Source organism: Enterococcus sp. S86.2 (assembly GCF_059834485.2).
In genome coordinates, this window is the sequence record NZ_CM206813.1 from 519042 (window position 1) to 576712 (window position 57671).

45 protein-coding genes and 3 other annotated features (2 of these 48 cut by a window edge) are annotated in these 57671 nt (G+C 37.0%); of the genes, 34 read left to right on the top strand and 11 right to left on the bottom strand.

From position 1 onward, the window contains the following. On the bottom strand, positions 1-240 hold the 5' portion of the coding sequence (locus AC6R0T_RS02290) for a prolyl-tRNA synthetase associated domain-containing protein (protein ID WP_303753792.1). Its footprint begins 243 nt before the window's first position; only the first 240 of its 483 coding nucleotides appear in the window; it begins with the start codon at positions 238-240; its stop codon lies beyond the left edge, outside the window. A gap of 71 nt (positions 241-311) precedes the next feature. Then, positions 312-545: a binding site (T-box leader), on the top strand. A gap of 440 nt (positions 546-985) precedes the next feature. Between AC6R0T_RS02290 and AC6R0T_RS02295 the strand changes: the two genes are divergently transcribed. The 10 genes from AC6R0T_RS02295 (at position 986) to AC6R0T_RS02340 (ending at position 12443) form a co-directional block, all read left to right on the top strand. Beyond that, positions 986-1633 (top strand): amino acid ABC transporter permease, encoded by a 648-nt coding sequence (locus tag AC6R0T_RS02295; protein WP_206902262.1) that lies wholly within the window; start codon positions 986-988, stop codon positions 1631-1633. 15 nt (positions 1634-1648) lie between these two features. Next, the gene (locus AC6R0T_RS02300; protein ID WP_206902263.1) at positions 1649-2281 is read left to right on the top strand and encodes an amino acid ABC transporter ATP-binding protein; all 633 of its coding nucleotides are present in this window, start codon (positions 1649-1651) and stop codon (positions 2279-2281) included. Positions 2282-2306: 25 nt separating this feature from the next. Next, positions 2307-3122, top strand: coding sequence for an amino acid ABC transporter substrate-binding protein (locus AC6R0T_RS02305; RefSeq protein ID WP_303753794.1), 816 nt, complete (start codon positions 2307-2309; stop codon positions 3120-3122). A 91-nt stretch (positions 3123-3213) separates the two neighbouring features. Then, positions 3214-5640 carry a DNA translocase FtsK gene (locus AC6R0T_RS02310; RefSeq protein WP_303753795.1) on the top strand — a complete coding sequence of 809 codons (2427 nt, stop codon included), beginning with the start codon at positions 3214-3216 and terminating at the stop codon, positions 5638-5640. Positions 5641-5920: 280 nt separating this feature from the next. Further along, positions 5921-6079 carry a hypothetical protein gene (locus AC6R0T_RS02315; protein ID WP_303753796.1) on the top strand — a complete coding sequence of 53 codons (159 nt, stop codon included), beginning with the start codon at positions 5921-5923 and terminating at the stop codon, positions 6077-6079. A gap of 293 nt (positions 6080-6372) precedes the next feature. After that, the gene (locus AC6R0T_RS02320) at positions 6373-7122 is read left to right on the top strand and encodes an ABC transporter ATP-binding protein (protein WP_282461647.1); all 750 of its coding nucleotides are present in this window, start codon (positions 6373-6375) and stop codon (positions 7120-7122) included. Further along, complete coding sequence (locus AC6R0T_RS02325; protein ID WP_303753797.1) at positions 7112-8923, top strand: FtsX-like permease family protein; 1812 nt, start codon at positions 7112-7114, stop codon at positions 8921-8923. Before AC6R0T_RS02320 ends, AC6R0T_RS02325 begins: the two co-directional genes overlap by 11 nt. A 297-nt stretch (positions 8924-9220) precedes the next feature. Next, on the top strand, positions 9221-10294 hold the full coding sequence (gene rlmN / locus AC6R0T_RS02330) for a dual-specificity RNA methyltransferase RlmN (protein ID WP_230710494.1): 1074 nt from the start codon (positions 9221-9223) through the stop codon (positions 10292-10294). Positions 10295-10649: 355 nt separating this feature from the next. Then, positions 10650-11204 carry an aminoglycoside N-acetyltransferase AAC(6')-Ii gene (aac(6'), locus tag AC6R0T_RS02335; RefSeq protein ID WP_230710261.1) on the top strand — a complete coding sequence of 185 codons (555 nt, stop codon included), beginning with the start codon at positions 10650-10652 and terminating at the stop codon, positions 11202-11204. 273 nt (positions 11205-11477) lie between these two features. Further along, positions 11478-12443, top strand: coding sequence for an RNA-guided endonuclease TnpB family protein (locus AC6R0T_RS02340; protein ID WP_303753798.1), 966 nt, complete (start codon positions 11478-11480; stop codon positions 12441-12443). Between the two features lie 252 nt (positions 12444-12695). Here the strand turns inward: AC6R0T_RS02340 and AC6R0T_RS02345 are convergent, their stop codons facing one another. Both AC6R0T_RS02345 and AC6R0T_RS02350 read right to left on the bottom strand, forming a co-directional pair. Next, a complete protein-coding gene (locus AC6R0T_RS02345) occupies positions 12696-13529 on the bottom strand; it encodes an NUDIX domain-containing protein (protein WP_206902271.1) in 834 nt (277 codons plus the stop codon). Positions 13530-13548: 19 nt separating this feature from the next. Further along, on the bottom strand, positions 13549-13824 hold the full coding sequence (locus tag AC6R0T_RS02350) for a hypothetical protein (protein WP_206902272.1): 276 nt from the start codon (positions 13822-13824) through the stop codon (positions 13549-13551). A 293-nt stretch (positions 13825-14117) separates the two neighbouring features. Here AC6R0T_RS02350 and metG point away from each other — a divergent pair, with 293 nt between their 5' ends. The 6 genes from metG (at position 14118) to nhaC (ending at position 26446) form a co-directional block, all read left to right on the top strand. Continuing rightward, positions 14118-16127 (top strand): methionine--tRNA ligase, encoded by a 2010-nt coding sequence (gene metG, locus AC6R0T_RS02355; RefSeq protein ID WP_206902273.1) that lies wholly within the window; start codon positions 14118-14120, stop codon positions 16125-16127. A 450-nt stretch (positions 16128-16577) separates the two neighbouring features. Further along, entirely contained in the window at positions 16578-19250 is a 2673-nt protein-coding gene (locus AC6R0T_RS02360) for a cation-translocating P-type ATPase (protein ID WP_303753799.1), read from the top strand. Positions 19251-19535: 285 nt separating this feature from the next. Then, positions 19536-19737: a binding site (T-box leader), on the top strand. Positions 19738-19887: 150 nt separating this feature from the next. After that, complete coding sequence (gene tyrS / locus AC6R0T_RS02365) at positions 19888-21144, top strand: tyrosine--tRNA ligase (protein WP_206902275.1); 1257 nt, start codon at positions 19888-19890, stop codon at positions 21142-21144. Between the two features lie 461 nt (positions 21145-21605). Continuing rightward, positions 21606-23477, top strand: coding sequence for a tyrosine decarboxylase (gene tdc, locus AC6R0T_RS02370; RefSeq protein ID WP_206902276.1), 1872 nt, complete (start codon positions 21606-21608; stop codon positions 23475-23477). A 77-nt stretch (positions 23478-23554) separates the two neighbouring features. Then, positions 23555-24991, top strand: a complete 1437-nt coding sequence (tyrP, locus tag AC6R0T_RS02375) for a tyrosine-tyramine antiporter (RefSeq protein ID WP_206902277.1) — start codon at positions 23555-23557, stop codon at positions 24989-24991. A gap of 75 nt (positions 24992-25066) precedes the next feature. Then, positions 25067-26446, top strand: coding sequence for a Na+/H+ antiporter NhaC (gene nhaC, locus AC6R0T_RS02380; RefSeq protein ID WP_303753800.1), 1380 nt, complete (start codon positions 25067-25069; stop codon positions 26444-26446). Between the two features lie 52 nt (positions 26447-26498). Here nhaC and AC6R0T_RS02385 read toward each other — a convergent pair whose 3' ends face one another. After that, the gene (locus AC6R0T_RS02385; protein ID WP_500559744.1) at positions 26499-29246 is read right to left on the bottom strand and encodes a cation-translocating P-type ATPase; all 2748 of its coding nucleotides are present in this window, start codon (positions 29244-29246) and stop codon (positions 26499-26501) included. Between the two features lie 141 nt (positions 29247-29387). Between AC6R0T_RS02385 and AC6R0T_RS02390 the strand changes: the two genes are divergently transcribed. Both AC6R0T_RS02390 and abc-f read left to right on the top strand, forming a co-directional pair. Further along, positions 29388-29825 carry a hypothetical protein gene (locus AC6R0T_RS02390; protein ID WP_206902408.1) on the top strand — a complete coding sequence of 146 codons (438 nt, stop codon included), beginning with the start codon at positions 29388-29390 and terminating at the stop codon, positions 29823-29825. A gap of 1211 nt (positions 29826-31036) precedes the next feature. Continuing rightward, complete coding sequence (gene abc-f / locus AC6R0T_RS02395) at positions 31037-32542, top strand: ribosomal protection-like ABC-F family protein (RefSeq protein ID WP_303753802.1); 1506 nt, start codon at positions 31037-31039, stop codon at positions 32540-32542. Positions 32543-32736: 194 nt separating this feature from the next. On the opposite strand, the gene AC6R0T_RS02400 is transcribed toward abc-f, so the two are convergent. Genes AC6R0T_RS02400 through AC6R0T_RS02410 form a run of 3 tightly spaced genes read right to left on the bottom strand, consistent with a single transcriptional unit; the run spans position 32737 to position 34310 of the window. Beyond that, entirely contained in the window at positions 32737-32898 is a 162-nt protein-coding gene (locus tag AC6R0T_RS02400; RefSeq protein ID WP_206902281.1) for a hypothetical protein, read from the bottom strand. Between the two features lie 11 nt (positions 32899-32909). After that, entirely contained in the window at positions 32910-33260 is a 351-nt protein-coding gene (locus AC6R0T_RS02405; protein ID WP_206902282.1) for a hypothetical protein, read from the bottom strand. A 27-nt stretch (positions 33261-33287) separates the two neighbouring features. Then, positions 33288-34310: a lactonase family protein gene (locus AC6R0T_RS02410; RefSeq protein WP_230710246.1), complete on the bottom strand. Its 1023-nt coding sequence runs from the start codon at positions 34308-34310 to the stop codon at positions 33288-33290. A 264-nt stretch (positions 34311-34574) separates the two neighbouring features. Between AC6R0T_RS02410 and AC6R0T_RS02415 the strand changes: the two genes are divergently transcribed. Then, positions 34575-34928 (top strand): PTS glucitol/sorbitol transporter subunit IIA, encoded by a 354-nt coding sequence (locus tag AC6R0T_RS02415; RefSeq protein ID WP_206902284.1) that lies wholly within the window; start codon positions 34575-34577, stop codon positions 34926-34928. A 134-nt stretch (positions 34929-35062) separates the two neighbouring features. After that, entirely contained in the window at positions 35063-36220 is a 1158-nt protein-coding gene (locus AC6R0T_RS02420) for an AI-2E family transporter (RefSeq protein ID WP_277988631.1), read from the top strand. 41 nt (positions 36221-36261) lie between these two features. Here AC6R0T_RS02420 and AC6R0T_RS02425 read toward each other — a convergent pair whose 3' ends face one another. Further along, positions 36262-36555, bottom strand: coding sequence for a rhodanese-like domain-containing protein (locus tag AC6R0T_RS02425; RefSeq protein WP_230710244.1), 294 nt, complete (start codon positions 36553-36555; stop codon positions 36262-36264). A 229-nt stretch (positions 36556-36784) separates the two neighbouring features. After that, the gene (locus AC6R0T_RS02430; RefSeq protein WP_303753803.1) at positions 36785-38707 is read right to left on the bottom strand and encodes a fructose-1,6-bisphosphatase; all 1923 of its coding nucleotides are present in this window, start codon (positions 38705-38707) and stop codon (positions 36785-36787) included. Between the two features lie 311 nt (positions 38708-39018). Here AC6R0T_RS02430 and AC6R0T_RS02435 point away from each other — a divergent pair, with 311 nt between their 5' ends. The 13 genes from AC6R0T_RS02435 to AC6R0T_RS02495 all read left to right on the top strand — a co-directional run bounded on the left by AC6R0T_RS02435 (position 39019) and on the right by AC6R0T_RS02495 (position 53186). Next, entirely contained in the window at positions 39019-40050 is a 1032-nt protein-coding gene (locus AC6R0T_RS02435; RefSeq protein ID WP_230710242.1) for an aromatic acid exporter family protein, read from the top strand. Positions 40051-40247: 197 nt separating this feature from the next. Continuing rightward, positions 40248-40489: a binding site (T-box leader), on the top strand. 84 nt (positions 40490-40573) lie between these two features. Next, complete coding sequence (locus AC6R0T_RS02440) at positions 40574-41416, top strand: MetQ/NlpA family ABC transporter substrate-binding protein (protein WP_303753804.1); 843 nt, start codon at positions 40574-40576, stop codon at positions 41414-41416. Positions 41417-41444: 28 nt separating this feature from the next. Next, positions 41445-42482 (top strand): methionine ABC transporter ATP-binding protein, encoded by a 1038-nt coding sequence (locus AC6R0T_RS02445; protein ID WP_303753805.1) that lies wholly within the window; start codon positions 41445-41447, stop codon positions 42480-42482. Then, a complete protein-coding gene (locus AC6R0T_RS02450; protein WP_230710232.1) occupies positions 42467-43126 on the top strand; it encodes a methionine ABC transporter permease in 660 nt (219 codons plus the stop codon). Before AC6R0T_RS02445 ends, AC6R0T_RS02450 begins: the two co-directional genes overlap by 16 nt. A gap of 35 nt (positions 43127-43161) precedes the next feature. After that, on the top strand, positions 43162-44478 hold the full coding sequence (locus tag AC6R0T_RS02455; RefSeq protein ID WP_303753806.1) for an FAD-binding oxidoreductase: 1317 nt from the start codon (positions 43162-43164) through the stop codon (positions 44476-44478). A 268-nt stretch (positions 44479-44746) separates the two neighbouring features. Beyond that, complete coding sequence (argD, locus tag AC6R0T_RS02460; protein ID WP_303753807.1) at positions 44747-45898, top strand: acetylornithine transaminase; 1152 nt, start codon at positions 44747-44749, stop codon at positions 45896-45898. A gap of 187 nt (positions 45899-46085) precedes the next feature. Continuing rightward, complete coding sequence (gene argC, locus AC6R0T_RS02465) at positions 46086-47117, top strand: N-acetyl-gamma-glutamyl-phosphate reductase (protein ID WP_303753892.1); 1032 nt, start codon at positions 46086-46088, stop codon at positions 47115-47117. Positions 47118-47131: 14 nt separating this feature from the next. Further along, a complete protein-coding gene (gene argJ, locus AC6R0T_RS02470; protein WP_303753808.1) occupies positions 47132-48322 on the top strand; it encodes a bifunctional glutamate N-acetyltransferase/amino-acid acetyltransferase ArgJ in 1191 nt (396 codons plus the stop codon). A 53-nt stretch (positions 48323-48375) separates the two neighbouring features. Beyond that, complete coding sequence (argB, locus tag AC6R0T_RS02475; RefSeq protein WP_230710218.1) at positions 48376-49143, top strand: acetylglutamate kinase; 768 nt, start codon at positions 48376-48378, stop codon at positions 49141-49143. 328 nt (positions 49144-49471) lie between these two features. Beyond that, entirely contained in the window at positions 49472-50308 is an 837-nt protein-coding gene (locus AC6R0T_RS02480) for a VOC family protein (RefSeq protein WP_206902297.1), read from the top strand. A gap of 199 nt (positions 50309-50507) precedes the next feature. Beyond that, entirely contained in the window at positions 50508-51527 is a 1020-nt protein-coding gene (locus AC6R0T_RS02485) for a serine hydrolase domain-containing protein (RefSeq protein ID WP_303753809.1), read from the top strand. Between the two features lie 90 nt (positions 51528-51617). Then, a complete protein-coding gene (manA, locus tag AC6R0T_RS02490) occupies positions 51618-52574 on the top strand; it encodes a mannose-6-phosphate isomerase, class I (RefSeq protein ID WP_303753893.1) in 957 nt (318 codons plus the stop codon). A gap of 366 nt (positions 52575-52940) precedes the next feature. After that, entirely contained in the window at positions 52941-53186 is a 246-nt protein-coding gene (locus AC6R0T_RS02495; protein WP_206902422.1) for a hypothetical protein, read from the top strand. 95 nt (positions 53187-53281) lie between these two features. Here AC6R0T_RS02495 and AC6R0T_RS02500 read toward each other — a convergent pair whose 3' ends face one another. Both AC6R0T_RS02500 and mdxK read right to left on the bottom strand, forming a co-directional pair. After that, positions 53282-54301, bottom strand: a complete 1020-nt coding sequence (locus tag AC6R0T_RS02500) for a LacI family DNA-binding transcriptional regulator (protein ID WP_206902299.1) — start codon at positions 54299-54301, stop codon at positions 53282-53284. 255 nt (positions 54302-54556) lie between these two features. Beyond that, positions 54557-56824, bottom strand: coding sequence for a maltose phosphorylase MdxK (mdxK, locus tag AC6R0T_RS02505; protein ID WP_230710211.1), 2268 nt, complete (start codon positions 56822-56824; stop codon positions 54557-54559). Between the two features lie 339 nt (positions 56825-57163). Between mdxK and AC6R0T_RS02510 the strand changes: the two genes are divergently transcribed. Further along, on the top strand, positions 57164-57671 hold the start of the coding sequence (locus AC6R0T_RS02510) for a PTS transporter subunit IIBC (RefSeq protein WP_303753894.1). The gene runs 1673 nt beyond the window's last position; 508 of the gene's 2181 nt are visible here — the first part of the coding sequence; it begins with the start codon at positions 57164-57166; its stop codon lies off the right edge, out of view.

A 57671-nucleotide genomic window follows, 5' to 3' on the forward strand; every position in this document is an offset into this window, starting at 1 on the left:
AAGACGCTTTTCCGCTAAAATTTCGGCTAAATGTGTCAAATCTGCTTGCTTTTCATCAGGTAAAATGACTAAAAAACGATGTTCGCCTTTGCGAGGCTTTAAAACTAAATTTTTTACTTGCGGTCCAGGTAATGAGAAGGGCACGTTTTTAACAGAAGTAATGGGCTCGTGGTCCACTCGTTGATAAGAAATATTTAAATCAGCTAACAGGCGGTACGCTTCTTGTTGTGTTGCAGTCATGAAAAAAACTCCCTTCAAAGAAAATAGTTGACAAAATGCATTTGACCTTTTAAAGTTAAAGACAACCTAATAATACGACATCGATAAGAAGAGTAGCAAGTTTGTTTATCCAAAGAGAGTCTCTGGTTGGTGAAAAGAGACGATGGCAATTTGTGAACCACATCTTGGAGTTGTTTTTCTGAAATAAAAGTAAGAAAATCCGGGTATGCCCGTTACAGCAGCAGTCATTGATAGATGACTTATGGAGGCTCTCGTTGTAATGCAAGAGTGAAAAAAGGTGGAACCACGTAATTTACGTCCTTTAGCGCATGCGCTAAAGGACTTTTTTTATAGTCGGATTACGAATTTCTCATAAATTCCCTTGTTACCATAGTCAAACTTCACAAACTAGTGCTAAAAAACGAAGGCGGAATTTACGGTTGGGTATAATTTTTCTTAAATTTCCCATTTGTTTTTTAGTACAAGGAAGTTTTTAAGCTTTGCTATTTTGATTTGACTGCTTAAGTTTACTTTTGTGAAAAAGTAAAAAATAAGAGGTGGCACCGCGTTGTTACGCCCTCTGATGTAAAAGTCAGAGGGCTTTTTTTATCTGGAAGTAAAAATTTTCACACGAAAATTTTTCGTTTATCAAAAGATAGACCGTGAGGGATTCATACACTTGCTTTTTAACTTGTCAGGTTAAAAAGTTGCGTCTGACCCAGTGTCTTCCACTTTTTTGAATTAGAAAAATAAAGGAGAGAAACAAATGAATTATTTAATTTCTGTTTTACCACAATTGTTGTCTGGTGCAGGCATCACATTAAAATTATTTGGTTTAACGCTATTGGGCTCGATTCCGCTAGGGATTATTTTAGCTTTTGTTCTAGCGAGTCACCTGCAACCTTTCAAACTATTGGTGCAAGTCTATGTTTGGGTAATGCGGGGGACACCTTTACTACTACAGTTAATTTTTATCTTTTATGGGTTGCCTTTATTGCTACCAGCTTTGGTTTTAGATCGCTTTGATGCAGCACTATTGGCTTTTGTGATTAATTATGCTGCCTATTTTGCTGAAATTTTTCGTGGCGGGATTCAATCCATCCCCCAAGGACAATATGAAGCGTCCCAAGTATTACGCCTAAGTAAAATGCAGACGATCAAAAAAATTATTATTCCGCAAGTTGTAAAAATTACTCTTCCCTCCGTGGGAAATGAAGTTGTTAATTTAGTAAAAGATACTTCATTGGTTTACATTTTAGGCCTTTCAGATATGATGCGTATCGGCAAAATTGCGATGGAACGGGATACAACATTACTACCGTTAGTTGGTGTTGGTTTGATATACTTAGTAATGACTGGTTTATTTACGTTAATTATGAAACTTTTAGAAAATAAATTAAATTATTACCGTTAGGCAGGTGAAGTAGAAATGTTGGAATTAAGAAAAATTAACAAGGCTTTTGGTAAAAAAAATATTTTTGAAAATTTGGATTTAAATATTCCAGACGGCGAGATTTTAGCTATTGTGGGTCCTTCTGGTGGCGGGAAAACAACGCTACTACGGATGTTGGCAGGTTTGGAAAAAGCAGATAGCGGGACGTTTTTATTAGACGGTAAAGCCTTTAATCCCACTGCCTTAAATGAACAAGAACAAGTTGTTGGTGTGGTGTTTCAAGACTTTCAATTATTTCCTCACCTGAGCGTTTTTGAAAATATAACTTTGGCGCCAAAGTTAGTCTTAAAAGAAACACAAGCTGTCTATACTAAAAAAGCCGAAAAATTAGCAGCTCAACTAGGCTTAGAAGATTTATTACAAAGTTATCCTTACCAATTGTCTGGTGGTCAAAAACAAAGGGTGGCGATTGCTCGGGCGATGGCAATGGACCCGCAAGTTCTAGCTTATGATGAACCAACGAGTGCTCTAGATCCAGCCTTAAGAGAACAAGTGGAAAAACTAATTTTATCTTTAAAAAAAGAAGGCGTCACTCAAATTGTGGTTACCCATGATTGGGCCTTTGCCGAACATATTGCCGATCAAACGTTAAAAGTATCACCAAAATAAATGGGAAAAAATGGAGGTTTGGAAAATGAAATTAAAAAAATGGGGCGCATTATTAACAGTAGTGGCAAGTCTGGGTTTACTGGCGGCTTGTGCAAGCAAAGAGGAAAATCCTAAAACGAAAGCAAACGAAGTACCAAAAGAAGTTGTTATGGGTTTAGACGATACTTTTGTGCCGATGGGGTTTAAAGACAAGAAGGGAAATTTAGTTGGTTTTGATATTGATTTAGCCAAAGCAGTATTTAAAGAAACAGGACAAAAGGTCCAATTTCAATCCATTGATTGGTCTATGAAAGAGACAGAACTAGATAACGGGACCATTGATGTCATTTGGAATGGCTACTCCAAAACGGCAGAACGGGAGAAAAAAGTTCTTTTTTCAGATACGTATATGGAAAATGACCAAGTGTTAGTAACACCAAAGAAAAGTAAATTAACTGCTTTTAAGGATATGAAGGGAAAAATTTTAGGCGCGCAAGAAGGTTCTTCTGGGTATGACTTGTTTACAAAGCAACCAGAAGTATTAAAAGATATTGTGGCCGATAATGATGCGGTCTTATACGCTAGCTTTAACGAAGCCTTTATTGATTTAGAAAATGGGCGAATCGATGGTTTATTAATCGATAAAGTCTACGCTGATTATTATTTAACGCAGAAAAAGCAAATGGATGATTACAATATCATCAAAGGTCCTTTTGAAAATGAAGACTACGCAATTGGCGTAAGAAAAAATGATCAGGCTTTAGTAGAAAAAATTAATACAGCACTTAAAACATTAAAAGACAACGGTGAATTTAAAAAGATTTCTGAAAAATGGTTTGGTGAAGATGTCGCCCCAAAATAATTGCGAAAAGATAACTTTTAACAGGCTGAACAAAACTTTTGTTCGCCTGTTTTTTTTTGTATAATGGAGAAGATGAAATGAGGGATTGAAAATGGCACAACCAAAACGCCAGAAGAAAAAGAAACGCGTGACTAAAAAACAACAACAGCAACAAGAAAAAATGATGTTGGCGGCAATCGGCGCCGCATTTATTATATTTGCCGGATTGGGTTTATTTAAGCTAGGCTTTTTAGGCACCTTAATTGCAAATTGCTTGCGGATTATCGGTGGAAATACGTATCCTATCTTGGCTGTGGCTTTAGCTTTGTATGGCTTGTGGCTAATGGTTAAAACGACAGCAGCAAAGTTTGAAAGTTTTCGTCGCTTTTTTGGTGGCTTGCTGATTTATGCGGCATTGTTATTATTTTTGCATGCTCTATTATTCCGCAATGTGATTAGTGGCACACCCAATATTATCACTACGACTTGGGGAACATTATTAGGAGACATTCGCTCTAATCAAGTTAGTCAAAATGTCGGCGGCGGTATGTTGGGGGCAATTTTGTATCAGGGAAGTTACTTTCTTGTTTCCCAAGTGGGGAGCTATTTTTTGGCCTTCTTACTTGCAATAGTAGGGTTGTTTTTAGTCAGCATGATGAGTGGCGGCGAATTAGTAGAACACTTGCAAAATATAGGGGATAATTTACAAGAATTTTTAGCTGGTGATCCTGCGAAAAAAGCTGCGCGACAAGCGGCGAAAAAAGCGCGACAAGAAGAAAAAGCGGCGAGAAAGGCCGAAAAAATTGCAGAAGAAAAAGCAGCGGCTAAAGAAGAGTTGGCCCGCAATGAAAAAAATCAAGTGCGTCCCATGACTGCTGGAGAAAAATTGGCAGCGACAGAAAAAGTTGACGCGGCAGTCGAAGCTGAACAATTGAGTTTTGTGCCGATTGATCACTTCCAAGAAAAAGTGGCAGCAAAACCCAAAATGGATTCTAAAATGCAAAATACACCAGATCTTTCAGAAACTACGGCAGAAATGCCAGATGACGGTGAAGATTTAGACTTTGAAATTCCCGCAGAAGCAGAAGATCGTGATTATCAATTGCCAGATGTTGCATTATTAGATTCACTACCACCAACTGATCAAAGTGATGAGTATCAAAAAATTGAACACAATATTGGAGTCTTAGAAAAAACCTTCCAAAGTTTTGGCGTCGATGCCAAAGTTGTGAAGGCTAGTTTAGGACCAGCAGTAACAAAATTTGAAGTGCAACCGGCAGTTGGTGTTAAAGTTAGCAAAATTGTTAGCTTGACCGATGATATTGCATTGGCACTAGCGGCAAAAGATGTGCGGATGGAAGCGCCAATTCCCGGAAAGTCTTTAATTGGGATTGAAGTTCCCAATAGCAGTATCAGTACAGTTTCCTTTAGAGAAGTTATTGAGGCACAGCCAGATCATCCTGATAAATTATTAGAAGTACCACTTGGCCGCGATATTTCCGGGCGGGTACAAACGGCTGATTTAACTAAAATGCCGCATTTGTTAATTGCTGGTTCCACTGGTAGCGGGAAATCAGTAGCCATCAATGGGATTATCACCAGCATTTTGATGCGAGCAAAACCTCACGAAGTCAAATTAATGATGATTGATCCAAAGATGGTGGAATTAAATGTCTATAATGGTATTCCTCACCTCTTAACTCCGGTTGTAACAAATCCTAGAAAAGCCGCGCAAGCATTGCAAAAAGTTGTTAAAGAGATGGAAGAACGTTACGAGAAATTTGCCGCAGCTGGTGTTAGAAATATTACCGGCTACAATGAAATGATTTTAGCCCGTAATTTAAGTCATGGGGAAAACAATCCGATTTTGCCATTTATTGTTGTTATTGTCGATGAATTGGCGGATTTAATGATGGTTGCTTCAAACGAAGTGGAAGATGCGATTATTCGCCTAGCGCAAATGGCACGAGCAGCGGGTATTCATATGATTTTGGCTACACAACGGCCAAGTGTCGATGTTATTACCGGGATTATTAAAGCAAACGTTCCTTCACGTATGGCCTTTGCTGTTTCTAGCGGTACAGATTCTCGTACCATTTTAGATAGCAATGGCGCAGAAAAACTACTTGGTCGTGGCGATATGCTCTTTTTACCAATGGGCGAAAATAAACCGATTCGTGTTCAAGGCGCATTTATTTCCGATCATGAAGTGGAACGTGTCGTGGAATTCATCACAGAACAACAAGGTGCTGACTATGAAGAGAAAATGATGGTAACCGAAGAAGACGAAACAAACAGTGGCGCCAATGCACAACCAGAAGATGAGTTGTATGAACAGGCAAAAGATTTAGTCGTTGAAATGCAAACTGCCAGTGTTTCTTTACTGCAACGTCGTTTTCGTATTGGCTACAACCGAGCAGCACGCCTAGTCGATGAATTAGAAATGCATGGTGTTGTGGGGCCTTCAGAAGGTAGTAAACCCCGTAAAGTTTTAATTGAACCAAGTGAACCAGAAGAACTTCCGCAAGATTTTGAATAAATAGTTTCATTTTCAACGCTAAAAATATATTGTTCTCTTTTGGATATGCTTTGTGGTAAACATATTCAGATCAAGTTGTGTAAACGCTAATGCTTACAATAAGGCGAAATTTTTTTAAATTCCAACAGTAATCCCAATTTCGTAATATTTTACCCGGATCACGTAAGGATTAAGGGCGTTTTAGTAGCTTTTCTTAACAATAAAGAAAGTATAAATTGGAAGGATAGCATAGGGGTGAAGGATTCTGTTAGCTTTGCTATTTGCCAAAAGTAGGTGAAGTATGAAAGAACTCTTGCTAAATTTATTGCGTAAAATCGCCCGTCTATCACGTAATAGTGGAGCCGCAAGCGGGAATACCTTTGCTCGTAACGCATACGGTGAACTGGAACAAAAAGAACAAAAGCAAAAAGAACAAAAGCAAAAAGAACAGGGAAAATAAAGTCAAAAAATTTCTAAGCGTTCAAAAAGTTCAAAAATAAAACCTGAAAATTAACTTTTCTTACGAAGCTTATCGTGGAATAAGAAAAGTTAGTTATTCAGGTTTTTTTGTACCAATCAAATTTATTTATTACATGAAGACACCTAACAAAAGTGTTAGGCCCTTGTTAGCCCTATCTATTTTGTGTTAGCTGAAAGTTTCGTAAACTAAAAGAGTAAACAGGAGGTCTGATTGTAACAGGTAAATCAGACAAATTATTTTTATCAAATACGAATGACTAAGGAAGTGCGAAGATGTTACAAGTTGAAAATTTACGTAAAGTTTATGGGGACACCATGAAATATGAAGCACTAAAAGGAATTGACTTAACAGTCGACGATGGTGAATTCATCGGTATTATGGGACCTTCAGGAAGTGGGAAATCAACATTTCTAAATTTATTGGCCACAATTGATGAACCAACTAGTGGCAAGATTTTGCTAAATGGCAAAGACCCTCATGCGTTAAATCAAGAAGAGATTGCTGCTTTTCGTCGCAATCAACTGGGTTTTGTTTTTCAAAGCTTTAATTTATTACCAACATTAACAGTGGAAGAAAATATCGTTTTACCACTAACCTTGGATGGTGAAAAAGTAGCGGTCATGAAGCGTCAGGTTAAAGAAGTCGCAAGTCGCTTAGGTATCGGGGATTTATTGAAAAAGCGGATTGCTGAAATCTCCGGCGGACAAGCGCAACGTGTGGCAGTTGCAAGAGCGATGATTCATCAACCAGAATTGGTTTTAGCCGATGAACCAACCGGAAATTTAGATACCAAGTCATCAAAAGACGTGATGGGTTTATTGCAACAATTAAATGAAGCAGAAAAAGCTACAATTTTAATGGTAACCCATGACCCATTGGCAGCCAGCTACTGTGAACGAATCGTATTTATTAAAGACGGAGAATTGGTTCATGAAATCAGACGCCAAAATGGTCAGCAAGCTTTTTATAACCAAATCATGGAGGAATTAGCCGCAATTGAGGGGGTTGACAATGAATTTTAGACAATTCGTTGTGCGTAATACGATGCGCAACAAACACCTATACCTTGCTTATTTTTTAAGTACTTTATTTGCGGTGATGGTTTTTTTCACCTTTAGCGTTTTTGCTTTTCATCCCAAACTTGTTGGGGATGCCTTAAATTCAAAAGCCCAAGTGGGGATGCTAGGAGCCGCAATCATTATTTACGGTTTTGCTTTTTTCTTTGTTCTTTATTCCATGGATGTTTTTTTACAATCCCGAAAAAAAGAATTCGGACTATTAATGATTCAAGGGATGAGCCCTAAACAGTTACGAAAGATGGTTTTTATTGAAAATATTGTCATTGGTTTTTTTGCGACAATTAGTGGTAGTCTAGTAGGTGTTTTATTTTCACAGCTTATTTTATGGCTATCAAAATTTTTAATGCGAATTGATTTAGGCTTTTATTTTCCGGTTAAAGCATTAGCGTTAACTGTTGTGGCCTTTATGGCACTGTTTTTTGTCATTTCCTTTGTCATTCAATTTAGATTACCTAAACTAAACGTGCAAACGTTATTAAAAGCCGGTGAATTAGGTAAGGGCTCCTTTAAAGTTTCTCGTTGGAAAAGTATTTTTGCTGTAGTTTTGATTGCAGCAGGTTACGCTACTGCCCTATTAGCGCCAGAAACTGCGGTCATTATCGTTTTTCTACCAGTTGTTTTTGTAGTTATTGTGGGTACGAAATTTTTGTTTGATCAATTAAGTGTTTGGATTATTGAAAAATTACGGAAAAACGAAAAAGTCTTTTGGAAGAAAACCAATATGGTCGTCTTTTCAGATCTTGCTTTTCGGATGAAAGATAATGCGCGCTCCTTCTTTTTAGTTGCGATTATTTCTACCGTAGCTTTTTCAGCAATTGGTTCTTTATATGGTTTCCGTCAATTGTTGGTAGGTAATATGGATGCTACGTCATATGCCTTTCAAGCACTTGATGCCAAAGAAACTTCTGTGCAGGCTGTAAATAGCGCGCTTGAAAAATATGATATTAAAGCTGATGAAGTACCCGTGAGTGTTTATACTGGTGAAGGGATTCAAGTTATTAGCCAAAGTGAATACAATAAATTAGCCAAGGCTACTAAAACGGAAGCCTTAGCGCTAAAAGAGGGGACTGCGATTCAATTAAAAGACACAAGTGGGATGGAAAATGCAGCAACAACAAAAAATGTGACAGTAGCAGGTAGTAATTTAGAAGTCACAAAAGAAGAAGATACTTCCATTTTGAGTACATTTATACCAACTTATGTCGTTAGTGATCAAGTTGCAATGAAAGATTATCAACCAAATCACTATGTTTATTGGTTTACCCCGAATGCAAGTGTAGAAGATCAGATTAAAGTCGGTAAAGCGGTGGAAAAAAATACTGATATCGTTTCAGTCGAATTTATGAAAGATATGGTTATCCAAAGTTATGCACCTGTTTTATTTGTCGGAATTTTCATTGGGATTGTCTTCTTCGTATCTGCCGGTAGTTTCTTATATTTCCGTTTATATAGTGATATGGATGTCGATATTGAAAAATTCAAGATGATTTATAAAATGGGCTTGGCCAAAAAAGAGCTGAAAAAGATGATTTATCAACAAATCGGTATTTTATTCTTTACCCCAATTATTGTGTCGGTTATTCATGGCGCAGTGGCACTAACTGCCATGTATCATATGTTTAAAATGGGGATGCAGCTAGCTGGTTGGGAAGTTCTTGGCGTTTTTGTAGTCATCCAAATTATTTATTACTTGGTTGCGCGCATCTTTTACTTCCGCAAAGTCTATCAAGCTGTAACGGCGTAATTTAGCCGCACCTGAGAAAATAACCACTATTTATTTGCAGTTCCCCCTTCTTGCTTTTGAGAAAGTAAAATAGGGAACAAGTCAGATTAAGTGGTTATTTTTTATGATAAAAATACCAATATGTCGCAATTTTTTAGATACTTCGTTAAAAAGTTAGCATACTTTTTAGCCACACTTGAATTTTAAATTTTTCTTATTCTTTAAAAAAATCCTGCCCTTATTGAAATAAGGACAATAAATCTGTTATAGTATGGAGCGAATCTGTCAAAAAGGGGAAAAATTGTGAGAAAACCTACAATGAAACCATCGATTTATGGTTTAAATAAAGAAGAATTAATTCATTGGTTTATTGAAAATGGCGAAAAGAAATTTAGAGCGACCCAAGTTTGGGAATGGCTTTATGAAAAACGGGTTACAGCCTTCAGCCAAATGACCAACTTATCTAAAGATTTAATCGCAAAGTTAGAAGAGCATTTCATCGTTAATCCATTAAAACAACTGGTTGTGCAAGAAGCGAGTGATGGAACGGTCAAATACTTATTTGAGTTGCCCGATAAATTAATGATCGAAACTGTTTTGATGCGACAAGAATATGGGATGTCTGTGTGTGTCACGACCCAAGTTGGCTGTAATATTGGGTGTACTTTTTGTGCCAGTGGGCTTTTGCGCAAACAACGGGATTTAACTACCGGAGAAATCGTTGCGCAGATTATGTTGGTTCAACATTACTTTGATGAACGCGGTGAAGATGAACGTGTTTCCCATGTTGTGGTAATGGGAATTGGTGAACCATTTGATAATTATGATAACGTGATGAACTTTATTCAAGTCATTAATGATGCCAAAGGTTTAGCCATTGGCGCTCGCCATATCACTGTTTCAACTAGTGGCTTGGCGCGTAAAATTAAAGAATTTGCAAACAATGGGTTACAGGTTAACTTGGCGATTTCATTGCATGCACCTAATAATGAAGTGAGAAGTTCCATGATGCGCATCAATAAAAGCTATCCAATTGAAGTGTTAATGGAAGCAATCGACGAATATATTGAAAAGACAAATCGACGGGTGACTTTTGAATATATTATGTTAAATAATGTAAATGATCGCCCACATCATGCGCAAGAGTTGGCAGATCTATTAAAAGATAAGAAAAAATTAGCCTACGTGAACTTGATTCCTTATAACCCAGTTAGTGAGCACGATCAATACTCCCGCAGCGATAAAGCGGATGTTTTACGTTTTTACGATATTTTAAAACGCAATGGGATTAATTGTGTTATTCGCAAAGAACACGGAACAGATATCGATGCGGCTTGCGGGCAATTACGTAGTAAAAAAATGCAAGAACAAAAGCAAAAACAGCAAGCTTAAGAGCGGTTGGAACAAGCGCTACCTCTTCAAGAATTACACTTATCGCAAAAGAAGCTCCTTTGGTCACACTGTTTATTTGCAAATAGGAGTTGAGATGAATTAACGTCCACTCAGATATCCGAAAGAAAAATTTTTGAAGTTGAGATGAAAGTCAGCCTGGCTTTTATCTCAACTTTTTTTATCATCGGCCAGCCTTTTTGCCCTGGTTTTGGCTTATTACTTAAATAGCGTGCTTTTTTTCCAAAAGCTAAAAATGACGTTGCGTTTTTCATTGAAAAGAAGTAAAAAGCATTTTATTTCCGACATTTTCTAATTATTGGTAAACTACCCATAATACTACAGGAGGCGCATGCCAATGTTAATTACAGAATTTGAACGAGATAATCGGATTTTAAGAGACCAGTTGGCGGATCTTTTAGCGAAAACTTGGCCGAAAGATTATGGGCAAACAGCAAAAGCAGAAGTTGAAAAATTGTTAGCACCAGAGCGTATTGCCGTAGCCGCATTGGTGGAAGATGACTTAGTCGGCTTTGTTGGTGCAATCCCACAATATGGTCAAACCGGCTGGGAAATGCATCCATTAGTTGTTGTTTCTGATTTTAGACGTCAAAAAATCGGGGCTCGCTTAGTATCTTTTTTAGAATCTGAAATTGCATCTCGCGGTGGCATTACTATTTATTTAGGTACTGATGACGAAAATGATGAAACAACGTTAAGTCAAGTGGATTTGTATCAGGATCTTTTTGGCACGATTGCGCAAATAAAAAATCTAAAGAATCACCCCTACAGTTTTTATCAAAAAATGGGCTATCAAATTACCGGTGTGATTCCAGACGCAAACGGCTGGTTTAAACCAGATATTATTATGGCAAAGCGAATTGGTGATTTTGAAGAACTAACAGAAGAATAAACAAGCACAACAAATACTCGAATAACCTTAAAGTTGGTCTGCTAGCTAACTAAAGGTGTTCGAGTATTTTTAATTGGAATGTATAAATTTTTCACAAGTAAAAACGGACTTGCAATTTTTCAGAAGATTCTTTAAAATTGTTTACAAAGATAAAAGATGCAATATTCAGAAAATTTGAGTGTTGCATTTCATATTGAAGAAAAAGTAATTGCTAGTTACCAGCAATTGCCGGCTTGTTGTTTTGTTGGGGAGTATGCTTTTTAAGGGGAAAATATGGGGAAAAACCAAAGGAAAGTGCTAAAGGCTTACAAGTTTCGCATTTATCCAACCAAAGCACAGCAAAAATTTTTAATTCAAACTTTTGGTTGCGTTCGCTTTACGTACAATACGCTTTTAAAACAGCGTCAGTTCAATACGATTGAAGCAAGTAAAAAGCTGACACCTGCTGCCTTAAAAAAGGAATTTCCTTTTTTAAAATTAACCGATAGCTTGGCATTAGCAAATGCACAACGAAATTTAGCGCGCGCATTTCAAAATTATTATCAAGGTAGAAGTGGGCATCCAAAAATGAAGCTCAAAAAAAGTACGTGGCAGTCTTACACCACGAATAATCAGCAACAGACAATCTGGTTAAAGGATAACTTATTGAAGGTACCTAAATTAAAACAGCCCATTGCCGTTGTTTGTCATCGAAAAGTGGTAGGAAAAATTAAATCTGCAACAATTACTGCAAAGAATTTGCAACAGTTTTATGTTTCATTATTATGTGAAGAAGAAGTTGGTCATTTGCCTAAGACTAAAACTGAAATTGAATTACGTTTTGCTCCAAATCAGCTTGTTGTAGGCAATCAATTAAAATTTTGTCGTCAACTTTGTGTAAATGACCTTGAAACCAAGTTAAAAAAAGCCAAACGAAAATTGGAAATAAAAGCCAAAAGTGCACAGCAACGCAAAGTGAGATTGGCAGAGGCCAAAAACTATCAAAAACAAAAATTAAAGGTACAAAAATTGTACCATCATAAGCAACAGCAAAAAAAAGCGTGGATTGACGAACTAACAATGCATCTGATTAAAAACTATGATTTTTTATATGTTAAAGTCCCAAAACATGGGATAGAGGGATCTTTTACGTTGGCGGACTGGCAAAGGTTTTTAGTTAAGTTGCAGTATAAAGCCAATTGGTACGGGAAAAAAGTGATTTTTTTAACAGCCGCTAAAACGGTGCGAAAAATCAGTTAAACAGTTTAACTGGAAGGGACTCCAGGGCTCGCCTAGGGGATAAAAAAGCTTGGCTTTGTTTCTAGGAATCCGTTCACTAATTATGATAAACCAAATAAAAAAACGTCATTAAAGGCTGACAGTTAAATGTCATTGGCCTTAATGACGTTTTTTTAGCTGATTTTGTAAACCAGCCATCTAAAAAATAAGCTGAAGTCTTCTAAAAAATTGATTGATTATTCGTGTCTAAATGAGTACCGAGAGCTTTTTTGATCAAAATTTTGCCAACAGGACATCATCTTTTAAACGATAAATTTTTGAAGGACGACCAATTCCCAATGGTTTTTCTCCGATTTCAACAAAGTATTGCAACATAGCTTTTTTGAAGTTGGAATGATCAATACTTTTAAAATCCATGCCCCAAAATTTCGCAAAAACTTTACGAGCTTCGGTAATCGTGAAAGTTGGTCCTAAGACTTGTAAGACGCGCGGTTCATGCTCCATTTTTTCTGCTACCCGGTTGAATGCTTTTAAGACAATTTGACTATGGTCAAAAGCCAAAGAGTCACTGCCAGAAGAAGCGCCGGTTTTTAAATTCAAAATGATTTCAACATCGTGACCACTGGTTAAATAAAGCTCACTACCTTTTCTTTCCATCGTAAACCAGCGAACGTCATCGGCGTCATCGCCGGCACTTAGTGGTTCTTCACCAATAAAAGTTAAATAGCTGACGGTAACGACCCAACCCCGAGGATCGCGATTAGGCGTACTAAAAGTATGGAGCTGCTCAATATTTGATTTAGAAATTTCGACGCTAGTTTCTTCTTGCGTTTCTCGTAAGACAGAATCATCCGTTGATTCATTGGGCATAACAAAACCACCTGGGAGAGCCCAAGAATTACGGTAAGGATGGCTTTTTCGTTTGATTAAAAGCATTTTTAATTGATCTTCTTCTTTGTTGTAACACATTAAAACCATGTCTACAGTTAAAGATGGCTTTTCGTATTCTGGGTGATCTTGTTTTTTATACCACTGGAGAAATTCTTCTTCGGTGGCGACTTGTTCATAGTATTGTTTTTCTTCAGCTAATGTTGCAAATTCTGGCATAAACGGCTCACCTCTACTTTTAATTAAAAACAAATGGAATAATCAAATTAAACAAAAAGAAAATCAAATAAAAGGGCGTTACTTTACTAGCTTTGTCATTTAGGCTAATAAAGCCTGAAATCGCAATAACAGCCAAGAAAATCCCGCGAAATATTAATGTTGCTAAAAGAAATAGTCGTAAGTTATCTTGTAAATTAAAATAGCCGTACAAGCGGCTGTAAAAGGCGCAAAATACCATGTGTAAGAGCGTTAAAATGGCAATTGCAGCTATTAAAAGACGATGTTTTTTAGTCATATTATTTCCCTCAATTTCGTTAATCTCTTTTATTATACCAAAAAAACTTTTTTTAAGGCGACGAAATAGAGGGAAAATGAATTTGCCGATGTTTTTTACAAGGAAAAGGACTTAAAGAAAGTTGGAATTGTGGTATACTAGCTAAGAATCATTTACGTGATGTGTACTTGAAAATTAGTTTGACTACCTTGGCTAAAGTACGGTTAGCAGCCTATTTTGGTGTTTATTTTATTTTTTTGACTGTATTTTTAAGGTAAGTCATTTAACTTTTTTATTAACTAGGAGGAAAATCCATGGCTGGCAAAGAAACTTTTTATATTACAACCCCAATTTATTATCCCAGCGGCAAATTGCATATCGGAAATTCATACACGACAATCGCCTGTGATGCCGTTGCTCGTTACAAACGTTTAATGGGCTTTGATGTTTTTTACTTAACTGGTGTTGATGAGCACGGTCAAAAAATTGAGAAAAAAGCATTGGAGTTGGGGGTTGAACCCCAAACATATGTGGATAAAATGGCCGCAGACATTCAAAAATTATGGAAGACATTAGATATTAGTTACGATAAATTTATTCGGACAACAGATGACTATCATAAAGCGGCTGTTCAAAAAATCTTCGATCAACTGTTAACACAAGGTGATATTTACCTAGGAGAATACGAAGGTTGGTATTCAGTTTCTGATGAAGAGTATTTTACAGAAACCCAATTAGCCGAAGTTTATCGTGATGAAGATGGTAAAGTGATTGGCGGTAAAGCGCCAAGCGGTCATGAAGTTGAATTGGTTAAAGAAGAATCTTATTTCTTCCGTATGAGTAAATACGCAGATCGCCTGCTAGAATATTACAATGAACACCCAGAGTTTATTCAACCGGAATCGCGCAAAAATGAAATGATCAATAATTTTATTAAACCAGGTTTAGAAGACTTAGCAGTTTCACGAACGACTTTCAAGTGGGGGATTCCAGTTAAATCTGATCCAAAACACGTTGTTTATGTTTGGATCGATGCTTTGTCAAATTATATTACGGCATTGGGCTACGGTTCAGACGATACGCATTTATTTGACAAGTATTGGCCAGCAGATGTGCATATGGTAGGCAAAGAAATTGTTCGTTTCCACACGATTTATTGGCCGATTATGTTAATGGCATTAGATTTACCATTGCCAAAAAAAATCTTTGGTCACGGCTGGTTATTAATGAAAGATGGCAAAATGAGTAAATCAAAAGGTAACGTGGTTTATCCTGAAATGCTCGTGGAACGTTACGGCTTAGATGCTCTGCGTTACTACTTATTGCGGGCAATGCCTTTTGGTTCTGATGGTGTCTTTACCCCAGAAGATTTTGTTGCACGGGTAAATTATGACTTAGCCAATGATTTGGGGAACTTATTGAACCGTACAATTGCCATGATTAATAAATATTGTGATGGCAATGTCCCTGCTTATGCATCAAAAGTTACCGCTTTTGATAGTGAATTATCAACAACAGCGGCAAATGTGGTGGGGCGTTATCACCAAGCGATGGATAAAATGGAATTTAGTGTTGCTTTATCAGAAGTATGGGCGTTGATTTCTCGTGCCAATAAATATATTGATGAAACAGAGCCTTGGGTATTAGCCAAAGATGAAGAAAGAAAAGCTGAATTAAACAGTGTGATGGTGCATTTAGCTGAAAGTCTGCGCATTGCGGCAATTTTATTACAACCGATTATGACTGAAACACCAAAGAAAATTTTCCAACAATTAGGCTTGGATCCAGAAACAATGGACTTAAAAGATCTACGTTTTGGGGAATTTCCACGTGATACGAAAGTTGTTGCCAAAGGTACGCCAATTTTCCCACGTTTGGATCAAGAAGTAGAAGTTGCTTACATTCAAAAGAAAATGACTGAAGGAGTAAGTAACCCAGAAGAAGCAGTAAAATGGGATCCAGAAGAAACGGAATTGGTTTCAGTAAAAGAAAAACAAATTAAATACGATGATTTTGATAAAGTAGAATTGAAAGTCGCAGAGGTTATTGACTGTCAAAAAGTCAAAGGGGCAGACAAATTATTACAATTTCGTCTAGCTGCTGGTGACAGTCAAGATCGCCAAATTTTATCGGGGATTGCGGAATTTTATCCTGATCCTAAAGCGCTGATTGGTAAAAAGGTCGTAATCGTAGCGAACTTGAAACCAAGAAAAATGCGGGGACAAGTGAGTCAAGGGATGATCTTATCAGCAGAAGATGAAAAAGGAAACTTAGCCATTGTGGAGGCACCAAAACAAATGCCAAATGGTTCCGTGATCGCCTAATGAAACGAGTCATATTACTTACGTTTTCACGTAAGTAATATGGCTTATTTTATTTAAACTGTAAGTGAAGTATAGAGTTTTCAAAAATTTGTGCAACAATTTTCGAAAATCTCCTTCTTACTTTTAAAGAGTTGAAAGCTAGTGGCAAAGATTATTTAATCAGCGTTTTTTTAGGAAAAAAAAGCGCGAAAAAAAGCTAACCTTAATTTGTTTCTACCATGGATTTTTGCGAAAAGTATTTGCCCATGGCTGCAATCTACTATATAATGTTTCTTGTATTTATATGTTTTCATGAGGGAGTAACTAGCAGCATAAGCTGTGGCAACATCACCAACCGAAATTAACTTTCTGGTGTTGCCTTAATTAGTGAGACTTATGTATGTTATGCACATACACAAGTCTATTTTTTTTAGCTGACTTGTGGATGATAATTTCAAAGGAGGAACAAAATTGTCAGAAGAAAACAAAAAACAGCAGTTGAGCCAAGCGTTTTATTCCCAAACGCCAGATGAGGTTCTAAAAGAGTTAGATGCAACTGCTGACGGTCTAAGTGCCGCAGAAGCCAAAAAGCGTCTAAGTGAATACGGTGAAAACGAGCTGGAAGAAGGCAAGAAAAAATCAATGGTCCAAAAGTTCTTTGAACAGTTCAAAGACTTGATGATTTTAGTTTTATTGGTTGCCGCAATTATTTCTGCGCCTCACGAGCCGGTTGATTCCATCATTATTTTGTTAGTTGTCATTATTAACGCAGTGATGGGTGTGGTCCAAGAGTCAAAAGCAGAAGCTGCGATTGAAGCTTTAAAAGACATGTCCACACCAAATGCCAATGTTGTAAGAGACGGTCATGCGTTATCAATTAAGAGTACAGATCTTGTGCCTGGGGATATCGTATTGTTAGAAGCCGGCGATGTTGTTCCAGCTGATATGCGTCTGATTGAGTCTAGTTCTTTAAAAATTGAAGAAGCGGCTTTGACTGGAGAATCTGTACCAGTAGAAAAAGAATTGGTTGTTTTAGAAGGTACTGAAATTGGTATTGGCGACCGTATTAATATGGCTTATTCCAACAGTAATGTTACCTATGGTCGTGGTAAAGGTGTAGTTGTAAATACAGGGATGAATACCGAAGTTGGTAAGATTGCAGGTATGTTGGCAGCTGCGGATGAAACCGAAACACCACTGAAAAATAACTTGAATCACTTAGGTAAATTCTTGACAGCTGCAATTTTAGTTATTGCTGTGATCATGTTCTTGTTTGGAACTTTAGTTAACGGTACACCTTGGATGGATATGCTATTGACTTCTGTATCTCTAGCCGTTGCTGCAATTCCAGAAGGTTTGCCAGCAATCGTTACAATTATTTTAGCTTTAGGTACGCAAGTATTAGCAAAACGTAATTCGATTATCCGTAAATTACCAGCGGTAGAAACATTAGGTTCAACAGATATCATCGCCTCAGATAAAACAGGGACGTTAACGCTGAACCAAATGACAGTTGAAAAACTTTATACCAATGATCGTCAATATCCATCGTCTGAACATATTCCAGATAACAATATGGCCCTTAAAATTATGAACTACGCCAATGATACAAAATTCAGTCAAGAAGGCGAATTAATTGGGGACCCAACAGAAACTGCACTTGTGAAATTTGGACAAGACCAAGGCTTTGATGTTACTGAAAAAGTAGCAGCAGAACCACGAGTTGCAGAATTACCTTTTGATTCAGATCGTAAATTAATGTCAACCATTCACCAAGAAGCAGATGGTCGCTATTTAGTTGCTGTTAAAGGCGCACCAGATGTTTTACTAGATCGTTGCACACAGTATCAAGTATTTGATGAAGTAAAACCAATGACAAACGCTGAAGAACAAAAAATCTTGAGCAATAACAAAGATATGGCCAAACAAGCATTGCGTGTTTTAGGTATGGCGTATAAATATGTGGACGCTATTCCAACTAATTTAGAAACAGAAATAGTCGAAAATGATTTAATCTTTGCTGGTTTAGTCGGCATGATTGACCCAGAACGTTCTGAAGCTGCAGATGCTGTTAAGGTAGCCAAAGAAGCCGGTATTCGTCCGATTATGATTACTGGTGACCACAAAGATACCGCAGAAGCAATTGCGGCACGTCTTGGGATTATTAAAGCCGGGGATGATGCTGCCGTTTTAACAGGTGCTGAATTAAATCAAATGTCTGACGATGATTTTGCGCAAAAAGTTGCAAACTATTCTGTTTATGCCCGTGTGTCTCCAGAACACAAAGTGCGTATCGTTAAAGCTTGGCAAAAAGAAGGCAAAGTTGTTGCGATGACAGGCGATGGTGTTAATGATGCTCCGGCTTTAAAACAAGCAGATATCGGTGTTGGTATGGGTATTACCGGTACAGAAGTTTCTAAAGGGGCTTCTGATATGGTCTTAGCTGATGATAACTTTGCAACAATTGTTGTGGCTGTAGAAGAAGGTCGTAAAGTTTTCTCTAATATTCAAAAAGCTGTTCAATATTTATTGGCAGCTAACTTGGGTGAAGTTTTGACGTTGTTTATTGCAACGATGTTAAATTGGGATACTTTATTGCCAATTCATTTATTGTGGATCAATCTAGTAACGGATACTTTCCCAGCAATTGCTTTGGGAATGGAGCCGGCTGAAAAAGATTTAATGAGTCATAAACCACGAGGACGCAACTCCAACTTGTTTTCTGGCGGTGTCTTCTCAAGTATCATTTATCAAGGTATTTTAGAAGCGGCTACGGTTTTATTTGTTTATTGGTCTGCTATCCAGTGGCCAGTCCACGCAACTTATGAAGCAATTCATAGTGATGCTTTAACCATGGCATTTGCAACCCTAGGCTTGATGCAGTTATTCCACGCATTTAACGTGAAATCTGTTCACCAATCCTTATTTAAAGTTGGGCCATTCCGCAACAAATCATTCAACTGGGCAATTTTACTTTCATTCTTCTTGATGATGGTAATCATTGTTGTACCAGGATTAAATGATATCTTCCGCGTTGCACATCTTGATTTATATCAATGGGGAATTGTTGTTGGTTCATCCTTTGCGATTATTCCAGTCGTGGAAATTGTGAAAGCTTTCCAAAGAGCGATGGGTAAAGAATAAATAAAGTGAAAGAGGCTGGGATTATCCTATTATCCCAGTCTTTTTTTTGTTATTTTATAGTAAGGTGTTTGCCGGTGACACCTGCAATTTTTACACCGATGGAAAAAGCTTGTCAAAGTGATGTACCATACCTTTTTCACTATGAATAATTATGCTGTGACAGCTAATTTTTTTTGGAAAAATAGCGCTGTAATTTTTATTTCAAAAAATGTTATTCTGAAAAAAATAACGTCTTTCTTGTTGACAAACCGATTGTACAGTTTTATGATGTAGACACATTAATAAATGATGACTGTGATGGAAACACAGTAGGACAATAGCCGCTGTTAAAGAGAGCTGGTGGAGCTGCAAACCAGTACATGCTAATTGTGTGAATTACACTTCCGGAGTCTTGGCGTAAAGCCGCGCGACAGCGTTAAATGTTTGAGTGATATGCTAGCTTTTATAGCATATAATTTGGGTGGTACCGCGAATTTTCGTCCCTTGGCAATTTTGCCAAGGGATTTTTTTTATATCCTAAATTAAAAATTACTTACATTTGAACGTCGTGTAATAAAAAACATTTTTTAATAACAAAATAAAATTTTGCTATGCCAGCAGTTTACTGCTTTCATAAATATAGACGGAGGTCAATAAGATGAATATTATTGATGAATTAACGTGGCGGGATGCCATCAACCAACAAACCAATGAAGAAGGTCTACGTAAACTCGTAGATGAAAAGAGCATTGCGCTTTATTGTGGTGTCGACCCAACAGGTGATTCCATGCACATTGGACATTTAATTCCTTTCATGATGATGAAAAGATTTCAATTGGCGGGCCACCGTCCTTATATTTTAATCGGTGGTGGAACAGGAACAATTGGAGATCCTAGTGGTCGTACAACAGAAAGAACTTTGCAAACAATGGAAACAGTGCAACATAATGTGGATGCATTATCCAATCAAATGCGCAAGTTATTTGGTAAAGATGCTAACATCAGTTTTGTAAATAACTTTGACTGGTTATCAAAAATTTCATTATTGGAATTTCTAAGAGACTACGGTAAAAACTTCAACATTAACACAATGTTGGCAAAAGATATTGTTTCAAGTCGTTTGGAAGTGGGGATTTCCTTTACCGAATTCACATACCAAATTTTACAATCCATCGACTTTTTACACCTATTCAAAACTTTTGGTGTACAACTTCAAATCGGTGGTGCCGATCAATGGGGAAACATTACAGCTGGTCTTGATTTGATCAGAAAATTAGAAGGACCAGAAGCAGAAGCCTTTGGTTTAACAATTCCTTTAATGCTAAAAGCAGATGGAACGAAATTTGGTAAAACTGCCGGAGGCGCTGTTTGGTTAGATCCTAAGAAAACCTCCCCATTTGAATTCTACCAATTTTGGTTGAACCAAGATGATCGGGATGTCATTAAATACTTGAAATTCTTTACTTTCTTAGATAAAGAAGAAATCGATACATTAGCGCAAAAAGTTGCGACTGAACCGGAAAAACGGGAAGCACAACGCCGCTTAGCTGAAGAAGTGACCCGCTTTGTTCACAGCCAAGAAGATTTAGACGAAGCGCAAAAAATTACCGAAGCGTTATTCTCTGGTAATATCAAAGATTTAAATGCTACTGAAATTGAACAAGGTTTTGGCAAAATGCCAACAGTTGAAATTTCCAACGACCCTGAAAATATCGTGGAATTATTAGTAGCAACAAAAATTGAACCATCAAAACGTCAAGCACGAGAAGATGTTTCAAACGGAGCTATAAGTATTAACGGTGATCGTATCACTGATTTAAATTTTGTCGTAACACCATCTGATCATTTCGAAGGAAGATTCGTTGTTATCAGAAAAGGTAAGAAAAAATACTTTTTGGCCAAAGTATTAAATTAGAATTCAATAATTTTTTACCTTGAAAAACAATGATTTTCATTTTCCATTTCAAATGATGAACTGGTCTTAAAAAAGTAAAGATCACTGTTAATACGTTACGAAAAAGAGCATTCTGTCTTGACAGAGTGCTCTTTTTTTATCGTATGTAAAATAAAATCACTTCACAAAGATAATGACTATCAGATTGAGGTTAACCTAAAAATAATTCACGAATAAGAAAATCGACTAAAATTCCACCACTTAAAATAACGATTGTTTTTACATCTGTTTAGAATTTTCAGACAAAAAGTATCACGCAGACTGGTTTATTAAATTTTCACAATTGACTTGAACTTTGAAACAATTTAACAATTAAGAATTTGATTAAAAAACAGTCCAGATATGATTTTACTTTTAAAAAGAACAGGTGTAACCTACAGACGACAAAATTTTTATCAATACTTTTTTAGGAGGAGTTCATCATGAGTGAACAAGGAAACGATTTGAATCTAAATGCCCTATTTATTGGGGACAAAGCTGAAAATGGCCAAATTTACAAAGCTTTGTTAAACGAATTAGTAGACGAGCATTTAGGCTGGCGCCAAAATTACATGCCACAAGACATGCCAATTATTACGCCTGAAGAAAAAAGCAGTGAAAGTTTTAAAAACACTGTCAACAAAATGGAAGATGTTTTATCTGAAATTTCATCACGGATGCGCAGTCATTCTGTCCCATGGCATACTGCCGGACGTTACTGGGGACATATGAATTCAGAAACGTTAATGCCATCATTGTTAGCCTATAACTTTGCTATGCTTTGGAACGGCAATAACGTAGCCTATGAATCATCTCCTGCTACAAGTCAAATGGAAGAAGAAGTAGGGCGTGAATTTGCGCAATTAATGAGCTATAGCGATGGTTGGGGACATATTGTTGCTGACGGTTCTTTAGCAAACTTAGAAGGCTTATGGTATGCCCGCAACATTAAATCATTACCGCTTGCCATGAAAGAAGTTACACCAGAATTAGTTAGTGGTAAGTCAGAATGGGAACTTTTGAATTTGTCTACGAAAGAAATTATGGACTTACTTGCAACAGTGCCCGAAAAAATTGATGATATTAAAGCTGCTTCTGCCCGTAGTGGTAAGAACCTAGAAAAATTAGGAAAATGGTTAGTTCCACAAACAAAACACTATTCATGGTTGAAAGCTGCTGACATTATTGGGATTGGCTTGGATCAAGTTATTCCAGTACCAGTGGATCACAATTACCGGATGGATGTTAATGAACTTGAAAAAATCGTGCGCAATTTAGCCGCTGATAAAACACCAATCTTAGGTGTTGTGGGTGTTGTTGGTTCAACAGAAGAAGGCGCAATCGACCCAATCGATAAAATTGCTGCCCTACGCGACGTTTTAGCAAAAGACGGTATTTATTTCTACTTGCACGTAGACGCTGCTTATGGTGGTTATGGTCGTGCCATTTTCCTAGACGAAGATAATAACTTTATCCCATTTGAAGAATTAAAAGATGTTCATTTTGAAAATGGAGTCTTCACTGAAAATAAAAATTATATTTTAGAAGAAGTGTACAATGCTTATCGTGCCATAAAAGAAGCTGAATCTGTTACAATTGACCCGCATAAAATGGGTTATGTTCCTTATTCTGCTGGTGGGATTGTTATCCAAGATATTCGGATGCGGGATGTAATTTCTTATTTTGCAACTTACGTTTTTGAAAAAGGTGCTGATATTCCTGCCTTACTAGGCGCTTATATCTTAGAAGGTTCCAAAGCCGGTGCAACAGCTGCCAGTGTTTGGGCTGCACATCATGTTTTACCATTGAATGTTGCCGGGTATGGTAAATTAATGGGGGCATCTATTGAAGGTTCACACCGTTTCTTTAACTTCTTAAACAACTTGTCCTTTAAAGTTGGCGATAAAGAAATTGAAGTACACCCATTAACTTATCCTGATTTCAACATGGTAGACTATGTCTTCAAAGAAAAAGGTAATGATGATTTAGAAGCAATGAATAAATTAAATCACGATGTTTATGACTACTCTTCATATGTCAAAGGAAGCATTTATGGTAATGAATTCTTAACTTCACATACTGACTTTGCTGTACCTGATTATGGTGACAGCCCATTACAATTTGTTAACCAACTTGGTTTTTCAGATGCAGAATGGCGTCGGGTGGAAAAAATTACCGTATTGCGTGCCAGCGTAATGACACCATATATGAATAAAGAAGAAAACTTTGAACAATATGCTGAAAAAATCAAAGTTGCGCTTCAAGAAAAATTGGAAAAAATCTATGCAGAAAAATTAGTACATTCAGCACACTAATCAGTCAGTAGACGGCAGGGTCAGTTGCCGTCAGGTAACTGATCGACTGCGGTCCAATTTTAAGGAGCGTGTCAAAAGTGAGTAAGTCAGATATTAATAAAATTAGTTTGGGGACTTTTATTGGTCTAACAATGGCTTTGTGTGCCACCGTTCGGAGTATCCCAACTTTAGCAGCAGTTGGATGGACATTAATTTTCTATTCAATTTTTGCAGTTGTCTTTTTTGCCGGCCCAATCTCAATGATTTCCGGTGAACTTTCTACCATGTTGCCAGAAGAAGGCGGCCCACAATTATGGGTAAAAACTGCCTTAGGTAGCAAATGGGGTTTTGTAGTTGCGTGGTTACTATGGGTGCAAATGTTCCCAGGAATGGTAATGGTAGCCTCAACTTTAGGCCCACTTTTAGGAAATACATTTGGTAATGTCGCATTAGGCAATAATCACTGGTTTGTTTTAGCTTGTATTTTAATTATTTACTGGATTATTACCATTTTGAATTTAAAATTTGATATGGCCAAAGTCGGTGGTAACATCGGCGTTTGGTTAGGCGTATACATTCCCGTTGTTGTAATGTTTGTACTTGGCTTATTTGCCTTTTTCAAGGTTGGCTTAGTATCAAATGGATACTTGGGTGCTTTTTCTTGGTCAAAGGTTTTACCAGACTTGCAACATATTGAAACATTAAAATATTTAGCAGGTATTAGCTTTATTTTCGTTGGGATTGAAATGAGTTCAGTTTATATGCCTCGTTTGAAAGATTCTACGAAAAATTATACCAAGGGAGTTTTCATCGCTTTAATTGGTTTAGTTTTACTAAACGTTATTAATGCAATGCTTGTTGCCAATGTAGTCCCAGCGGGCAAAATGGAATTGGCCAATATTACCCAACCAATCATCATTTATTGCGAAATTTTGGGTCTGCCCAAAATTATTGGTAATATTTTCAGTTTCATGGTGTTCATTGGTGTCTTGTTACAACTTTCTGCTTGGGTAACTGGTCCTTCAAAAACTATTATTCAAGTTGCAAGAGAAGGTTTCTTACCACCTAAGTTTGGCTTCCAAAAAGAAAATAAATATGGCGTTTCTAAAAATGTTGTCTTGACGCAATCGATCGTTATTTCACTATTTGCGTTATTGTATGGGGTTATGGATGATGTCAGCACTGTTTTCTTAACTTTAACGAACGCTACGACAATCGTTTATTGTATCGTATATGTTCTAATTGCAATTTCCGTTTTAGAATTACGGAAACATCATCCTGAAATGGCTCGTCCTTACCGAATTGGTAAAAAAGGGAATGCTTTTGTATGGGTTGTTAGCATCATGTTGCTATTTTCAATCGTTGTCGTTACGTATGCGACATTACGGACATCTACTTTAGCGAATGCGTTGTTAGTTGCAGCTATTGCAGTTGTGATGTTTGTTATTCCTTTAGTCATTAATCACTTTAAGAAAAATGACTGGAAAGTTGCTGTTACTGACTCTTCTGCAGACCACTTGCACCATAGTCATTAACAATTTACTAAGCGTTCTGTCGTAAGTCCTTGCGGCAGGGCGTTTTTACTTTGAAAAAATAAAGAAGGTATTTACATGAAAAAAATTTCAACCAAAGAAAGTGCTGCGGTTTTGGCAGCCATGTTAGCAATTTTGGGAATATTAATTATCGGTTTTCAGCTAAGTCCTCATGTTCCGATTTTATTTGTTTTCATGCTGCTATTATTATATGGGCGCATGAAAAAATTTTCGTGGGATGATATTCATGGAGGGATTATCAGTGGCATTACCCCAGGTATTATTCCCATCATTATTTTCGTATTAATTGGCGTGTTAGTGGCCGCTTGGATTTTAGCGGGAACAATTCCGACAATCATGGTTTATGGGTTTAAAATTATCTCGGTACGTTTTTTCTTACCAACAGTTTTTGTCGTTTGTTCGATTGTCGGGTTAACCGTAGGAAGTTCATTTACAACAATTTCCACGATCGGAATTGCTTTTTTAGGGATTGGCCATATTTTAGGCTTTCACGATGCGTATACAGCAGGAGCAGTTGTTTCGGGGGCTTTTTTAGGCAATAATATTTCACCGCTATCAGATACGACCAATCTGGCAGCTGGAATTGGCGAAATTGATTTGTTTCAACATATTGCTAATATGCGTTTCACCGATTTACCTGCTTTTGTAATTAGTTTTATTTTATACGTCTTTTTAGGTCATACAAGTAAAACAGCTAATTTGACGAGTGTGAATGAAATGATTGCCAATATGGAAAATAATTTTTGGATTTCACCTTGGACATTAATTCCTTTGATTATATTATTTATTATGGCAGTCAAGAAGATTCCAGCAATTGCGACACTATTAACAGGCGCCAGCGTTGCGATTGGACTTAGTTTTATTCATGATCATACTTTAACGGTGCAAAAAGTTGCCACTATTTTAATGAATGGCTTTACGGCCAAAACAGCTAGTGAGAAGTTGAATACACTTTTATCCCGTGGTGGTATTATGAGTATGTTGGGTTCAGCCAGTCTCATTATTTTAGCGTTGGCTTTAGGCGGCTTATTATTGAAATATCAAATTGTGGAAAATATTGTTGAAGCACTAAAAAGTAAAATGGATCGTCCGTCTCGTTTGATCGGTTTGACCGCTCTTAGCAGTATCGGGGTAAATATTATTGTGGGGGAACAGTACTTATCGATTATTTTACCGGGAGAAACATTCAAAAAATCTTTTGAAACAGCGAAATTAGACAATCGCTATTTAACTAGAACTTTAGCCGATGCAGGTGCTAGTGTGAATGCGTTGATTCCTTGGGGGGTTAGCGGTACATTTATCGCGGGTACTTTAAAAGTGAGTGCTATGGCGTATGTCCCTTTTGCCTTTTTTCCTTTGTTGGCACCGGTCATTACCATTGTGGTAGGCTTTATTTTAAATCATCGCCAAACACATGCAGCTCATCCTGTTCATTAAAAATAAGCTAAAAAAACCATCAAGGTCTGCCTTGATGGTTTTTTGGCTAAATTTAAGCTTTGCGAATCATTTTCTTGCGGATTTCCTCAATTATAATCAGAGGTAGAGGAATACAAATTAGAAATAGCCAATCTTGTAGTTGAATGCCGGTGGTGCCAAATAATTTTTGTAAAAACGGGACATACATCAAACATGCAATTAAAATCACTTCAAAACAAATACCCCCTAAGATTCGTTTGTTTGAGAAAAAACCAATTTTAAAAAGTGATTGTTCTGCGGTGCGACAGTTAAAAACAGCGCCAATTTGGCAAAAGACAATTGCAGCTAAGGTCATAGTTGTGGCCATGGCATAAACGGTGCCGTCAGTAGCTAAGGCAGTCGTGGGCCAGCCGTTTAAATGGTTGACAAAGAAATAGGCGCCAATTGAAATAATGGAGGCTAAAAGACCATACCAAGCAAAGGCCTTTAAAATAATTTGCTTGGTTAATAAATGTTCTGTCCGCTTTCGGGGCGGTTTTTTCATAGTACCGGGTTCAGTTTGTTCAGTTGCTAACCCTAAAGCAGGTAACATATCAGTACCCAAATCGATTGTTAAAATCTGCATAACAGTTAAAGGTAAGGGAATCATACCTTTTGATAATAAAAACAATAAAGAAGGGACTGCTTCTGGCATATTGCTGTTTAGAATATACAATAAAAATTTGCGAATATTGTTGTAAACCGTCCGCCCTTCTTCAATTGCATTTACAATAGATGTGAAATTATCATCGGTTAAAATCATATCGGCTGCTTCTTTGGCGACATCGGTTCCGGTGATTCCCATCGCAACACCGATATCCGCTTTTTTCAAGGCCGGTGCATCGTTGACCCCATCACCTGTGGAAGCAACGATTTCACCTAAACTTTGCAATAGAGAGACTACGCGGTATTTTTGTTCAGGAGCAACGCGAGCAAAAATAATTTCATGTGTTAAATTTTCTTTTAATTTTGAATCAGACATATTAGCTAAGTCATCGCCGGTAATTACCCGGACGTCAGCGCCTTTGACGATGCCGATTTTGCGGGCAATACTTTTGGCAGTTAGACCGTAATCACCAGTTACCATGATGATTCGAATGGAGGCATCATGACATCTTTGAATTGCCTCCATGACATTTTCCCGCGGTGGATCCTGACTGGCGGTGATACCGACAAAAGTCAAATTTTGTTCGCAATTTTCAATGGTTAAATTTGTTGTTGTCTGTAAAATGCGATCAGCAAATGCTAAAGTACGTAAGCCTTCTTTTGCCAAATCATCATTTTTAGCTAAAATTTCTTTTTTTACAGCTTCAGTTAAGGGGATGACTTGCCCATTTTTTAAATAACTTTGACAACAGCTTAAAACTTCGGTAATGCCACCTTTGGTAAAGACGTAGTTTTGCCCATTATTTTGATGGATAGTTGACATGCGTTTGCGTTTTGAGTCAAAGGGCAGTTCGTTGTAACGGGGATAATTTTTCCTTTCATCCCTTAGATCGTAGTCAGCCTTAGCGGCCAAAATCAAAAGACTGCCCTCGTCGGGACTACCCACTAATTGGTAGTGATTTTCTTTTTCTTCAATGGCTGAGTCATTACATAGACTGGCAATCCGAATCAGTTGTAATAAGTCATGCTCTTGTGCTAAATCTATTTTTTTACCAGCTTTTGTCACGATGCCGTTAGGTTCATAACCAGTACCAGAAACTGTGTAATCAGCTGTTGGAAGCCAAACTTTTTCGATGGTCATTTCATTTTTGGTTAAAGTACCTGTTTTATCAGAACAGATGACCGTAGTTTCGCCTAAAGTTTCTACACTATTCAAATGTTTTACTAACGCATTTTTTTTGGCCATTTTTTGGACAGCCATTGCAAGAGATAAGGTAACAGTTGGTAATAAGCCTTCAGGAATAAAGGCAACAATCATTCCCAACGCAAAAATGAAAGCTTTAGGCCAGGGATATCCGACAAAAAAGACAGCGGCGACAAAAAATAATGCCCCAATAACAATAGCAATTAAAGAAAGCTGCTGTGTTAATATATCCAATTCTTTTTGCAGCGGACTTTTAACAGCTGCAACAGAAGTAGTCAAACTGGCAATTTGGCCAAATTCAGTGTGCATTCCAGTAGCTAAAACGACAAAGGAGCCACTGCCATTGACCACCGATGTACCTTCATAAACCAAATTTGCTTCGGCGTACTTACCAGCGTTTTTTAAGGCTGCGTCGGTTTGTGGATCAGTTTCTTTATTGACAGTAATAGATTCACCAGTTAATGAAGATTGGTTTACTTCCAGACTATCGGCAGAAAGTAAGCGACCGTCGGCGGGAATATTATCACCACTATTTAATAAAACAATATCTCCGGGTACCAAGTCGGCGGCTAAAATTTTATTTGTTTGTCCTGCTCGCATGACTTTAACGTAACTAGGCAGCATTTTTTGTAAAGCACTGGTAGCTTGTTGGGCGCGATATTGTTGCCAAAAACTAAAAACGCCATTAATCAAATTGACAAGCCAAATCGCAATTCCTAATTCTGGCGTACCAGTCATTAAGGCGATGAGGCCAGCTACCCACAATAAAATTGCCATCATACTTGTAAAGTTAGTTAAAAACACTTTTAATAGTGATTGCTTTTTTGTGGCAGCAATCACATTCTTTCCGTATTTCGCCAACCTGCTTTTTACTTCCGCCTCGGTTAGTCCGGCTTTTGTGCTGTTCATATTTGTGAGCGTGTCAGCACTACTCAATTTGGCATATGCTTGAAGTGATTTTGCTTGTGCCATCTTCATTCACCACCTTTATCTATATTTTCCAAGACTCTTAGAAAAAATGCAAAAAATAACCCTTTTTTTAGAGAATACTTTCTTATTAGTAGAAAAACCGCTAAAATGAAATTATCACAAAAAAAGAAAGTAGGAATAACAGTGAGACCAAATCTTGGTTATTATGTCCAAAATATTAATGATATCGTACAAGATACAGAAAAAATCGGGGAAGAAATGAACCCGCATTATGAAATTATTCGCACTGCTATTGATACGAATGAACTAGCAAATTTGACGCCAGAAAAGATTGTGGAAGTCGTAGATGTATTTGCTGCCGGCACAAAAAAATACAAAGCAATGTTAGCGCAAATTGAAAAACTGCGTCCACCTGCAAAAGTAATGGGAATTCATAAAAAATTCCAACGTTCTTATGAAAAATATGTTGCTGGCTGTGATGAAATGATTGCCAGTTTACAAACAGAAAATGGGATTGATACGAAGGCTTTTGATGCTTCTGAAACAAAACAAGACGAAGCAACCGACGAAATCTCATTTTCTATTCAACGAATGACAAACTTATTATTAGGCAAAAAATAAAAAGTTTATTGTCGTTTCATTCTCAAATTAAAAAAAGAACCTTGAAAATTTTTGCTAATTTTTTCAAGGTTCTTTTTGTAAGCTATCAAGGCAGTATAAAATTGCCACAAAAAATATTGCTTTGACTGCTTTTTTCACTATCTAGCCTTTTTTATGCCTAGCTTTATGGACTAATTCTCGGCGACAATAGAACACAATTGCAAGAAATTAAAAAAGCAATTTATTGCAATTGTGCCTTAATGCTTAAAAGCTAAGCGAGTCCGAAAAGCTTTTCTGACTGTCTAGCTTCACGAATCAACCCTTCGACCAAAAAAACTAAATTTGCGAAAATGAAGCATCCATTTTAGCAAATTTATTTTTTTAGCTCAGGGTTGACCGATTCCTTCAGCTTTTCTTATGAGGTGAAAATGAAGGGAAAAATGAATTTTATTCACCTGAAGTGAGCAAATAAATCCTGGGAAAACGGGATAATTAGCAAAACGAGAGTTATCTAATTTAACTGTAACGTTATTTTTATGACAAAAAAGCACTTGTCGTTTATATTAAATACATAACCAACAACAACCTTTTTATTTTTCATTTTACTCCATTTGAGAGTAATTACTCCTTTTTCCATTGGGCCTAACCAACCCAATGGTTTTTTTTATGCCTAAAAATAAGAAAAACGAGCGTCATATTTCTTTTTTTAGATGAAAAGTTACGAAATGAATTTTCTTATTTTTAACTTATAAAAGAAATTAAAAATCAAAAAAATGATAAAAAATAAAGTATATGTTTTTTTATTGTAAGGCGGCGCAATTTTTTTGAATAGGTTTGTTCCAATTTTTAATTTCACTTCAGAAAAATTGCCAAGAATTGAAAATCATGCTAATCTTAAATTACTAAAAACGAAATGAGGGATCCTGCATTGATTATTTAACCAATTTATTGAAGCTGCATTTAGACGAAAAACTTGGAACGACCAAGGTATTCGTGTGCAGATTTTCAGGATTGGTTCAATGACTTTGTAGGGTCTTTTTATCTGCCTTATTTGTCAATAACCCAAAGTGGGGACCGTTCCTGAAAATAGGACGGTCCTTTTTTATATTGTTGTAAAAGATAAAAATGGGACCAGTATTTATGTGTAGCAATGTCTGACTTGGAAATATACTTTGGCTAGTTAGCACGAATTAAATAAGTACATTTCCACAGTTTTTATATGAGGTGATAAGATGACCGTAATAAAAATACACGATTTGACGTTTGGTTTTGACAACCAGGGCGTTTTACTTTTTGATCATAGTAATTTGGTAATTGATGAAAGTTGGAAACTAGGGCTGATTGGTCGGAATGGGCGGGGAAAAACGACGCTTTTAAATCTACTACAGGGTAAATTTCCCTATGAAGGCCAGATTACGCATCAAATGTCGTTTACCTATTTTCCTCAGCAATTGCAAGACAAAGGGCAGCTAACCTTTTATGCGTTACAAGAAGTAGTAAATTTTGAACAATGGCAACTAGAACGTGAACTAAATTTACTCGGCGTAGATCCTGAAATTTTGTGGCGCCCCTTTGTCAGTCTTTCCGGTGGGGAACAGACGAAGGTTTTACTAGCGTTATTGTTTGTGGATGAATTAAACTTCCCGTTAATTGATGAGCCGACCAATCACTTAGATGTCATGGGGCGAAGGCAAGTTGCAAAGTATTTAAAACGAAAAAAACAAGGCTTTATCGTGGTAAGCCATGATCGTCATTTTGTGGATGAAGTGGTAGATCATATTTTATCGATTGAAAAAAGTCAATTGGTTTTATATCAAGGTAATTTTTCTGTTTATGAAGAACAAAAGCAATTGCGGGATAAATATGAGTTGGAACAAAATGATAAATTGAAAAAAGAAATTGGGCGCCTGCAACAAACCGCAGCTGAAAAAGCGGAGTGGGCCCGCTCTCGCGAAGGGGATAAGACGAAAAAATCAAAAGGATTTATTGATACAGAAAAGCGCCGCGTGAATAAAGGGGCAGTGGGAGCGGATGCGGCCCGCACTATGAAACGTTCCAAAGCAATTGTGAATCGACTAGAAGATCAAGCTGCGCAAAAAGCAGAGCTATTAAAAGACATTGAAACAGTCGATAGGCTGCAAATGAATTTTGCTCCTACGCATCATAAGTTATTGTTACAAGCAGAAGAGTTAACGTTAGTCTATGGCGATAACGCCCCACTATTTCAACCCGTTTCATTTGAATTACGTCAAGGGGAACGCCTGGCAATAAAAGGGATCAACGGTGCTGGTAAATCGTCTTTAATCCATTATTTAATGGAACATTTTACCGGTAATAGCCAAGGGATTTTGAAGCGCCCGCAAAATCTTACTATTAGCTATCTGCGTCAAAATTACGAAGATAATACCGGGACTTTAACAGAATTTGCGGAAAGTCACCACTTGAATTACGAAGACTTGTTAAATAATTTACGTAAACTGGGTGTTGAGCGAGAAGTTTTCTATAATAAAATTGAAGATATGAGCATGGGGCAGCGTAAGCGAGTAGAATTGGCGAAGTCTTTGGCAAGTCCGGCAGAATTGTTTATTTGGGATGAACCGCTAAATTATTTGGATGTCTTTAATCAAGAACAACTTGAAGCCGTTATAAAAGCCGTCCAGCCTACTATGGTGATCATTGAGCACGATGAAACATTTTTAAACAACGTCGCGACAAAATTTTTGGAATTAAAAAAGTAACTAGGAAAATTCGCTAAAAATAAAAACAGCCGGTGTTTTGAAGTTCCCAGCAAAAGTTAGAGAAAAATTCTGACTTTTGAGGTACTAAACCTACCCAAAAAAGGTAGTCCGGCTGTTTTTTAGTTTGATTTAACTGAATTAAACTAAAGAAGGCGTTAAAATCGCACTACTTATCAAAAATAGGATAGATGGATTTAATTTTCCACATTACGAACATAGTCGTCAAAGTATTTAATCAAATCATTTTTCATTTTTTGATACTCTTCTTCGCTATATTCTTTTTCTTCAATTTTGCCATTAAAAAAGGGCAGGTTTAATTCTTCTTTTAAGCGATCCAAAGCTTCTTGTTGATTCATTGTATAATCTCCTATAACAAATTAAATGATTGTGTTAACAATTCATATTGTTCTTGCATTGTAGTTAGACGTTTCTTAAAACTTGGAATATCATCGTCGTCGTGGAATAAAACTTGCTTTAGCTCAAAATAAAAATCGTCAAAAGCGTTAACGAAAGCTTCAACTTCTTTAGTTTGTAATTGGACATTTTGATCACAACGGACATACGCCTTTTCAGCAATAGCATAGGCTTCAGCCGTAGTTAAAATCGCTAAATTTACGTTATAACGACGACTGATTACTAAATCAAAAACGGATTGACATTTGTTTAATAAGTTTGAAAAGTCTTTTAATAATAATTCAACAGGGGTTTTAGTAAACATGGGGGATTCCTCCAATTTTCTCGACTGTTAGTCTTCAAATAAAACACAGACACATTCAGGGGCATAAACGTCTTTTTGAATTAATGTTAAGTGACCATCTTCTTGATTGCGCGTATAAAGCGTCAAATTGTCACTGTTTTGGTTGGCACAAACGACATATTTATCGCTTGGGTCAAGCGCAAAGTCCCGTGGAAATTCACCTTCAGTACTAATCGTTTGAACTTTTTCAATGGTCAAACCATCTTCTGAAATTGCAAAAACAGCAATTGAATTATGCCCACGATTGGATGCGTATAAGAAGCGACCATCTTGACTAATGCGAATTGCAGCACCACCGTTAGCACCAGTGAAATCTTTTGGTATTAAGGAGTCTTGCATAATTTCTGTAAAGCTACCATCTTGTGGATTATAGCTTAAAACAGTCATGGTACTATTTAACTCACCTAATAAATACGCGATATTTTTTGTTGGATGAAAAACTAAATGACGTGGTCCTGCGCCATCTTCGGTTTGGTAAATCGCCACTTCATCTAACTCACCTGTTTCACTGACATTATAAGTGTAAACGCGATCGGTACCAAGGTCGCAAACAACAAGGCGTTTGTCAGGGGTTAAATCTGTATAATGAACATGAGGATTATCTTGGTTTTCATTACTACCCGTTGGTTCATCGTGCTTAATAATGACACCTGGTTTTAAGCTGCCATCTTGTTCTACGCCATAGACGCTGATTTCACCCAAATGGTAATTTGCACCATAAACTAACTGACGCTCTTCATCCACTGCCACATAGCATAATGGTGCGCCTTCTTTTGTCACGGCATTTAAAAAGTTGAAATCTTTATCGTATGCACCACAGCCACCTTTGCCATCAACGGCTGTTACAGTGTATAAATTTTTTGCCTTACTTTGAGCCAAATAAGTTGGACTATTTTCTTTGGTCGCCAATTCCAAGTCTACCAATTGCTCATTTGCAGTATCTAAAGTAATGCGATAAATTCCTTGGCTGACACGTCTGGTATAAGTACCTAGTAATAAGTGATGTAACATGTTTTTCCTCCTAAATAATTATTTGCAAACTTTTTCTAAGAAAAAATTTTTCATTCAATAAGTCGTACTCTTTTCTATTCTACCACAAAGAATCCGCTTTAGAAGTCAGAGAAAAGTTTAGTTATGTTATAATGAAGGCTGTTAAAACAGCTGGATTATTTGCATGGCGTCTCTTTCATACGACTTAAAGCCAGGCTATAACTTCGATAAAACAGTTGGAAAATTTGAAAGAAGAACCAATTTAAAATTAGGAGGCAACTACAAATGATAGAAGGAAAAATTACGGCAATTGGCGAACAGGCAATTGATCCAAAAGAGAAACTTTTAATCTTTTTTGATGAAAGCGCCACAGCTGGGCTAAAACCTTATGCCATTATTCAAGATGTGCCAGCAGCTTCTGAAATTACGCTAAAAGTTGGAGATGAAATCAGTTTTGGCAGCGCCAAATATACAGTCACCCATCTAGGGAATACGGCATTAAAAGGCCTGCATGAAATTCAACATGCATCTTTTGTATTTGATCAAATACCAGCAGCTGACAGCATCGTAAATGGGATATACTTAACACCTTTTGAAGTTCCCCATTTAGAAGTAGGCATGATGATTACGTATCCTTAAATGTTAGAGGTGAATTTTTTTTAACAAAAAATGGATAATAAACTAAAATCACATAAAATCAAAATTTGGTGTAATGTGATTAGGAGCGTATCGCCATTAAAAAAAAAACTAATGACAACTAATTAAGGAGGTTACTGATGGAAAAAGAGAAGAAACGGCTGTCGTGGTTTTGGAAATGGTTTTTGAATAATCAGTTTGTGACAGCGTTGTTAATTATTTTATTAATTTTATTGATTTTAAATGCCTTTACGAAGGTTTCGTATTTATTTGAGCCAGTGGCCCAATTTGTCGGTGTCGTGGGCTTACCCATTGTTTTAGCTGGGGTCTTTTATTATTTGATGAACCCCGCGGTGGATTACTTGGAAAAAAAGGGGCTAAAACGAATTTATAGTATCATCTTATTGTTTTTATTAGTAATTGGCTTAATTACTTGGGGTGTGGTGGTTATCGTGCCCAAAATTCGCGAACAAACTGCCAGCTTTATTGATAATTTTCCCAATTATTTGGATGTTATCGACCAAAAGGCCAATGAAATTTTAAACGACCCAATGTTTGGCACCTTTAAAGATCAGTTTGATAGTTATGGTGACAAAATCACAACCTGGCTGACAGATTTCATTCGTAATATTTCTAGCTCAACTATTTCTAGCATTGGCAAAATAGTCGGGGCAGTGGCATCAACTTTGGTAGCGATTTTTACGATGCCATTTATTTTATTTTATCTTTTAAAAGATGGCCGTAATTTAGCACCTTATTTTGTTAAATTCTTGCCAAATAAAGTTCGCAAACCGACGTTAAAAGTATTAAGAGAAATGAATGATCAAGTTTCATCTTATATCAGAGGCCAATTAACAGTGGCCTTTGCGGTTTCGATTATGTTTATTATTGGCTTTTCTATTATTGGTTTGGATTATTCGGTCACATTAGGTGTCGCAGCTGGATTTTTAAATCTGATTCCTTATTTAGGTTCGTTTTTAGCAATGGTCCCAGCGGTGTTTTTAGGAATTGTTGCGGGTCCGATTATGCTGGTAAAAGTTTTGGTAGTTTTTGTTATCGAACAAACTATTGAAGGGCGTTTGATCTCGCCATTAGTATTAGGCAATGAGCTTTCGGTCCATCCGGTTACTATTTTGCTGGTATTATTAACTTCTGGTAAATTATTTGGGGTCGTGGGGGTTATTCTGGGGATTCCTGTTTACGCGGCGGCCAAAGTTTTAATTACACACCTTTTTGAGTGGTATAAAGATGTCTCCCAATATTATCACGAAGAAGACGTAGAAGAAGAGCAATAAAAAAAGGCGCTATGACAAATAACTTGTCACAGCGCTTTTTTTTAAGCTGCTAATTCTTTTAGATCACGCATACCGCCAATAACATGAATGGCGTGAAAGCCATGATTTTCTAAGAAACTCGCGATGATTTCTGAGCGACGTCCGGAATAGCTAATCACATAGTAAGTCGCATTTTTATCTAAATTATTTAGTTCATTAGGAAGACTAGTCGCTGGTACTGAAACAGCGTTTTGCAAATGGCTCATTTCAAAGTCTTGTAAATCGCGAATATCTAAGATGTTCAGCGCTTCGTTTTGTCGTAGCAAGTTAAAATCTTGTACGGAAATTGAAGTCATCTTTCATCCTTCTTTCTTTTTGTAAGATGTTTGTATCTTAGGATATTTCGCCATAAAATTCAACATTTTTCGCTCAAACTGATAAAATAATGAAAAGAAAATGAATGTAAACGATTTTCATACTGTTTTATTAAGGTTATATATGAATAAAAGAATCGCTAAAACAGAAAAACAGGAAATAAAATTCCTGTTTTAGCAATAACAGTTGTTTTGTTTTGGCGTTTTTTGCTTAAATTTTGTCGAAATTTTGATAGAGATAACTTAAATCCGCCATTTCGTGACAAATTTTAACGCCAGTATTGGTCGTTTTTACTTTCGTACGGTGGATAACTTCATCCACTAGGCGTTTAACCGAAATAATATCGGTCCCGTTTTTCACAGCATCTGCAACCGAGGTGAAGGGTTGATGTGCGGCTAGTTGCATACCATAACTATTGGATAATAACGTATAACCAGCAATACCGGTCGTTTTTTGATAACTTTTGGCGTAACCGCCATCGATAACAATCAATTTACTATTGGCCTTGATTGGATCTTCTCCTTTTTTTTCTTTAACAGGTGTATGCCCGTTAATAATATGGCCATGATGAGGCAAGTCGAATTCGGCTAACAGTTCTTGGCAAATTGTTTCATCATTACGTAAGCGATAGTAAGCATTTTTCTTTTCAATATGCGTTTTTTTGTCAGCAATGTAGTAGCGTTCAAAAGTTGTCATGGCTTCTTTACCAAAAAGAGAAGAACTTTCCCCGGTCCATAAATACCACAGCATATCTGTGGCAAAATCATCATGGCAACTAGGGTCTAAATAGCTTTTACGGACTTGTTCTTCGTAAAAATCGAGTAATGCTTTGCCGGCGTAATTGTGGCCATTAATTCGTAGCGATTTTAAATCGCCATTTTCATGTAACGGAATACACCCGTGGAATAGTAAATTATCGTTATAACACAAATACATAGATCCTGAAGCCAGCATAAAATCCATATGGCGTTTTAGTTTTTCAGATTCTTGAATGGAAGAAAGGAGACGAGCAATTAAGGTTTCTTCTTCTTTTGTTAAGGTTAGTGGTTGTTTTTCATCCACAGTAGGGCCATTGAAATCAACCAGTGGATACACGACGTCATCAAGCGTGATGGTTTGACTGGAATAATCGATAAACGTTAGCACATTGCGTTTGTCTAATAAGAATTCCGGACGGCGCAAGATTAATTGGCCCTCCAATTTAAATTGCAAAATAGCAGTTGCTTGCTGAATTTGATTGAATAAAATTTGTTCAGCTTCAGAAAATGTGTGCATGTCTTCGGCTTTTAAATTAAAAGCCGGGGTTGGTTCGTAGTATTTTTGAGCATAGGTCGCTAAAGGGCGTAAATTGATACCGTAACGCTCTTCTAAAATATCTAAGTTTCCGTAGCGAGATGAAATCCGTAATAAATTCATCGCGGCTACTGGAGAACCCGCAACAGCTGCTAACCAGACGATATCGTGATTACCCCATTGAATATCGACAGAAGGTAAATTGCTTAAGCGTTCCATTATTTGATCAGGTTTAGGTCCCCGATCATAAATATCACCTACTACATGAAGATGATCAACTACTAGGCGTTGTATCGTCTTACATAAGGCAGTAATCAAGGCTGGTGCTTGGTTTAATTCAATAATACGATTCACAATCGTAGTAAAATAATCGATTTTGTCTTTTTTTGTATCTACTTCAGTTAGTAATTCTTCAATAATATACGCAAATTGCGGTGGGAGTGCTTTTCGAACCTTTGAGCGGGTATATTTGCGTCCAGCATAATTGGTAACTTGCAGAAGATAAGGAATATTTTCTTTATAATAGGCGATTAATGCTTGTGGCTTTAAAGAAGCTTTTTGTAACGCCAATTTTTCTTCTGGGTAATAAATAAGGGTGCATAAATCGGTAATCGGGACTTTGGGCATAGCTTGGAAACACTCTTTAACTTTTTCTTTGACACTACCTGAACCATTACGCAAAACATGATCAAAAGCATCAAATTCTCCGTGAAGATCGCTAACAAAGTGTTCTGTTCCCTTGGGCAATTGCACAATAGCCTCTAAATTTATCAGTTCGGTTAAGACTTGTTCTTTTTTTGGAAATTTTTCTTTAAGTAATTGGTAATACTTCTTTTCCAAATTATCACCTCCGCTATTGTAATAATATAGCAAATGATTCCTTTTATGTATAGGTGATAAATTGCTTTTAAATAAGTAATTAATACATAAAATAATTTATTGGTATAGTTGTATATACAAAAACTTAAAGTTATCAAAGAAAATATAAAAAGCAAAATGCGTGATGTAGATATAAAAAAGTGGTGCTTACTGAAAAGTTAAGATAAGGAATCATTTTTAAATAAAGAACTTTTAAAGAACAAAGTAGACCCCCAATTACAGTTGTTTTTCCAGTATAATAAAATAAAATTGTAAAATAAAGGAGACGATTGATGAATTTATTAACGAAAAATACGTGGCAACAACATTTAGGCTATGCTTTAAAAATTGGGATTGGCAGTGCTCTGGCCATTTTACTGGCAGAATTATTAGGATTGAACTTCGCCGCTTCAGCGGGGATTATCACGCTATTGACGATTTCAACTACTAAAGTGCAAACGTGGCGTCTGTGTTTACAACGAATAGGCACTTTTTTGGTAACGGTTTTGTTAGCTTTTTTTATCCAACCCATTCACCAGTTAGAATGGATAAGTTATGGTGTCATTCTCGTACTTTTGACATTTGGTTTAAGTGCGCGTAATCTATTGCCCACATTATCGGTCAATGCTGTTGTGCTTACCCATTTGCTAGCTGGAAAAGCTCTTACGCTAGCAGCGATAATCAATGAATTTTGGCTTTTGGTGATTGGTCTTTTTATCGCGATTGTCGTAAATCACTTTCAGCATTATGAAAGCCAAAAAAAATATTTGAATTACTGCCGGACAATCAGCGAAAAGAAGTTTAAAATCGTTTTTGAAAAATTAGCTGCCTATTTGGCCGACAGCGAGGTTAACAATCACGTGTGGGATGATATTATCGGCTTGGAAAAAGAGTTGCACAACTATACTCAAGTAGCTTTTGCCTACCAGCAAAATCGCTTACCGCTAACCGATGATTTTTATTTAGATTATTTTGAAATGCGGACACAGCAGTGCAATGTCTTGCATAATTTGCATTATGAAATAAAAAAATTACGCCGTATTAAGAGCGATTCTGCCGTTATTGTTGCTTTTTTAAATGAAATTGCGGCCCATTTTGGGGAGATGAGTCAACCAATTCATCAACTGCACATGATGGACCAATTGGTGCAAAAGATTGAAGATGCCAGTTTGCCGCAAACCAAAGAAGAATTTTTACGCAAAGCGCGCCTGTACCATATTTTGATGGACTTAGAAGAGTTTCTAATTTTTAAAAAGCGTTTTTTGCAAAAGCATCATCCAGAAAAAGTTGCTGCTTATGAAGCACAACTGGCAACAGACGAATAAGTGACATAGACTTGGCAGACGGCAAAATATTTTTGGCGCTTGCCAAGTCTATTTTATTTTTAGAAAAACAGTATTTTAATCACATTATTCCAATATAAAAATGACGTAATCAGTTTTTTTATTGACAGAAATATCAGAAAATTATAATTTTTAGGTTGACGAGGAGCGCATAATCCTTTATCATTGCTAGCAATAACACAAATGCGACGATAAGATAAGTACAGATGATGCGTTTTAAAGAGAGCTTCGGTGGGTGAAAAGAAGTAAACAAGGGCATCTGGAAAATGGTCTTTGAGCAGGAAACTGTGAGTTTTGAACAAGCAGTTGACGGGAGTGCCCGTTATAGCACAGTAGTATGAACACGTACTATGATGAGGTCGGACGAATTGTTCGATGAATAAAGGTGGTAACACGAAAAGCTTACGCTCTCGTCCTTATTTTGTTTAGGCAAAATAAGGACGAGAGCTTTTTTATTTATAAGCTTTCAAAGTAAAAGCAGGAAATTAAAAAAGGAGGAAAAAAGATGAAATTGAAAAAAATAGTAACAGGGATTGTGGCACTCGGGGCAGTAATAACGCTGGCAGCTTGCGGTGGTGAAAATAAAAAAGCGGCACAAAAATCTTCTGATAGTGCTACAAAAGAGGTTGTCGTTGGCGTAGCACCAGGACCTTATGGGGATATGGTGACAGATGTCATTTCACCGTTAGTTGAAAAAGATGGTTTTAAATTGACTACCAAATTATTTAATGATTATGTTCAGCCCAATAAAGCATTAGATGCGAAACAAATTGATGCAAATTTGTTCCAACACACCGCCTATTTAGAAAAATTTTCTGCTGATAATAATTTGGATCTAACTGCGATTGGGACTGTTCCCACGTTAGGGATGGGGATTTATTCTAAAAAATTAAAAAACTTAGCTGCAATCAAAGAAGGTGCCACTGTAGCGATTGCGAGTGATGCTTCTAACTTGGCCCGGACCTTACAATTACTTTCAGTTAATAATTTAATCACAATTAAAGGTGATGTGGATGAAACAAAAGCAACAGTAGACGATATTGATAAGAATCCTAAAAATTTGGAATTTAAGACACTTGACGCAGCACAATTGGCGCGGTCAATTGATACTGTTGATTTAGCATTAGTACCTGGCAACTTCGCCTGGGCAGCAAAACTAGATCCGGCCGATGCCTTGGCTTTGGAAAAATTAAAAGAAGAATATAAAAATGTATTTGTGGTACGCACCGCAGATAAAGATACTAAGTTAGCCAAGGCCATTCAAGCAGCCCTTGTTAGTCAAGACTTTAAAGATGCCATTGCAAAATCAGATTTTAAAGACTTTGATAAACCGGCTGATTGGCAATAAATCGGTTTTTAGAAAGGACAGTTTTGGGATGGATAAAATCGTTTTAGAACATGTGACAGTCAATTTTACCCAGAAAAAAAAGACTTTTGCTGCTGTCAAAGATGTTAGTTTAACAATCAAGCAAGGTGAGATTTTTGGGGTCGTAGGACTTAGTGGTGCAGGGAAAAGTACGTTAATCCGCACGCTAAACCTCTTACAAAGACCTAGTTTAGGCAGTATTAAAATTGATGGGACAGAAATTACGCAATTGCCGACAGATCAAATACGCAAGCTCCGTCAAAAAATCGGGATGATCTTTCAACATTTCAATTTGATTAATAATAAAACCGTGGCAGAAAATATTGCTTTTGCACTAAAAGCAGGTAATTGTGATAAGGATCTTTTGCCGATACGGGTAAAAGAATTGCTGGCTTTAGTTGATTTAAGCGATAAAATGGATAGCTACCCCAATCAATTGTCTGGTGGTCAAAAGCAACGAATTGGTATCGCCCGAGCACTAGCGAATAATCCAGAAATTTTATTGTGTGATGAGGCAACGAGTGCGTTAGATGTAGAGACAACAGAGGAAATTTTGCGAATTTTAGCTGAAATCAATCAGAAATTAGGAATTACCATTGTTTTTATTACCCACGAATTGGAAGTGGCAAAAAAACTCTTTCATCGCATGGCAGTGATGGAAGCAGGAAAAGTGGTGGAGATGGCTTCCACCTACGATATCTTTGCAAATCCCAAGGCGCTTATTACGCAAAAATTAGTGGGGCGTTATTTGAACTTACATTTACCTCAAGAGCTGCTACCGGATTTAGCCCAAGGACGCTTAATTGAATTAAGGTATCAAGGGGATAATACGCTGGCTCCTTTAATTACAGATGTTGCCAAACAATTTGATGTAGCTATTTCAATTATCCATGGGAAAATTGAATACATTCAAAATGATGTAATTGGTATTTTGCTGGTCTATTTAACCGGAGAAAAAGAAAATGTGGAAAAGGCAGTCTTGCAATTAGCAGAAAAAGTATTTGCCACAAAAGAAATTAAGGAGGAAAGCAAATGGCAGAAACCGTAGAAATTTTACAACAGCATTTGCCTAAAGCTTTGGCAGACACCTTTTATATGGTGGCTGTCGCGACAATTATCGGCGTTATAGTTGGCGGATTAATTGGTTTACTGTTGTTTTTAGCTAGCAATGTTTTATTTCATCAAAATATCCTCCTCCACAAGACAGTAGGTTTTATCGTTAATGCAATTCGATCATTACCGTTTCTCATTTTACTGGTAACCCTGATTCCTTTTTTGGCTGCCATTTTAGGAGACCCTTATACGCCGACAGGAGCCGCAATTTCGCTATCTATTGCAGCAATTCCTTTTTTTGCTCGAGTGGCAGAAGGGGCTTTTGCAGAAGTTGATCCGGGAATTTTAGAAGCCAGTGTTGCCCAGGGTGCAACAACCAAACAAATTATTTTAGGTGTGATTATTCCTGAGAGCTTACCGGGCTTAATTCGCGGCCTTGTATTAACAGTTATTAGCTTGTTGGGATATTCTGCGATGGTGGGAACAATTGGTGCTGGTGGAATTGGCGATTTGGCAATTCAATATGGGTATTATCGTTATGAAACATTGGTTTTAGTGGTGATTATTTTACTATTAGTGGTAGTGGTGCAACTTATTCAGTGGGGTGGCGACCGATTGGCGCAACATTTTACCCGTTAAGATTTAAGGAGTGATAAAGTTAGGGAGTGAGGCAAGTGTACAAAAAAGTACCAGCAGCATATTTACAAAATAAGGTGACTGGTGAAATAGGAAATGCAGCTGGAATCTTTTATCCAACCAATACAGCAGAAGTTGTAGCTTGTATAAAAGAGGCAGCAAGTAAACGGCAAAAAATTATTACAGTCGGTGGCTATACCGGACTCACGGGGGCAACTTTTGCCAAGCAAGAGGAATTTTTGCTGTGTTTAAAAGAGATGCAGCAAATTATAAAACTAGATGAACAAACATTAACTTTAACTGTCGAGGCGGGAGTAACGCTACAGGCAATTCAAGATTATTTAGCACCTACACCGTATTTTTACGCGCCAGATCCTGGTTCTAAAGCGGCTACAATTGGTGGCACGGCAGCCACAAATGCTGGTGGAATGCGCGCACTTAAGTATGGGGTAACAAGAGATAATATTCGGGGGATGGAAGTGGTATTAGCCGATGGCAGTATTGTCTTTGTTGGTGGTTTAAATAATAAAGATAGTTCAGGTTATGATTTAAAAGACTTATTTATCGGTTCAGAAGGAACACTAGGTGTCATCACCCAATTACAGCTGAAGTTGCGCGTAAAGCCTGCAACTTCTCGTAGTTTATTAATTGGATTTAATAATTTAACAGACTTGGCGCCAGTTGTTTATCAAATTTTAGCTTCAACAATTACTCCGGCTGCGTTGGAATTTTTTGAAAAAAGTGGCTTAAAATACGCTGCTGATTTTTTGAAAATTCCGATGCCAACTATGACCGGCAAAGCTTTTTTATTATTAACAGTAGATGGTAGCAACGCAGAATGTCTAAATCAAATTGAAAGCTTAAAAAAATTGCTAGAAGAAGCTGATATTACGACTTTTAAAATTTTTACAACCCAAGAAGCTAATCTGATTTGGCAACTGCGGGGCGCAATTGTTTCTGGGGTAGAAGCAAGTAGCCAACAAGAACCATTAGACATTGTAGTACCGATTAATCAGATTACCGATACGATTGTCTATATGAAAAAATTGACAGAGACATTGGGGCTAGACGGTGTGTTTTTTGGCCATGCTGGTGATGGGAATATACACGCATGTATTATGCGACAAAATTTGGCAGATACACTTTGGCAAGAGCAGTTAGCAACTTTTTTGAATCAGCTTTATGAAAAGATTGCTGCTATAGGTGGCTTACCTTCTGCTGAGCACGGGATTGGTTTGTTAAAGAAAAAATACTTTATGAAAAATCTCCCGTCTGAAAAATTAGGCTTAATGCGACAGCTTAAAACAGCTCTAGATCCCAATGCTATACTAAACCCCAATAAGATATTTGACTAAAATAAAAAGCATAGTTTAATTCATAAGTCTAAATTTATTAAAAGTTATTTTCTAAACTTTTGGTAAATTTAGACTTTTTAGCTTTGTCGCAAGTATATCCATCTCCGGCTTCACAATCTAGCTCGTAATACCAAATTTAGGCTGTTTTTGTTTGTTTTATACAAAATGCGAATATTTTTTGTGTTTTTTAAGCAAAAATAAAAATAATCCTTGTGATTAATTGCATATTTATGTATATTAATACATAAAACTTAAAGTTGGTGGTTGGATGTCGTATCTTTTTTCAAATTATCAAAGAAAACCGTATGAAATTATGTCGGGAAATGGCTGCTACTTAACAGACCATACGGGGAAAGAATATTTGGATTTTACTAGCGGTATTGGTGTTTGTAATTTGGGGTATGGGAATAAAAAATTAAATAGTGCATTGAAAAAGCAAGCAGAAAAGTTGTGGCATACGCCTAATCTCTATCAAAATTCTTTGCAAGAAGAAGTTGCGGAAAAATTGTGCCAGCGCTTTGATTATTTAGCTTATTTTTGTAATAGTGGCGCAGAAGCCAACGAAGCGGCAATTAAATTAGCCCGAAAAAAAACGGGAAAAACGCAGATTATAACTTTTTGGCAGTCTTTTCACGGACGAACATATGGTGCGCTGTCTGCCACCGGTCAAAAAAGCATTCAGGCAGGTTTTCACCCGTTAGTACCAGATTTTGTACATCTCCCCTTTAACGAACTGGCACCTTTACAAAAGGCGATAACGAAAAAGACCGCAGCAGTAATGCTAGAAGTAGTTCAAGGAGAAGGCGGTGTACTTCCGGCAGATAAAGAGTGGTTACAAGCAGTAGCCAAGTTATGTCGTGAGAATGATTGTCTTTTAATTGTCGATGAAGTTCAAACCGGAATTGGTCGCTGTGGTAGCTTATTTGCTTTTGAAGACTATGCCATTTATCCAGATATTGTAACCTTAGCAAAAGGCTTAGGAAATGGATTTCCAGTTGGAGCGATGTTAGCAAAAAAGGAACTAGGTGCATCTTTTCTTCCGGGTAGTCACGGATCGACGTTTGGTGGCAATAAAATGGCGATGGTAGCCGCAAAGACGGTATTAACTGAATTAGATGATCAAAATATTTATGAGAATGTAAAAATGCGTAGTGAAGAATTGGTGACAGGATTAAAAAAACTCAATGCGCCTTTCATTAAGTCGATTCGTGGCAAAGGTTTAATGATTGGTATTGTTTTACAGGAAGAAACAAATGTAACAAACCTTATGCTAGCGCTAGAGACAGCAGGAATGTTGACTTTACGGGCGGGGGAAAATATTTTACGCCTTTTGCCACCACTGATTATTACGAGCACAGAAATCATCCACGGGTTGCATATTTTTGAGAAAGCTTTTTCAAAACTTAGTTTACAAGAATAGGTGATTAATCAGCGCATTCAATGTTTTAGGACAAAAAAATAATTGCAATGTTTTGTATAAAAATATAAAAAATATCAAAGAAATTAATAAAAAAACATTGACGTAAAAAAAGCTTGTGTTTATAATCAGATTAATTTAATAACTTGTGTTTTATTGCTTATAAATTAGAAGGTGAGGTGACAAGATGATGAAAGCTGCAATAATCGGGGTAACTGGCTATACTGGGCTTGAATTAGTACGATTGATTTGCAAGCATCCCGTTTTGGAGCTGGGAACTTTACACAGCCACGGGCAACATGCAAAAAATAGTGCCGAACTTTATCCCCATCTAAACGATTTAGTAGAAAAGACAATTATTGGGTACACACCAGAACAGGTGATGGCAGAAAATGACATTGTTTTTTTTGCAACACCGGCTGGCGTAACCAAAGAAGAAGCGGCGCCTTTTGTAGCTGCCAATTTTCCAGTGATTGATCTATCTGGGGACTTGCGATTAAAAGATGGCGCTACTTATCAAAAATGGTATAAAAAAACGCCAGCTGATGCCAAACTATTAAAAAAAGCACAGTACTGCTTACCAGAGTTAATGGATAAAAAACCGGGAAATTTAATCTCCAACCCAGGTTGTTATGCAACGGCGGCCATTTTAACTGCGATGCCATTAGTAAAAGCAAATCTTATTGAAGCTACTCCGCTAATTTTTGACGGGAAATCCGGCTTAACAGGAGCTGGTAAAACGTTGTCTGACAGTAGTCATTTTGTTACATGCGCCGAAAATATGACGATGTATAAATTAAATGAACATCAGCATATTCCAGAGATTATTAGCGTGCTCCAACAATTTGATAAATCTTTAACCAATATTCACTTTACGACGAGTCTCATCCCAGTTAAACGGGGGATTATGATGACCCTTTATGCCCAAATAAAAAAAGGTGTGACGGAAAGTGAAATTTATGCTGTCTATACTGCAAGTTATAACCACCGTGCTTTCGTCCGAATGCAGCCACTTGGCCAGCTACCACAGCTGCGACAAGTGGTGGGCACCAATTTTTGTGATATCGGCTTGGGTTTGAATGTACAGACCGGTATTTTGACCGTGGTGGGTGTCATTGACAATTTAGTCAAAGGAGCCAGTGGTCAAGCGTTGCAAAACTTCAATTTGTGGGCGCAATTAGACGAAGACGCAGGGCTTAGGGATGTGCCCATGTTTCCTTAAAGGAGAAAAAAGATATGCAAAAAATTAATGGAACAATCGCCACACCCAAAGGTTTTGCAGCAGATGGGAATCACTGTGGCCTAAAATATAAAAATCATGATATTGCTTGGCTATACTCGATGACACCAGCACAAGCGGCTGGCGTTTTTACTACGAATCAGGTTAAAGCAGCTAGCGTTACTTATACCAAAGAAATTTTACTAGCTGGAAAATTGCAGGCTGTTGTAGTAAATTCAGGCAATGCAAATGCTTGTACCGGCGATGAAGGATTAAAAAATACGAAAGCAATGGCTGAGGTAACGGCAAAAAAATTACAGATTGCACCGGATTTGGTCGCCGTCGCCTCAACAGGAATAATCGGAAAACCCCTACCAATGGAAAAAGTAACTGCAGGTATTGAAAGTTTACAAAAACAGGGGATAGCTGATAATTTCGCCAAAGCAATTTTAACCACAGATACCTTTACAAAAAATGTGGTTTATCAAACTGAAATAGATGGTCATTGCATTACCATGGCTGCCTGTGGCAAGGGCTCAGGAATGATTCATCCGAATATGGCCACAATGTTAGGCTTTATAACTTGTGATGCCAATATTTCGAGTTTGACGCTACAGCAATTACTTTCAGAATTAACAGAGGTAACTTTTAATCAGATTACAGTCGATGGTGATACGTCAACAAATGATATGGTATTACTACTGGCAAACGGCGCTGCTGGTGGCCACGAAATTAAAACCAAAACGTTAGCCTATCAAAAGCTAAAAGAACTTTTAAAAACAGTGATGGAAGATTTGGCAAAAATGATTGCCAAAGATGGCGAAGGAGCAACGAAATTAATTGAAGTAACTACAAGTGGAGCCTGCGATGATTTGATAGCTCGCATGATTAGTAAATCAGTAGTTGGTTCTCCATTAGTTAAAACAGCAATTTTTGGTAAAGATCCTAATTGGGGCCGCATTTTATGTGCTATTGGGTATAGCGGAAGTCCAATTAATCCTGAGGAGGTTACAATTACTTTAGGGGATCAAATAGTTTATGCCAATGGACTGCCGACGGTTTTTGATATGCAAAAAATGACAGCAGCACTGTCTGAAGATGTCATTAAAATTTTTGTTACTTTACAACAAGGCAATGGTCAAGGAAAAGCCTGGGGATGCGATTTGACCTACGATTATGTCAAAATTAACGCATTGTATCACACCTGATGATTTTAAAATCAAGTTTTTGGTAGATTTCAAAATTTAAGGAGTGAGAAAAGATGGAAAATAATGACGTGATCGTAGTAAAGATGGGCGGTATCGCCTCTGACAATTTGGATAAAGCTTTTTTTAGTCAACTAAAACAATGGCAGGCAGAAAATAAAAAGATTGTCATTGTTCATGGTGGCGGTCACTATATTTCTAAAATGATGACATTAATGAATTTAAAAGTTGAGGTCAAAGAGGGCTTGCGTATTACCAGTAAAAAAACACTAGAAATTACCCGGATGGTGCTGTTGGGTCAAGTCCAACCGTTGATTACCACTTCATTACAAAAAGCTGGTTTACAACCAGTCGGGTTAAATGCCGGCTGTAATCAATTGATTCAAGGCGATTTTATTAATCGCAAAAAATTGGGTTACGTTGGTGAAGTAACCCAAATTTCAAATGCATTATTGGAAACCTTGTTTCATACGGATCAAATTCCTGTTATTGCGCCATTAGGCATCACGCCACAAGGACAGTGGCTTAATATTAATGCCGATGAAGTAGCTTGTCAGGTTGCAGCAAGTTTGCAGGCAAAAAAATTGTTTTTACTAACCGATGTACCAGGAATTAAAAAAGATGATGTGTGGTTAGATGAAGTTTGTTTTGAGCAATTGGAACAATTTGTGACACAAAAAATTGTTACTGGAGGAATGGTCCCCAAAATCACTAGTGCTAAAAAGGCACTAGTAGCCGGTGTGCAATCGGTATGCATTAATAACACCATTACAAATTCTGGGACTACTATTTTAGCAAAAGTACCGGTACTGGCGACAAATTAAAATACTAGCTTCAAAAAAATCTGTCGCAAAAAAGCGGGCAGGTTTTTTCTTTTTAAAAGTTTAAATCCAAGTTGCGGTACATTTTTTGTCAGGACATTACTTAGAATGATTAGAAAAAATGATTTTTTTTGATTATTTTGAAAAAATGGTATTTAGTCAGGTAATTGAGCCAATTTTTCTTAAAAAAGTGATAAAATACAATTTGATATAATGTTTAGAGATGAATTCTCTTTAGATAACGTTTTTACTACAAAGTAGCTAAGGGATATCATTTGCGACAAGACTGATTTCTAAGTACAATAATCTTGTCGGAAGGGGAGTAAAGAAAATGGCTGAATTTGCACTAGCGGCGGCAGGGCTTGAGACCGTGGCATTACGCGTTAAAAATCGAAACTTAATGATTGAATTTTATCGCGATATTATTGGTTTTAATTTGAAAAGAGAAGAAAATGAATTAGCAATTTTTGGCAACGCCAAAAGTAAAAGCGAATTGTTGTGGTTGGAAGAAAGTCCTTATGCACAAGACCACACTGGTGAAATTAAGAAATTACAACGGTTGTGTTTGGTGATTCCTTCTGAAAAGGAGTTGGCCGATGTGGCACAACGTCTAATTAAAGCAGACTATCCAATTAAAGATGCATTAGCAGACAACGATGCAACGGGAATTTTAGTTGAAGATCCAGAGGGCAATCAGTTGGAAATTTATTTTGGCACAAAAAGCGAACATCAAAATCCAACAGCGTTTAATCTTGCTGATTTAGCGCAAAAAGCCACAGGAGAATTTCCCCGTTTATCAGATGACGTTCATTTTGATAAACTTCATCTAAATACAAGTCGCTTAAAAGAGCAGCAAGATTTTTTAGAAAATGTTATTGGTCTAAAAGTTCAAGATGAAACGAGTGGTATTTTGGCTTTAAATGGTGGAAACTTCCATGTGGGACTAACGGCTGGTCAAGGAGGAACATTAGATCTTTCAACAGATGATGTTTTAGGGCTTGATTTCTTACAGTTTCGCGTTTTACCTACAGATATCTTAGCTTTAGCAGATCACTTAGCAAGTTTAAACGTTGCGTTTTTCATCGATCAGAAAAAACAAATTATTACAATTTATGATCCAACCGGAATTGAATGGTGGTTCATTAGTAAAGATAAAAAACGGCACTAAAAAGCAAACCGATTGAATCTGGACGATTAGTCCGGATTCTTTTTTTGAATGATAAAAAGATAAAATCTTGAGAAATTTGCACAGCAATTTATTGAAATTCCTTTTAATACTTAAAAGCAAAACGAGTTTGTGCAGTCTTTCTTTTCTTGAATTACGTGGTAAAATCAAAAAAAGCAACTAAGAATTAAAGGTGAATAAGATGTATTCAAAAACAAAAGCATGTATTAAAGAGCAACTGGCTGCAGGTATCTTTCCTGGTGCGGCTTTTGCCTTTATTGAAAAAGAAGCAGTGGATGAAACGATAGTAGGCGCTCAGATGATTGTACCCCATAAAGTACCTTTACAAAAAGATACGCTGTTTGATGTGGCTTCTTTAACCAAAGTAATTTGTACCACGAGCGTTGTTTTGCGCCTAAACCAACAGGGGATTATACAGTTAGATCAGCCGTTACAAAAGTATCTACCCGCTTTTAGAAATCCGCAAATTACCTTACGCCACTTACTAACCCATACTTCTGATATTAAGACATGGATTGCCAATCGAGATAAGTTAAATAAAGAAGAGTTAAAGGCGGCCTATTTAAAATTACAACCGGGCGAAAATTTAGGCAAAGTTGTCCAATATACAGATGCGGGGACGATTTTATTAGGTTTTATGCTAGAAGAAATATATCAAAAGACAACTATTGAAATTTTTCGTACAGAAGTTTTGGAACCATTAAAGATGAATGATAGCTTATTTTTACCATCTGAGGCGTTAAGAAGTAAAATTGCACCAACGGAAGTCTTGCCTGACGGCACTGTTTTGCAAGGTTTAACCCACGACCCTAAGGCGCGAGTATTACAAGCTGAAGCTGGAAATGCTGGTCTATTTACTAACCTGTCAGATTTAGAAATTTTTGCCCAAATGTATTTAAATTGGGGCCAAGATTATCTACGTGAAGAAACCGTGGCAATGCTTTTGACAGATCAAACGCCAACACATACTAACAAACGATCTTTGGGATGGGATTTAAAATATACTGTAGATGATAAATGCCGTCCGTTGTTATTTCACACTGGGTATACAGGGACCTTTATGCTATTAGACCCTGAAAATAAAAGCGGTTTTATCTTTTTGAGTAACCGGGTGCATCCTATAGATAATCGCCAGCTTTATTTGAAAAAAAGAGATGAGATCCTTACGTTATATTTAAAAGAAAAGGCTCACAAAACGTGAAAAGTGGTATAATACTTCAAGACAAGTTGTTATAAAAAAGAAAGTAATATTTTCCAAACGAGGCAAAACATTACAACTAGGAGGAAATTGATAATGGAACCATTATTTATGAAACCTGTTTTTCAAGAAAAAATTTGGGGTGGCAATCGATTACATACAGTTTTCGGTTTTGACTTACCCAGTGATAAAATTGGAGAAGATTGGGCGATTAGTGCCCATCCCCATGGTGTAAGTGTCGTTGAGAATGGCGAATTTGCTGGACAAAAATTAGACGATTTATGGCAAAACCACAAAGAGTTGTTTGGTAATCCTACTGAACCTGTTTTTCCACTACTGATTAAAATTTTAGATGCAGAAGATGAATTATCTGTCCAAGTACACCCAGATGATAAATATGGGATGGAACACGAAGGTGAATTAGGTAAAACCGAATGCTGGTATATCATTGATGCCGCGCCGGGTGCAGAAATTATTTATGGGCATCATGCACAAACCAGAGAAGAATTAGCTGAAATGATTCATGCTGAACGCTGGGATGACTTATTAACTCGTGTGCCAGTGCAAAAAGGCGATTTCTATTATGTACCAAGTGGGACAATTCATGCCATTGGTAAAGGTATTATGATTTTAGAAACTCAGCAAAGTTCTGATACGACCTACCGTGTGTATGACTATGATCGTAAAGATGATAGCGGAAATACACGGGAGTTACACATCCAACAATCTATTGATGTAACGACCATACCAGCTTTAAAACCAGAATTAAATGTAACAGAAGTAAAAAAAGGAAATTCAAGTATTATCACCTATTTGAAAACTGACTTCTTTAACGTTTACGAGTGGCAAGTTAAAGGTGAATTGCATCTAGAAGCTCATGCACCATATACGTTAATGACTGTGATTGACGGTTTCGGTGAATTAAAAGTTGACGGTAAATCTTATGAAATGCCAATGGGAACAAGTTGTATTATGCCAAACGGTATTTCTGATTGGACAGTTGAAGGTGACTGCAGCATTATCGCTTCAGAGCCTGGTGCAAAAGAATAATTTCAAAAGTAAAACCTGTGGTAAAAGTCACTTTGATTTTTGCCGCAGGTTTTTTATTTGTAAAGGAAGGATAAATTTTTACAAGAAAAAATAGTGCTTTAACTGTTCTAGCTGTTTAACTTTTCTGCCTATTGATTTTTACTGCAGCATTTGAGATTTGGTACAATAGAAAAAAAGGCAAGGGATGTGTTGCAATTGTTTTATGCGCCGTTATTCGTAACTGTATTTGCTAATTTGTTGTATCATTTTGCTTCAAAGAGTGTGAATGAAAAGAGCAATCTGTTCTTTTCGCTTTTGATTGTTTACGGAATTGCATGGCTAATATGTCTAGTAACTTTTTTATCAGGAAGTCATAAAACTAGCCTTTTGCAAGAAGTAAAATATTTAAATTGGGGAACTGTTTTATTGGGAATTGCGATTGTTTTTGTAGAGGTGGGCTATTTGTGGATGTATCGTTCAGGCTGGCCTGTGAATATGTCAGCGATTTTAGTCACGAGTTTATTGACGTTAGCGTTAATCCCAATTGGCATTTTTATTTTTAAAGAACCCTTTAACTTAAAAGAGGCAATGGGTATTTTATTTTGCTTGTTGGGGGTCTATTTACTGCAATAGTTATTAAAAAATCAGCAAAGATTGATTAATGACAATAATACGCCTTAAATGTTGGCGTTGAACATTTAAGGCGTATTAGATTGATCTGTTTTTTATTAAGATAATTTTGTTAAGTCTAAAACAGTTTCTCGTTGGATTAGCTGGTGGGGAACAATGACTTTAATCCCGTCTGTGATCTGTTGATTAATTTGCTCCATCAATTTTTGTGTTGCCATTTTTCCTAAGCGAGCGACATCAATATCAAGGCTAGTGATATAAGGATGGACGAGTGTGGAGAAAATGGAATTATTAAAACTAATTAACGATAAATCGTCGGGAATTTTTTTACCATAAATTTGGGCCAACTGCATAATACGCATCGCAAACAGATCATCAATAACGACTAATGCAGTAGCCTGGGTATCTTTTAATATATCTTCAAAGACAACATAATCTTCGGGTGTTTCAAATTTAACTGCCGGTTGAGTCGTCAAATTTGCCATCATCAAGGCTTTTTGATAGCCAAAATAGCGCTCAAAATAAAGATTTTCCCGGGTCGTATTCGTAGCAAATAAGATATCTTTGTGCCCGCGGGCAATTAAATATTCCGTTGCTTGTTTTCCAAGTAATTGGTTGTCATTATCGACAAAAACAATTTCGCTTTCGTTTTGATAAGGCTGTCCAATTAAAGTAAAAGGTATTTTATTGTCATATAAATAGGCAATAACTGGATCATGATTATCCGAATAAGTTAAGATAAAGCCGTCAACTTGTTTTTGTAGATGCATCCGTTTAACATTTTCCAAAAGAGTCTCAAAATCTGGCGCAGAAGCAACGGCCACAGACATTTGATAGGTACTGGCTTCTTCGTTGACCGCTTCGATAGTTTCTAAATAAAAGGGGTTGCCTAAACGTTCTTTTGAATCTAAAGGAGGCAAGATGATGCCTATCGCACTGGCAATTTGTTTACCGAGATTGCGCGCCGTAACGTTGGGAACGTAGCCTAAGTCCTTCATAACTTTGCGGACTTTTTTCTTGGTTTCTTCAGAGATGCTAGGATGGTCATTGATGACGCGGGAAACCGTCGAAGTAGCTACGCCGGCTTTTTTGGCGACATCTTTTACAGTGATGCTCATGGGTCTCCCCCCTGTTTCATTTTGAAATGGATTCTTTTGCTATCATAGCAATTTTGACGTTAGAAAACTAGCGAAATTCTTTATTCTGAATTGATATTTTTTATTTTGCGTAAAAAACAAAAAACTGAGACAAGCGTTTGTAGGCTTTTGTCTCAGCTTTTTTTAGATAACGTGATAAAAACAAGTGCTGTCACAACAAGCTAAACTTTACCTAGAAATAAAATTTTATTTGTAAGTTAGCTTGGTGAAGGCAACTTAATTGTTCATCGCTGCTGTGATTTCGTCTACTAAGGTATAACTTTCATCATACAAGGATACTGCAAGGGCCTCTCCCAAAACAAGTTTCAAAGTGACAGCTTCTTTTGTTACAGTCACGGCTAAAAGTCTTCCGCGGTAATTGATGTGAAAGGCATAGCTTTCCCATTTGCTTGGTAAAAACGGCGCAAAACGCAATGTTTCGTGATCAGTTTTCATTTGGGCAAAGCCTTGAACGATTGCAAGCCAACTACCGGTCATTGAAGTAATGTGCAAACCGTCTTCGGTATCGTTGTTGTAATTATCTAAATCTAAACGGGCAGTTCGTTCATACATTTCCAACGCTTTTTCTTCCATGCCCAATTCAGCAGCTAAAATAGCGTGAATGCTAGCAGAAAGAGATGATTCATGAACAGTCATAGGTTCATAGAAGTTGAAGTTCTTACGTTTTTCTTCCAAAGTAAATTGATCAGAAAAATAATAAATTCCCTGTAAGACATCTGCTTGTTTGATAAAACAAGAGCGCAAAATTTTATCCCAAGACCAATGTTGATTTAAAGGCAATTCAGCAGAGTCTAAGTCGGTTACAGGCATTAAATCTTTGTCTAAAAACGTATCGTGTTGCACAAAAATACCAAGCTCTTCATCTGCAGGTAAATACATATTGTCAATGATATCTTCCCATTTATCTTGTTCTGTTTTACTGATGGTAACGGTAGTGCGATCTTTTAAGCGATGGTAGCTTGTTAAGGTGTACTTCAAGCACCAAGCTGCTAAAATATTGGTATACCAGTTGTTGTTAATATTATTTTCGTATTCGTTAGGACCAGTTACACCGTGAATCATATATTTCTGTTGTCGTTTTGAATAATGGACACGATCTGCCCAGAAACGGGAAATAGCAGTTAAAACCTCTAATCCTTCTTTTTGTAAATAAGTTTCATCACCAGTGTAGTTCGTATAGTTGTATATCGCATAAGCGATAGAACCGTTCCGATGAATCTCTTCAAAAGTAATTTCCCATTCATTGTGACATTCAATCCCAGTAAAAGTTACCATTGGATATAAAGCGCCAGCTAATCCTTGTTTTTGGGCATTGATGTGGGCTTCTGGTAATTGGTTATGCCGATATTTTAAAAGGTTTTTGGTGACATCAGGTTTTGCTAAGGCCAAGTAAAGTGGGACAGCATAGGCTTCGGTATCCCAATATGTTGCACCGCCGTATTTTTCACCGGTAAAACCTTTTGGTCCAATATTTAACCGCTCATCATCGCCGTAATAAGTTGAAAATAGTTGGAATAAGTTGAAACGGATGCCTTGTTGGGCTGCAGGATCACCATTAATAGCAACATCTGCTAATTCCCAGCGCTTTTTCCAAGCCTCAACTTGTTCTGCTTTTAATGTAGCAAACGATTGATCATAGGCAGTCATCAATTCAACTGCTTTTGCGACTTGATTTTCTTCTGGAATATCACGACTCGTTAAAACAACAATTCGTTTTTCAAAAGAAATTGTTTCCCCAGCTTTTGCTTCGTAATAAAAAGCATCTGAAATTGCTAACGGTGCTGGTGTTGTCGCTAATGATTTTTGATCGTGTTTCATTAACGCAGTCACACTGAAACGTTCGATTCCAAAGTTGTTGGGTACCGTTTGGACGGTCAAGTAAGTAGCATCGTTTTCTTTACCACTTGCTTTTTCTTCCCAAAATAATTCATCGTAATTACTATCTTCGTTACGAACATTGCTATCTAAAGCAGAGTCAATGGTAATCGTTGCGCTACCTGTAATTACTTCGGCCGTAACTTTTAGAACAGCTAATTCTTTTTTAACAATCGATAAGAAGCGTTCAAAGTTGAAACGAATTGTAGCGTCGGCGACCTTGACTGTAAAGTGACGGGTTAAAATCCCAGTTTGCATATCAAGTTCTAAATAAAAATCTTCATAGGGAATTGTTGCCAAATCAATTGTTGTATCGTTGACTTTAATCGTAAGGCTAAAAAAATTAACCGCATTGATTACTTTACCAAAGTAGTCTGGATAGCCATTTTTCCACCAGCCAACGCGCGTTTTATCTGGATACCAAACACCAGCTAAATAAGTACCTAGATGATGGTCACCAGAATAGTGCTCCTCAAAATTTCCTCGCATCCCCATATAGCCGTTTCCGGTACTTGTTAGTGATTCTTGTAGGCGTCTGTTTTGTTTATCTAAAGTTTTCGTCGCAATTTTCCATGGGTCAATGTCAAATAACCGCTGAATCTGATTCATTTTATAATCCTCCCTGTATCCTTTTGTTAAGTAAATAATAAACGCAATCGATTGCGTTAGTCAAGAGATATATTGCAAAAGTTTGCAATAAAAATATTTGGGAGCTGGAAATGAAGTATTGACCATAAGAAATATTTTATTTTCCTATTTTAATTAAAAAAAGTGTGAAAATGTTTCAGTAAAATAAAAATTAAAGTTTACCTTTACAGAAAAAAAACTCTCCGCTATAATAATTTGTAACGAAACCGATTGCGCTGAAAGCTGCAATCAAAAGAGGCAATTATTTATTCGTAATAAAGCGAAAATGACTAAAGGAGTGGAAGGTAAGTGAAAGAAAATCTGAAAAAATTGATTAGTTTTGAGTTTTGGCAAAAATTCGGAAAGGCATTAATGGTTGTAATCGCCGTAATGCCGGCTGCGGGTTTAATGATTAGTATTGGAAAAACGATACCAATGATTAATCCAGATCTAGGAGCGTTAGTGACCACAGGCGGTGTCATTGAAAATATCGGCTGGGCCGTTATCGGTAATTTACATCTTTTATTTGCTTTAGCTATTGGAGGTAGTTGGGCTAAAGAAAAAGCAGGCGGTGCCTTTGCTGCTGGTCTATCATTTATTTTGATTAACCGCATCACAGGTGCGATTTTTGGCGTTACAAGTGAGATGTTAGCAGATCCAGAAGCACTGACCAAAACGTTGTTTGGCACAAAAATTATGGTAAATGGTTTTTTTACTAGTGTTTTGGAAGCTCCAGCATTAAATATGGGAGTTTTTGTTGGTATTATCGCAGGTTTTGTGGGAGCGACAGCTTACAATAAGTATTATAACTTCCGTAAATTACCAGATG

Coding starts and splice junctions, on each gene's coding strand:
- AC6R0T_RS02295 (WP_206902262.1), top strand. CDS start 986: ATGAATTATTTAATTTCTGTTTTACCACAATTGTTGTCTGGTGCAGGC.
- AC6R0T_RS02300 (WP_206902263.1), top strand. CDS start 1,649: ATGTTGGAATTAAGAAAAATTAACAAGGCTTTTGGTAAAAAAAATATT.
- AC6R0T_RS02305 (WP_303753794.1), top strand. CDS start 2,307: ATGAAATTAAAAAAATGGGGCGCATTATTAACAGTAGTGGCAAGTCTG.
- AC6R0T_RS02310 (WP_303753795.1), top strand. CDS start 3,214: ATGGCACAACCAAAACGCCAGAAGAAAAAGAAACGCGTGACTAAAAAA.
- AC6R0T_RS02315 (WP_303753796.1), top strand. CDS start 5,921: ATGAAAGAACTCTTGCTAAATTTATTGCGTAAAATCGCCCGTCTATCA.
- AC6R0T_RS02320 (WP_282461647.1), top strand. CDS start 6,373: ATGTTACAAGTTGAAAATTTACGTAAAGTTTATGGGGACACCATGAAA.
- AC6R0T_RS02325 (WP_303753797.1), top strand. CDS start 7,112: ATGAATTTTAGACAATTCGTTGTGCGTAATACGATGCGCAACAAACAC.
- rlmN (WP_230710494.1), top strand. CDS start 9,221: ATGAAACCATCGATTTATGGTTTAAATAAAGAAGAATTAATTCATTGG.
- AC6R0T_RS02340 (WP_303753798.1), top strand. CDS start 11,478: ATGGGGAAAAACCAAAGGAAAGTGCTAAAGGCTTACAAGTTTCGCATT.
- AC6R0T_RS02345 (WP_206902271.1), bottom strand. CDS start 13,529: ATGCCAGAATTTGCAACATTAGCTGAAGAAAAACAATACTATGAACAA.
- AC6R0T_RS02350 (WP_206902272.1), bottom strand. CDS start 13,824: ATGACTAAAAAACATCGTCTTTTAATAGCTGCAATTGCCATTTTAACG.
- metG (WP_206902273.1), top strand. CDS start 14,118: ATGGCTGGCAAAGAAACTTTTTATATTACAACCCCAATTTATTATCCC.
- tyrS (WP_206902275.1), top strand. CDS start 19,888: ATGAATATTATTGATGAATTAACGTGGCGGGATGCCATCAACCAACAA.
- tdc (WP_206902276.1), top strand. CDS start 21,606: ATGAGTGAACAAGGAAACGATTTGAATCTAAATGCCCTATTTATTGGG.
- nhaC (WP_303753800.1), top strand. CDS start 25,067: ATGAAAAAAATTTCAACCAAAGAAAGTGCTGCGGTTTTGGCAGCCATG.
- AC6R0T_RS02385 (WP_500559744.1), bottom strand. CDS start 29,246: ATGGCACAAGCAAAATCACTTCAAGCATATGCCAAATTGAGTAGTGCT.
- abc-f (WP_303753802.1), top strand. CDS start 31,037: ATGACCGTAATAAAAATACACGATTTGACGTTTGGTTTTGACAACCAG.
- AC6R0T_RS02400 (WP_206902281.1), bottom strand. CDS start 32,898: ATGAATCAACAAGAAGCTTTGGATCGCTTAAAAGAAGAATTAAACCTG.
- AC6R0T_RS02405 (WP_206902282.1), bottom strand. CDS start 33,260: ATGTTTACTAAAACCCCTGTTGAATTATTATTAAAAGACTTTTCAAAC.
- AC6R0T_RS02410 (WP_230710246.1), bottom strand. CDS start 34,310: ATGTTACATCACTTATTACTAGGTACTTATACCAGACGTGTCAGCCAA.
- AC6R0T_RS02415 (WP_206902284.1), top strand. CDS start 34,575: ATGATAGAAGGAAAAATTACGGCAATTGGCGAACAGGCAATTGATCCA.
- AC6R0T_RS02425 (WP_230710244.1), bottom strand. CDS start 36,555: ATGACTTCAATTTCCGTACAAGATTTTAACTTGCTACGACAAAACGAA.
- AC6R0T_RS02435 (WP_230710242.1), top strand. CDS start 39,019: ATGAATTTATTAACGAAAAATACGTGGCAACAACATTTAGGCTATGCT.
- AC6R0T_RS02440 (WP_303753804.1), top strand. CDS start 40,574: ATGAAATTGAAAAAAATAGTAACAGGGATTGTGGCACTCGGGGCAGTA.
- AC6R0T_RS02445 (WP_303753805.1), top strand. CDS start 41,445: ATGGATAAAATCGTTTTAGAACATGTGACAGTCAATTTTACCCAGAAA.
- AC6R0T_RS02450 (WP_230710232.1), top strand. CDS start 42,467: ATGGCAGAAACCGTAGAAATTTTACAACAGCATTTGCCTAAAGCTTTG.
- argD (WP_303753807.1), top strand. CDS start 44,747: ATGTCGTATCTTTTTTCAAATTATCAAAGAAAACCGTATGAAATTATG.
- argC (WP_303753892.1), top strand. CDS start 46,086: ATGAAAGCTGCAATAATCGGGGTAACTGGCTATACTGGGCTTGAATTA.
- argJ (WP_303753808.1), top strand. CDS start 47,132: ATGCAAAAAATTAATGGAACAATCGCCACACCCAAAGGTTTTGCAGCA.
- argB (WP_230710218.1), top strand. CDS start 48,376: ATGGAAAATAATGACGTGATCGTAGTAAAGATGGGCGGTATCGCCTCT.
- AC6R0T_RS02480 (WP_206902297.1), top strand. CDS start 49,472: ATGGCTGAATTTGCACTAGCGGCGGCAGGGCTTGAGACCGTGGCATTA.
- AC6R0T_RS02485 (WP_303753809.1), top strand. CDS start 50,508: ATGTATTCAAAAACAAAAGCATGTATTAAAGAGCAACTGGCTGCAGGT.
- AC6R0T_RS02500 (WP_206902299.1), bottom strand. CDS start 54,301: ATGAGCATCACTGTAAAAGATGTCGCCAAAAAAGCCGGCGTAGCTACT.
- mdxK (WP_230710211.1), bottom strand. CDS start 56,824: ATGAATCAGATTCAGCGGTTATTTGACATTGACCCATGGAAAATTGCG.